Consider the following 51,611-nt stretch of genomic DNA (forward strand, 5'->3'; position numbering starts at 1 on the left):
GGCCTGGGCTCCCGCCTGACCCGCGCCGCCTCGGCCCCGGCCCTCGACGAGCCGTCCGGCCCCTGACATGGATGAGCCCCGGCGCCGGGGGGGGGTGGGCGCCGGGACTCAGCTCATGGGACCGGAAGGGAGACCGGTCGTCGGGCCGGTGCGAACCGGCTTGATGGGGAGATTACGGGTTATCGGCTCACGCCGCAGCGTCAAAGCCCGTGTCGTGAGCCATTCGCTTCAATTCGAGCAATGCGTGCTTCTCGATCTGGCGGATCCGCTCCCTCGTCAGACCGTGCTGCTTGCCCACCTCGGTCAGGGTCCGCTCCCGGCCGTCCTCGATCCCGTACCGCATCTTGATGATGGAGGCGGTGCGGTTGTCGAGCTTGCCGATCAGGTCCTCCAGCTCCTCGCTGCGCAGCAGCGTCATCACGGACTGCTCGGGCGAGACGGCGGAGGTGTCCTCCAGCAGATCGCCGAACTGCGTGTCGCCGTCGTCGTCGACCGACATGTTCAGGCTGACCGGGTCGCGGGCCCAGTCCAGGACGTTGCCCACGCGCTCGGCGTTGGAGTCGAGCTCGGCGGCGATCTCCGCGTGCTCCGGGTCGCGCCCGTGCTCGCGGTTGAACTCGCGCTGCACACGGCGGATCCGGCCGAGCTCCTCCACGAGGTGGACGGGGAGCCGGATGGTGCGGGACTGGTCGGCGATGGAGCGGGTGATGGCCTGCCTGATCCACCAGGTGGCGTACGTCGAGAACTTGAAGCCCTTGGCGTAGTCGAACTTCTCGACCGCGCGCACCAGGCCCGCGTTCCCCTCCTGGATCAGGTCGAGCAGCGGGAGGCCCGCCCTCGGGTAGCGCCTGGCCACGGCAACGACGAGCCGGAGGTTGGAGCGGATGAATACGTCCTTGGCGCGCTCGCTCTCGGCGACCAGCGCCTCCAGCTCCTCACGCTTCGCTCCGCCGGCTTCGCTCTCCACCACTCCGTCGAGGATCTGCTGGGCATAGACGCCCGCCTCGATCGTCTGTGAGAGCTCGACCTCCTTGGCGGCGTCGAGCAACGGTGTGCGAGCTATTTCGTCCAGGTACATGCCGACCAGGTCGCGATCGGCGATCTCCCCGCCAGAGGCGCGAACACTGCTTGCCCGGTCGGTCCCACCGGTGCTGGCGGACGAACGACGGGCGACGGCACGGGTTGCCATGCGTGCTCCCTTGCTGAGTAGGTCGCGACACCCTTCCGGGTGCCCTGCATCCGATGGAAACAACGACTGGAATCCGGACAGAATTCCCACGACGCCCATTCACTTTCGAGATCATGCAGTACCCTGTCGCCCCCCAACGGAGGACAGATGCCGCAGATACCCACAGAAGTGCAGGTCAGGCCGGGCGTGGAAGCCGATCTGCACTCCCTCACGGACATCTACAACCATTACGTCCGTGAGACCGCGCTCACATTCGACACAGCCGCCTTCTCTCCCGAGGCGCGTCTTCCCTGGTTGCGCTCCCACCCGGAAGACGGCCCCCACCGGCTGCTGGTTGCTCTGGACCCGGCTACCCCCGACAACGCGCGGCATGTACTCGGCTATGCCACCAGCAGCCCGTACCGCCCGAAGGCCGCGTACAGCACCTCGGTCGAGGTGAGCGTGTACCTCGCTCCGGGCGTCACGGGCCGGGGCCTCGGCACGCTCCTCTACAAGGCGCTCTTCGAGGCCCTGGCGGACGAGGACGTCCACCGGGCCTACGCCGCGATCGCGCAGCCGAACGAGCCCTCGGTCCGGCTGCACGAGGCCTTCGGCTTCCGCCACGTCGGCACGTACACGGAGGTGGGCAGGAAGTTCGGCAGGTACTGGGACGTCTCCTGGTACGAGAAGCCGCTGCTCAGCCGAACTGCACCGAGCGCTTCGCCAGACCCATCCAGAAGCCGTCGATGACGCTGCGGCCCTGATCGAGCTCGCCCTCGGCCGCACCGAGCGTCACGAACAGCGGCGCGAAGTGCTCCGTGCGGGGATGGGCCAGCCGGCCCGCCGGTGACTTGTGCTCGAAGTCGAGCAGCGCGTCGATGTCCTGCGCCTGGAGCGCCCGGTGCCCCCAGTCGTCGAACTCCGACGACCAGCCGGGGGTGCCGCCGGCGTGCCGCAGGGCCGCCAGGTTGTGCGTGAAGAAGCCGCTGCCGACGATCAGCACGCCCTCGTCGCGCAGCGGGGCGAGCTTGCGCCCGATGTCCATCAGCTTGCGGGGGTCGAGCGTCGGCAGGGAGATCTGGAGGACGGGGATACGGGCGTCGGGGAACATCTCGACGAGCGGCACGTACGCCCCGTGGTCGAGGCCGCGGTCGGGGATGTCCTGGACCGGGGTCCCGGCGCCACGCAGCAGCTTGCGTACGTCCTCGGCGAGCTCCGGGGCGCCCGGGGCGGCGTACCGCACCTGGTAGTAGTGCTCGGGGAAGCCCCAGAAGTCGTAGACGAGCGGCACCGTCTCCGTGGCGCCGAGGGCCAGCGGGGCCTCCTCCCAGTGCGCGGAGACCATCAGGATCGCCTTGGGGCTCGGCAGCCCGGCCGACCAGGCGGCCAGCTCACCGGGCCAGACCGGGTCGTCCGCGAGCGGCGGTGCGCCGTGCGAGAGATAGAGGGCGGGCATGCGTTCCTCGACGACTGTCATGACACTCCCATTCCTCTGCCGATCAAGGTATGTGTGTTCTCTACAGGCACCGGTCAGGGGCATCTGCGGCAAGCACCGGGAACTCGGCAGATCGACTCTTCGAAGCAGGCTCTTGAATCTTCAAGCTCCTACTACCGGAGACCTTAGCTCTATCTAGTTCAACTTTCAAGAAAAGGTCGTACAGTGGAGTACATGACCACGGCAACCACCGGCGGGCCCCGTTGGCTCACCGCCGAAGAGCAGAGCGTGTGGCGCGCTTACCTCCACGCCACCACGCTCATGGAGGATCACCTCGACCGCCAGTTGCAGCGCGACGCCGGCATGCCGCACATCTACTACGGACTGCTCGTGCAGCTCTCGCAGGCCCCCCGCCGGCAGAAGCGCATGACCGAGCTGGCCAAGGACGCCAAGATCACCCGTTCCCGCCTCTCGCACGCCGTCGCCCGGCTGGAGAAGAACGGCTGGGTCCGCCGCGAGGAGTGCCCCTCCGACAAGCGCGGCCAGAACGCGGTGCTCACCGACGAGGGGTACGAGATGCTGGCGCGCTCCGCGCCGGGCCACGTCGAGGCCGTGCGGCAGGCGATGTTCGCCCGGCTCACCTCCGAACAGGTGGCGAGCCTCGGCGAGATCATGCAGATCATCGCCGCGGGCCTGCAGCCGGAGGGCACGGACGCGGATCTGCCCTGGCTCCGCTGAGCGGAACCAGGGCAGGGAGGGACGCCGGGGCCGTCGGACGTCCCGCCCGACGGCCCGGCACCCGGCTCAGTGCGCGACCACCGGGATCTTGTACTCGTCCTCGACCCCGTCGGCACGGCCCGAGCCGTCGGCGGAGCCGGAACCCGGGCGCCCGGTGTTGATCAGCGTCACCGCGACCGCCGAGGCGACGACGAGGATGCCGACCGCCCACCAGATCGCGCTGGCGAATCCGCTGACCATGGCCTGGAGCTGGAGCAGCTTCGGGTCGCTCGCACCGGCGGCGTGATCGGCGATGTACGCCGTGGTGGCGCCGGCGGCGATGGTGTTGAGCAGCGCCGTGCCGATGGCCCCGCCGACCTGCTGCGAGGTGTTCACCATCGCGGAGGCCACACCCGCGTCACGCGGCTCGATGCCGTGCGTGGCCAGCGACATGGCCGGCATGAACGCCGTGCCCATGCCCAGGCCGAGCAGCAGCTGGCCCGGCAGGATGACGGCGGTGTAGGAGGTGCCGATGTCCAGCTGCGTGAGCAGCAGCATGCCGACGGCCGCCACCAGGAAGCCGGGGCCCATCAGCAGCCTCGGCGGGACGCGGGTCATCAGCCGCGCACCGATCTGGGTGGAACCGGTGATCATGCCCACGATCATGGGCATGAACGCGAAGCCGGTCTTGACCGGCGAGTACCCCTTGACGACCTGGAGGTAGTACGTCAGGAAGAGGAAGAGCCCGAACATCGCGATGATGGCGAGGCCCAGCGAGAGGTAGACGCCTCCGCGGTTGCGCTCGGTCAGGACACGCAGCGGCAGCAGCGGGGACTTCACGCGCGACTCGGTGAGGACGAAGGCCAGGAGCAGCACTCCGGCGGCGACGAACATGCCGATGGTCAGCGAGTCCGACCAGCCGGCCGCCTCGGCGCGGGTGAAGCCGTAGACGAGGGCGACGAGGCCCAGCGTGGACAGGACGACACCGGGGATGTCGAGCGGCGAGCGGTTGCGTCCGCCCGCGGGCTCACGGATGACGAAGTAGGCACCGGCGGCGGCGATGATCGCGAACGGGATGTTGACGAAGAACGTCCAGCGCCAGTTCAGGTACTCGGTGAGGAAGCCGCCGAGGATCAGGCCGACCGCGCCACCGCCACCGGCGATGGCTCCGTAGATACCGAAGGCCTTGGCCCGCTCCTTGGCGTCGGTGAACATCACCGCGAGCAGCGAGAGGGCCGCCGGTGCGAGCAGCGCGCCGAAGACACCCTGGAGTGCACGGGAGCCGAACATCATCGCCTCGCCGTTGGCCGCGCCACCGAGCGCGGAGGCCGCGGCGAAGCCGAGCAGACCGACGACGAAGGTGCGCTTACGGCCCCAGAGGTCGGCGATGCGTCCGCCGAAGAGCAGGAGTCCGCCGAAGGCGAGCGCGTACGCGGTGATGACCCACTGCTTGTTGCCCTCGGAGATGCCCAGGTCCGTCTGTGCCGAGGGCAGGGCGATGTTCACGATGGTCGCGTCGAGCACGACCATCAGCTGGGCGAGGGCGATGAAGGCCAGCGCTTTCCAGCGACTGGGATCCGGAAGTGTGCCGGCTGTTTTCGACATGGGAGTAGCCACCTAAGGACACGAGGAGTTGCGGAATCGGCGGCACGGGCCGCGGGCGGACCGGCGTACGAGACCGAAAAAGGGCGAGCTGTACTGACGACCGGACCCTGGTCGGGTCCCGCCTGCTTCATGGACGGGGTGTCGGCCTCTGGGGCCGTGAGTCTTCTGGGTCTCCGGTGCGCGGGCGTCAGCGCCCGCGGCGCAGGTCCTCCAAGGTCGCCGCCGATCCGGGCAGTTCGGAGCGGGCCGGGGATTCCAGGCCGTCGAGGAAGAGCTGCAGATGGCGGTGGGTGAACCGGTCTATGTCCAGGCAGGCGATGCCGGGCAGGGGCCGGGTGAGCTGGGAAAGGGCGACGAGTACGTCACCGACGGCGATGTCGGTGCGCAGCCTCCCGGCGGACATGGCGCGCTCCACGAGCCCTTCGACGGCCCTTTCGAGGCGCCGGCGCTCGGCGAGCAGTTCGGGATGGTCCTTGTCGAAGCCGCCGGAGAGCATCGGGCACAGGGCACCGATCCGCTCGTCGGCCGCCGCGTGCACGAAGCGGCTCAGCGCGACGAACGGGTCGGGCTCGGCCGCCACGGCCTCCTCCAGCCGCTCGGTCGTGCGGCAGGTGACGGCGAGGACGACCTCGTGCGTCAGAGCGGCACGGTCGGGGAAGTTGCGGTAGAGCGTGGCGTTGCCGACCCCGGCACGCCGTGCGACCTCGTCGAGCGGCACGTCCGGCCCGAACTCGACGAACATCTCACGCGCGGCCGCGACGATCCGCTCCCGGTTGCGCAGGGCGTCGGCCCGCGGACGGGGCGAGCGGCGCACTGCGGCACAGGATGCGGTTCCGGCGACGGTCTCCACGACTGCTGCCCTTCCCTTGGTGTGTGGCCGGCCCTCGGGACGAACCGGGGACCGCTTCCCCGTTTCGCGGGGACACAGGTGCAAACGGGGAAGAGATCCCCGGTTATTTCCCGGCCTCATGTGACCTGAGTCACACGGCGGTCCGCCGTGGCATCACCCGACCGGCTCACCCAGCGAGCGGGCCCCCACCGCCCCCAACAGGCTGATCGCCAGAGCGCAGCCGGGGCCGGCCGGCTGCCGCGGCACCGAAGGCGAGCCCTATGCAGCAGCCCCGCCACCGGATACGCGGATACCGTCGCCCCCTCGCACTCGCCGGAGCGACCGCCCTGGTCATCGCGACGATGGCATCGGCCAGCTCCACGCTCCCCCTCGCGAGCCGCGCCTCGGCCGGGCCGGTCTCCGCCCCCAGGGGAACGGGCCTCGCCCCGTGCCGGATACCCACGGCCATGGGCGTACAGATGTCGGAGGGGATGCCCACACCCCCTGAGTACGCGCGCTCCACCGGGCAGATCAGGGCCCTCAACCTGATGATCGACTTCCCCGACGCACGGGCGACGGAACCGGCGGCGGACCGGCTCGCGGAGTTCTTCCCGCAGACCTCCGACTGGTTCCGTACCAGCTCCTACGGCCGGCTGACCTATCTGCCGGAAGCCCCCGTGAAGGAGTGGCTGCGGATGCCTCTGCCCTTCTCCGAATACGGGATCGAGCGCGGCTCACCGTACGAACCGGGCTACCGCATGCTCGTCAAGGACCTGGTGGACGTCGCCGATCCGAAGGTCGACTTCTCGGAATACGACCTGGTCAACGTGCTTGTCACCCCGAACGCCGGGCCCTCCGCCCTGGACACCGTCCTGTCCGTGACCTTCTCCGGCAACGACGACGCCCCGTTCGCCGACGGTGTCCCGCTCGCCAACACGTCCTTCGTCTACAGCCGCCAGGACGACGGCTCGGGCTCGTACGCGGAGACCGGCTACCGGGTCCTGCCCCACGAGAACGGCCATGTCTTCGGGCTGCCCGACCTCTACACGACGGAGGGCGGCGGCTCCGTGGGGCACTGGGACATCATGTCCGAGGACTGGGGGGCCAACAACGACCTCCTGGGCTGGCACAAGTGGAAGCTCGGCTGGCTGGGCAGCGACCAGATCAGCTGCGCCGCCATGCCCGGCACCAGCGAACACACCCTGGAACCACTGGCCACGCCCGGCGGCCCGAAGCTCGCCTTCGTGCCGCTGAGCGGGCAGTCCGGCTACGCCGTGGAGGTGCGCACCGCCGAGGGCAACGACGAGGCGGTCTGCCGGCCCGGGGTCCTCATCTACAAGGTGAGCTCCGACGTGGACACCGGCCAGGGGCCGGTCTCCGTCGAGGACAGCACGGAGGACAGCGGCGGCTGCACCCGGCGGCCCAACGTCCACGCCGAGCTCTCGGACGCGGCCTTCGAGCCGGGTGAGACCTTCACCGACCGGACCAACGGCATACGAATATCCGTGACGGAGAAGGACGCCGACGGCAACTACCGGGTCCGGATCACCCGCCCGTGAGCCGCCGGGGCCCGTCCTCGCCCAGCCGCTCCTGAACCGCACCGCGCAGCTCCCGCTTGAGGACCTTGCCCGTGGCGTTCCGCGGCAGCGGCTCCCCCGTCACCAGCACATGCGCGGGGACCTTGAACGCGGCCAGGGCCCGCCCCACGTGCGCCCGCAGGTCGTCCGCCGTGACCGGCGAACCGGGGCGCAGCCGGACGACCGCCGCGACCTCCTCCCCCAGCACCGGATGCGGAACGCCGATCACGGCCGCGTCCTCGACATCGGGGTGCTCGTGCAGAGCGGCCTCGACCTCGACGCAGTACACGTTCTCGCCGCCCCTGACCACCATGTCCTTGATCCGGTCGACGACGGCGACCCGCCCGTCCCGGACGACGGCGAGATCCCCCGTACGGAACCAGCCGCCGGTGAACGCCCCCGCCGTGGCCTCCTCGTCACGCCAGTAGCCGCGGACCAGGGACTGCCCGCGCAGCCACAGCTCGCCGGTCCCGCCCTCGGGGACCTCCTCCCCGTCCGGGCCGGCGATCCGTACCTCGGTGACGGGCGTCGGGGTGCCGACGCAGTCGGGATGCGCCCGGTACTCGGCCCCGAAGACGGCCAGCACCCCGCCGCTGGTCTCGGTCAGCCCGTAACCGTTGCGCGGCTCGATCCGCTCCCCGTGCCGGGCGGTGAGCCGCGCGACCAGATCGGGCGGAGCCGCCGCCCCGCCGGTGTTCAGCATCCTCAGGCTCTCCAGACCGTCCCCGGCGCCCTCCGCCGCCGAGAGCAGCTGGAGCGCGGTGGCCGGAACCCCCGCGTAGTGCGTCACCCCATGCCGCCGGATCAGCCGCAGGGCCTCGCCTGCGTCCCACTTCGGCATCAGGACGAGCGTGCCTCCCGCCGCCATCGCGGCGTACAGGCTGGTGAACGCCGCGACGTGGAAGAACGGGAACGTCATCAGCGTCACCGGCGCCGGCCCCTGCCCCGGGAGGACCCCGCGGCCCAGCGCCGAAGCCGCCGCCTGGTAGCGCGGGTTGAGGGCCGCGCCCGCCTGCGCGAGGTGGGTGGCCACGGCGCCCTTGGGCCGCCCGGTGGTCCCGGAGGTGTAGATGATCGTGGCGTCGTCCTCCGGCCGGATCTCCACCTCGGGAGGCGCCGCCCACGGATCGGGTTCCGGCAGATCCTCGTACCGCTCGGCCCCGGCCGGCAGCTCTTCCCCGCCCCGGAAGACGACGAACCGGGCCCCGGCCCTCTCCCCCCACGCCGCGACCTTCGGCAACTGCTCCCCGTCGACCAGCAGCACCCGAGGCTCGCAGTCGTCGAGGGCATACCCGAACTCCCCCTCGGTCCACCACGCGTTGAGCGGTACGGCGACCAGCCCGGCGAGCTGCGCCGCCCAGAAAGCGATCTGCCACTCGGGGCGATTGCGCATCGCCACGACGGCCCGGTCGCCGGACCGCAGCCCGTACTCCTCGGTGAACCTCCGGGCGAGCGCGGACGCGGCCGCGAAGAACTCCCCGTACGAACAGATCTGTTCACCCGAAATGAGGAACGGCTGCTCGCCGAACGCCCAGGTGGTCTCCACGAACTCCCGGAGCGTACGCGGCCCGTTCGCATACACGAGCACCCCGTCCTCACCCCGCACGACGGCGAAGGGGGCACCGGGGCCGGTCAGCGACGCCTCGACGCGGGCACGGCCTGCCGGGGACCTGCTGGGATCGGTGTGCGGCACGAAGGGCCTCTCCATGTACTGGCTCGGCGACCCGGCGACGGTATGCCCGCCCCCGACCCCCGTCAACCGGCTCACCCGGGTCCCCCGGGTGTGCGATCCGGGTGGCCCCGGCCACGGACGCCGGGCCGGACGCAAACCGGAGGGAGTGACGTCACCCCACCCGCTACACTGTCGGCGGTGGCCTGGTCTCCACGGACCGGAACACCGGCAGATCCCCGCCTTCGTAGCTCAGGGGATAGAGCACCGCTCTCCTAAAGCGGGTGTCGCAGGTTCGAATCCTGCCGGGGGCACAGCCTGGATTGCAGGTCAGGAGTAGTGAAGGGTCCTCTCGTTGTTCGAACGGGAGGACCCTTTCATGATCACAGTCCACTAAGAGTCCACATCCCCACAGCACTCCCGCGAATCGTCACCCGTTAGAGGGATGGACTCGTTGCCCCAGGCACGTAGGCTGCTGCGCAGGGAGGGGCAGGCACGTCTCCCCGCGCGCGTCTGACACGCGCCTCCCGCATGTCTGTGGTGCCCGGGCGGGGAGGCCCGGCCCACGGAAGCAAGGCCCCCACCGCACAGCTCGGTGGGGGCCTTCTGCTGTCCAACGTAGACCGCCCCGCACCCATCTGGGTGCGGGGCGGGGCGTCTTGACTGAGTCATGACGCCTAACGGCGCATTTGGGCGGACACGCGAACACCCTGCGCCGCTTCGAGACCGCATCGACCTGGGGCCGGCACGGCTGTTCACGAGGGGGGTGAGTGGCGCATGTGCCAGAGGCACGCGCCTCACCCTTATGGACGGGCCTTCAACTCGCAGCGGTTCCTGAACCGATGCACACGTACGGGGAGCGCTCGCACTCCTGCCCGAAACCAAGATCGCCGTATGTACCATCGATGGTACTGACACGCGAGGGTGCAGGCCAGAGCGTTAACCTGTGCCGATCGATCCCCTACCCGACTGGGTACCAACCCGCCGCCGGGCCATCGGGGACCGTGTACGCGCCGCCCGTACCGCCGCAGGTCTCACCCAGGAGCAGGTGGCCGGCCGCTGCGGACTCGACCGTAAAACGGTGAACCGTCTGGAGCAGGGGCACACCTCGCCCCTGCTCGACCATCTGCTCCTCGTCGCCGACGCGATCGATGTGCCACTCGCAGACCTCGTCCGGGCATGACCCCGCCCGCGGCCCGGGGGTCGGCATAGCCGCGGGCGGGGAGTTCGTCAGACCGGTGGTGTCCCCGGAGGTGACGGTACCGGCGCCGGGTGGGGCAGCGGCGGCCCCCACGGAGTGGTCTGCGGGAACCAGCTGCGCGCGTTCATCTCGTCTTCCCCTTCGTCAGTTGGTAGATCCCGAACGGGGGGAACAGGTCCACCCGCCGCGGGTAGTTGGCGACGGCGCAGTCCCGACAGAGCAGGTCCGGGCCGGCCGTCGTCGCGCGGACGCCCTCGACCGGGTTGATCCAGCAGGCTTCGCAGGTGGTGACGGCGGTCGCGGGTCGAGGGATTGTCACCGGTCACCGGCAGGGCAGGGTGACCACGGGGCAGGGGGCGTGAGCACGGGACGCTCCATCTCGGGGTGGGTCAAGGGGACATTCAGCGGGGCTGTTCCGGGTACGACACCGGGTGGGATCGCGGAGGACGGCACGGCTGCTTGTGCACGCAGACCGTGCTGCCTGAACCAGACGCCCCGAACTGCGGGATCTCCTCCACTTCGGCGGGTGGCAGCGGCTGATCGCAGCAGTCGCACCTCATCCGCGAGCGCTCCGCTCCGCGATGCGCAAGCGCTCCCCGTCGGGGCACTGCTGGCCGGCGTTGCACGGGGTGCAGGTGATGGTGTGCCCCAGGAGCGCGCGATAGGCCGCGTCTGGCGGGGGTGTCGACTTAGTCAGCGTGATCACGGCTATCCCTCCGGGCAGGTGGTAGGGCAGGAGCGGGGGAACCAGCGGACGATGCAGCCGCCGATGCAGCCGCCGATGTCGACCTTCTGTGTGCCGAGGTCGACTGCGTGCCCGTTGCGTAGTGGGGCGCTGCACCAGACGCAGCGTGTCCCGCGCTGCTGCGACTCACTCATGTCGCTGACCGGCGGTAACTCGCGTACGGGCACGGCCGCCTCCCGGGTCTTCGAAGTAGTTCTCAGACCGTAGACAAGCCTGTTTCTCGAACGCCGCGATGTTTCACGCTGTTTCTCCGGCGGGTCCCGCTGTTGCTCCGCGTTTCTCAGAAGCCGATCGAGGCCCGTGCCCGAGCGATGACGCCATGCGCTGCCCGGCCGGTCACTGCCCCATCGGCAAGCCCATCCCACACCTTCGCGTACAGGGCGATGTCGTCGGCCGAGTCCAGCCACATCTCCGTGTGCCACGTCTCGGCAATGACGAGGCGGTCATCGTGGATCCAGAAGTCATCACCCGCAGCGATCCGCACGTCTGCCGTGAGCGGAATGATCCCCAGCTCCACGGTCGACAGCCCGTTTACAGACATCAGCCGGTCCAGCTGATCGGCGAGAACTGCACGCGAGCAGATCCTCGCGTGGAGAGCAGCCTCAGCGACGAGCACCCGGTACCGGCGGCCCGACCGGTACAGCCCCTCCTGCCGGCGCATCCGGGACGCGACCGCGCCCTCGATGTCGCGGGTCACGCCGCGCAACTCGGCGTACCGAGTGAAGATGCTGCGCGCGTACTCGGGGGTCTGAAAGACGCCAGGGATGACCGATGCGCTGAATCCGCGGAACACGGTGGTCCTCTCGTGCTGGGCGCCGAGGGCGTCCTGAACGGCGCGGTGGCCGCCCGCGAGCTGCCGACGCCAGGACCGGTACGTGGATTCCAGCCCGGCGAGGCGTCCGTGCAGTTCGGCGGCGCGGCCCGGCTGTTCGACCGCTTCCGCCCACGCGGTGAGATCTGCGATCGTCGCGGTCTGCTTCCCGTTCTCCAGCTTCGAGACTTTCGACGGGGCCCACCCGCAGCGGGCGGCGAAGTCACGGACGTTCAGCCCGGCCTCGGTGCGCAGCTCACGGAGCCGCACACCGAGGAGGACCCGGGCGCGCTGGAAGTCGGTGCTCACATGGGGGACGGTACCCGGCTGGTGAACTTCTCGTACGTGACCGCGTGGTGCCATGCCGCGTCGCGGACCTGGCACGCCCGGAGAACCTGCTCCGGGTCAGTGGTCAGCTCCATCCGCCGGTCCGCATCGGTCCAGTTGAAGCGGGCCAGGACCCGGGAGTCGAACAGCCAGAAGTCGCCGTCGTCCGTAAAGCCGAGGGCGGTTGCGGCCGACCGGTGGAGGTAGCGGATGTCCTCCCCGGCGGCGAGGTTCCCTGGGGTCGTGGCCAGCAGGTACCGCTGATTGTCCGTCGCGGGCTCGTCGACCAGACGAACACGTTCGATCCGCTTGCCCTGTGCCGTCTGGGCGCGGGCGTTGGAGTACCAAGGGCTGTCCTCGTCGTTGCGGGGCGCGACGCCCTGGAGGAACTGCTGGTACTCCTCGGTCCTCTGGTCGGCGGCGTATTCCCGGCGGGTCTCCAGGCGCCATGCGGTGTGCTCGAAGCCGTCGCGGAAGAAGTCGAGTATCTGGGCTGCGGGAACGATGCTCGGCACGTCAGCTCGTCGGGGCGAAGTTGATGAGGAGCGCCCGGTCGACGACGACCAGCGACTCACCCTTCAGTGGGTTGGCCATCTGAGAGAGAACCTCGGGGTCGGTGACGGTGTATCCCTGGACGAGGATCTCTCCGGTGTCGACGTCCTCGTAGAGGGTGGGGCATTCTCCGTCCTTCGAGTTGGTGCCGAGCATCCGCAGTTTGCGGGCCATGTGCGTCCCCTCTCGGTCGTGGGCCGGCCTTGGGTGGCCGGGTGTCACTGACCGTAGCCCGGTGATCAAGAAACAGCCACCGGTCCGGCGCACAAGCGCGCCCCGCCGTCGGCCGAAGCCGAGGCGGGGCGCAGGGTGCTGCTCAGGAGGTGAACACGGCAAAAGCGAAAGTGACCTCAAGGCCCGACTCGTCGAAGCACTCGATGCCCCAGACGGTGTCCCTATCCGCGCAGTTCATCAGGATCCGGCCCACCCGCTCGACGCCGGCCGCGCCGACCACCTTCTCCACCACGCCGCGCCGGGTCTCGTAGCGGATCGTGTACTGCGGCTCGCGGCCCAGGCCGACGCCGGTGAGCAGGCCGGGGATTTCCTCGGTCATCTCGTTGTGGGTGGGGGTGTCGTGGTCGGTGCGGACACGGGCGACGCCGGTTTCGGTGGCGGTGGTGTACGCGACGAGGTGGGTGGTGAACATGGCGTGTCTCCCGTTCGTGGGTCAGGCGGCGGCGAGGACGGTGTAGCGGTCGGCGTAGTAGGCGGCTCCGTCGCGGGCGAGCTCGCGGCCGATGACGGTGGCGGCAGAGGTGGCGACGGGGGCGGTGGGCTCGACGTCCTTGACGGGGCGGGCCACGGTGTAGGCGGTGCGGTGGACGGTGTAGGCCTGGATGCGGTCGAGGCGGAAGGTGCGGGACTCGCCGGTCTCGCGGTCCATGGCGCGGAGGGTGATGTCCCCGGCCTTCGTGGTGCGGACGTCGTAGATCTCGATGGTGCGGATCGTCTGGGTGCCGTCGGCCTTGGTGTAGGTGATGGTGACGGGGTGCTGGCGGTCGGCGGCGGCGAGGAGGCGAGTGAGGGTCTGGGCCTGGGTCTCGGTGGTGGTGTGCTTCATGGTGTCCGCCCCTCGCTCGCTTCTGTGTACCCACACAGTAAGCCGAAACCGTGTGGGTACACAAGGGGTTGCGAGGGTGAATCTGTGTGGGAACATGGATGGCATGTCAGCAGACGACAAGGACCACACCTTCACGACCAAGTTCCGCATCCCCAGACGGCTCTGGGATGCCTACGGAACCGCAGCTCAGCGGCAGGGCACGGACCGCAGCGCAGACCTCGTCGACCACGCCCGCGCCTACGTGCGAGAGCACGGCAATGACCACGAGCGTGCCGAGCTCGCCGCCGCCGAGGAGGAGCTCGCCGCACGCCGGGCGAGGAAGGGCGGCCGTCCGGCAAAGAGCAAAGGGGATGGCGCGTGACCAAGACTGCTCAGCAGAACCGCTACCAGCGAGCGCTCGAAGCATCGATCGGTGAGCTGAACCGCGAACAATCCACTGGCGGTCACAGCACGTTCTTCGAGTACAACCACCGGGTGCTCACGGAACACGCTCCTACCGCGGGCCCTGACCCGAAGTGTCAGGGACCTGAGTGCGATGAGCCATGGCCGTGCGAGAACGCCAACAGCGCCATGGGCCAGGTCGGCGTGCGCTCCTGACCGCAGCACCAGACATCGCGAAGCCCCCTCCCGCGCCAGGCAGGAGGGGGCTTCGCGGTCCATCAGGGGTACTGCCGGCGGAACGGATCCAGGGCCAGCGGCCCCGACGGCTCCGGGTCCGGCTGCGCGGGCACCCCATCACGGCGGCACATCAGCCCATCCGGATCACCCGGCGGCGGCTGCAACGAGTACCCCTCGGGGCAGGTCTGCCCATCCCGGCCGTCAGCACCATCGGCCCCGTCCTCACCCGCAGGACCAGCCGGGCCCGGCTCACCCTGCGGCCCGGCCGGACCCACCACCGTCTGCCCGTCCGCACCTGGAGCGCCCGACGGGCCGACCTCCCCCACACCGTCCGCGCCCACCTCCCCCGGAGCGCCGGACGGACCCGTGGCGCCCGTCGGACCAGCAGGGCCCGTTGGCCCGGTAGCACCCTGCGGACCCCGCGGTCCCACCACCGACGCCCCCGGCTGCCCGCGGCTGCCCGGAGGCCCGGCGATCGGTTTGCCGCCGAGGCGCTCCACCTGCTGCGCCAGCGCGTCGCGCGCCGTGTTCGCCGTGCGGAGCTCCTCGGACAGGCCCTGCACCGTCACGATCAGGAACGCGAAGGCAGCCAGGGCGACCGCAGCAGCGAGGCCGAACATCAGGTCGCTGCGCCGCCGCTCGGCTCCGGCGCTCTTGTGGCGTCTCACGCTGCCGCCCCCTGGGCGCTCAGGTACACGGTCAGGATCAGCAGGAGAACCGGCGCGACCAGGGCGGTGAAGATGAGCCGCCTGTCTGCTGCGCGCCGGTCCGCGAGGCGTTGCTCCTCGTCCCGGCGGGACCGGGCCTCCTGCTCGCGCTGTTCCTCGATGCCCTTGATCCGCTCGACTGCCAGCCGCAACGCCTCGTCGCGGGCCGCCTGCTCCAGCTGGTATCGCTCCAGGCTGACCTTGCTGTCGAGTCGAGCCCCCATCTCCCGGAGGTCGTCCTTCAAGTCCGTACGGACGTCTTCGAGGCGACGCATCACCTCGCCGAGAGTCGGCTCGTCGGGCACGTGCTACTCCGCTCTGGTCAGGCGCTGGTCGGCTGGGCCGGCGCCGGGGCTGCGGGCGGGATCGGCGTGACCTGCCCGCGGGTGATGAACATGAGCACCGCGAGGACGCAGCCGTTCACGGCGGCCGTGGTGGTCGGGGCCACCTCGAACCCGAACGCGGTCACGCCGGACGCGATCGTGGCGACGGCGGCCGTGAACGCCTGCACGGCGATCGGCCGGGTCAGGGCGGCGGCAATCGCGCCGAGGATCGCGGACGTTCCGGCGACGAGCCATCCGGCCTGCTCGGCGGACAGCCCGACGTTGAAGGTGACGACCAGGCCGAGTACGGCGGCGAGGCTGTTGAGCCAGAGGGCGGGTTCTCTACCGAAGATGCGCATGGTCAGGCACCCTTCTTGAGTTCGGCGACGGCCTTGGTGAGCGCGTCGATGCTGGTCTGGAGGTTCTCGATCCGGCCGTGCATGTCCGGGATCCGGTGGCCGGCCGCGCGGGACTCCTTGTCCTGTGCCGGGTTGCGGTACGTCCATGGGGCGACAGCCGCGCCCGCCTTCAGGGCGGCAACGTCTGCCGCAACCTTGGCGAGCAGCCTCTCCTGCGCAGGGGTCATGTCCTCTTCCTTCTCGGGTTCGGTTTCGTCGTTGGGGTTCCAGGACGCGGGGTGGGCGAGGCGCTCCTGCACGTCGAGCCGAAACTGGTACGGGGTGAAGGCGAAGCGGCCACGCGAGCCGTAGCCTTCGACCGGCCCGCGAGGGTCGACCTTCCCCTCGATCGACGTTTCCTTGTGACAGCCCACCGAGTCATGGCCCCAGCCGTGGAAGCGGCAGACAGCAGCATTGATCCGCACCCACGCGTCGTACTGGATCCGCGGGTATACGTCCTCCTCGTCGCCGCGGTTCTCCGTCTCGATGCCGTACGAGACGTCGTTCCCGTCGACCGTGCCCGAGGCCTTCGACGGGGTCGGGTGACTGGCCGCCTCGTCGCGGAACGAGGCGTAGGCGTTGGACGCCATGAGCCCAGCGTGGTTCGCTCGGCCGGCGCTGCACATCGTGGCGACGCCGGACCGCGCGAGGTAGACGTGCGCGAGCGGCCCCGGCAGACCGGACACCCCGTTCTTCGCGACGACGTCGCGCGCGTTCCGGCCCGCAGTGTGGTGGTTGAGGAACATCCGGACAGGGCCGAAGGTCTTGCCCGTCGCAGCATCGCGGCCGCGGGTTCGCCAGCCGGGGTATTCCTCGACTTTGACGCCCTCCGCACGCAGGGCCTTCAGCCACTGGTCGGGGGTCATTGGTGTGGCCATCAGATCTCCAGACGTGACGGTGCCCCGGACCTGGACGGAGCGGGGAAGTTGAGGGGAAGGGGCTCGCCCACGGCGGGTTCCGTGTCCGCGGTCACCGAAGATGCGGGCACCCAGTACCCGGCAAGCTCGCCCTCGACGATCTGGAAGCAGGGCCGACCGTTGACGATGGCCCGCCGGTCGGCGAGAGCGGGCGTCGGTGTGGCGTAGGCGACCGTTCTGGCGCTGATCACCGTCCCGTCCACAGCGATCTGGTACGCCTCCACCGCCACGCTCTCCCCGGGGAACGTGATGGTGCGGTCCGGCCGGTACGGCGTCGCCAGGTGGATGCCGCGAAGGTAGGCGCGCGACCAGGACTCGCCGACCCACCAGCCGGTGTACGCCCCGGCGCTGATCAGGTAGTAGATGCCGCGGCCCTGGATGCGGCGGCGCATCGACGCGGGTGCCTGCGTGGCCTTGGCGAAGGCGACGGTGCGTTGCTCCAGCTGGGCATCGTCTTTACCTGATGCCCAGGCGCCGGACGCGGCGGTGTCGAACCGGTACAGGGTGTGCGCGCCGGCCTCGAAACGCACGGTGCCGGACACCCCGGGGGCGGGATAGTCGTCGACGAGCCGGTCGACGTGCTCGGCAAAGTCCGGGGACCCGGTCTGCCAGTGCAGTTGGCGGAACAGATTGATGTGGTGCTGGTGGTAGGTCGGTGCGGGGATGCGGTGCGTCTGGCAGTAGAACGAGTGCCACCGCTCGTTCCGCAGCAGCGGGAAGTAGCGGGCGATCGCCGTGGCGCACGCGTCGTACAGGTCCGCTGCGGCTTGGTTACCGGTCGCCCGCGCGTAGTCGTACAGCCCGAGCATGGCGAAGATCGCGCCGTTGTACGTGTAGTCCCCGGTCCCCGGCGTCGCCCCCGGGTACTCCTGGATCCACAGGTAGCCGGACGCGTCGATGTTGGTCACCCACGGCTCCCCGTCGTCGACGAGCTGCAGCGACGCGAACGCACCGCCGGCCGCGGCGAGGTATCCGGCCCGCTCCACGGAGGTGAGGGCATCGAGCTCGGAGAGCTGCACGAAGAGGGAGAGGGCCTCGCCCTGCGCCATGCCGCTGTACCAGGGCGCCTGGTAGCTGACGCCGCTGTGCACGGCGTGCGTGAAAGGGAACCCGTAGCCGAACCACCAGCCGCCGCGTGCCTCCGTGTGCCGGTCGATGAGCCGTTCCGCCTGCGCTCGCGCCCGGGCCAGGAACAAGTCCCGGCGGGCGGGGTCGGTCTCGGTGCGGTAGCTGGCGATGCAGCCCAGCCCGAACTGGATTTGCCCGACGGGGTGGTCGTAGCCGACGCTGCCGCCGTCCGGGTAGTAGAGGTACTCGCCCTCGGCGTTCAGCCGGTACGGGCCGGTCGACGGCGAGACGTTCTCCCACCGGGTGGGCCGGTCGCGCCAGGGCAGCATCGCCTCCGGTAGGTCCGTGACGAGCGGGTAGCCGGTTCGATTCATGAGTCTCCCGACGTGGGTGTGGCAAGGTCTCGCGCCGATCGGCCCGAGGGAAGCAGGCGCATGTCAGACCACTTCCGCGATTGTGATCGACAATTTCGTCGACCCGGCGGTGAAGATGTTCCCGGCGCTCGCCGTGGCCACTGACGTCTGGCCCTGCAACTTGAACGTGTGGCTACCGGCGGCGGGCAGGGTGCCGCGCCACACCTGGGCGATCGTGTCGCGGGTGACGGCGTCCATGCGCTTCGCGGCCACTCCTGCGTCGGCGACCCCATCGACGTACAGGTAGCCGATGATGTTGCCCGCGCCGGCGGCTCCGATCTGCACGTCGAACGCCGCGGTCACGGTGTAAACGGCGTTCGCGGTGGTCGTGGTGACGGTGACCGTGGCCCCCGGGATATCCGCTGCCGCAGTGGTGTTGTTGCGCACCAAGTTGGTATCGGCGGCGGCCAGGAAGGTGGCCGGCTGCATTCGCGACAGCTGGCCGGCGGTGATGATGCCGCCCGCAGGAATGGGCATGGGTCCTCCTACAGCGCGGCGCGCATCGGGTGGGTGAGGGATAGAGGCGTACCGGCCGCGTGGCTCTTGGCGATGCCGTTGGCTGCCCGACTGACGGTGAATGTCTGCGGCGAGGTGACCCCGCTGATCGCGGTGACGGTGAGCTCCTCGCCCCCGCACGTCACGGAGAGCGGGAACTCCAGCGGCCGTGTGGCGGTGGTGATCCACAGCGGTCCGTCCGTCACGGCGACCGACAGAGACGTGGCCGACGAGGTAACCGACGACGCCAGCTCGGACCCGTCGGTGTCGGCGCGGCCGAGCACTCGGTCCTCCACCACGCCCACTGTCCACAGCGCGGCTGGGGAGCAGGCGAACGTCATCTCCCAGGTCAGCCCGGTGACGTCCTCCCGATACCCCTCGACCATCAAATCGATAGGGCCAGGTGGCAGGTAGGCCGGCACATCCGTGATCCGGATGACGCTGCCCACGTCCAGCCCCGTCACTGCAGGAATCAGGGTGGGGTGCTTGTGCAGCAGAATCCGGAGCTGCTTGTAGCGGGCCTCATCCCACGTGCCTACGTGCAGGGCCCACTCGGCGATCTCCTGTGCCTGGCCGTCGGTTTCCAGAGATAGGGTGATCGAGTCGTCGTAGGTCCCCACTCCGAGGGGCGGGGCCTGGATCGACAACGGGCCGGACTCCGCGACCACGCGCGCCGCAGACCCGTCGGCGCGGCTCCTGGTGACGTCGTTCCGGATCCGCTGGTCATCCTCGACCGGCTCAAACGGCTGGTTGACCTTCGCCCACGGCAGCACCAGAGCAGGCTCCTGGTTGTACAGGGATGCACGGCTCCGGTACACCAACCCCAGCTGCGTACGGTCCTCGTAGAGGATCCCGCCGTCAGACGCCTCGCACTCCTCAAGGAGGTCCATGAGGGTGCCAGGGCGCTGCGGGCCCATCCGGGTCTGCATGTCCGGGTCGCCGAGCAGGACGAACGGCACGCCCTCTTCGGCGGTGAGGCGTACGGCCCGCTCCCCGGCCGTCTCACCAGTGAATCCGTGGTCGGCCAGGGTGTACGCGCTGGTCTCGGCTACCGGGAACACCGCGATATGGCCGACGTGTAGGCCCGACACCGACGTCCCGAACTGGGTATCGATCTGCGTGACGCGGCCGGCCGAGCCCGTGTACGTGCTGCCAGCTCCGCCCGCCGGCCCGCCGATGTTCCGCCAGTCGATGCGCCATGTGACGGTACCGGCCGACTCCCGGACCCAGAACGCAATTCGCTGCCACCCCTCGAAAACGTCGTCCCCGATATCGATGGCCGAGTTCAGCACCAGATCACCGGACGCGTCGAAGCCCTGGACCCTGGCCACGCCGGACGCCTGCACGATGCGCCACCGGCGATATGTACCCGTGGACGTCCACGACAGGAACACGGCGTCGGTGGCGGGCGCAGCGTCGACCGAATACACCATGTGCACCGACCACTCCGACGAGGCCGGTGAGGGAGCGGGCACCACGCCGAACATGCGGCCAGCAGCCTCCACAGAGGGGAGTGCCGCCGATCCGGCCAGGCTGTTGTCCTGCCCGAAGTCCCAGCCCGCGACCGTGAGCGGGGCAACACCCTCAATGGGCGAATACGCCTGGCCAGCCCCGTCAGCGTCCTCGCACGGCCAGTACGCGAGCGGACTGTACGAGGGGACGCGGCGACGTAGCGTGCTCTCCAGCGCCTTTTGCCCCTGGGTCAGGCGGCGCCTGATCCCGCCGCCCTGCACGGGGACGGTCATGTCCTCGCCTGACACCGTCCACTGCGGCGACCATGAGGGGACCTCCACCACGAACCGGTTCCGTCGGTCGGTGATGGATGCGCCGCCGCTCACCGTCCACACCCGGCCTGAGCCGTCCGAGAAGCTGGAGGCCCCGACGGTCTGCGCGCTGAAATCGGGGTTCGCGACGACGGTGCCGCCGATCCCGTTACGGATCTCGACGGAATGGAAGAACACCTGCTGGGTGTCGAAGCCCAGAAGGGACAGGTCGCCCACCTCGACCGGGGCGCTGCTCGCGAAGACGGTGGTGGTACCCGAGTTGGTCACTGGGCTGCCGAGCTGAGTCCACGGTCCGGCGATGGTCGGGGCGGTGTAGAAGGTGGTGGTGCGCCCGCCCGACCCGTTGTTCACGTCCAGGGCCGCACGGATCGCTCCCCGCTGCCCTGGAGCGAAGGGCACCGGGCTGGTGCTGAACGCACCAAGCAGATTCGTCCCGTCCGGCGACGAGGTGAACTCGATACGGCCCTGCTCCGTTACGAGGAGTCGCCAACTCCTCTGGCCACCGGTGGTGGTGTACTTCCCCATCACCTCCCACTCGCCGTTGGTGAATCCTCCGGCCCACGCCGCAGGCGTCATGTCGGCGCGCACGTCGATGTCCCCGGTGATGTCCAGCGCCGCAACATCGGGGGTGGTCGCGCGGGCAATCCCAGGTGCGTCGGGCACGTCGAGCACAGTGTCGGCGCCGCCGAGGGATGCCCGGATCGGCGTGTTCCGGCCGAGCTGGCCGTAGTACGGGGACATCGGATGCCGCGTGTCGTACTTGCCGTTCGGGCTCTTCAACCGCATCGTCACAGTGGCCGCGTCGACCTTTGCGCCCTCCCCGGACCGGCCGCGCGTATGCACGACACCGCCCTCGGCGAACACGTCGTCGGTGACGTCCGTCCACACCCCGTTGATCAGCATTTCCACGCGAGGCTCATGCACTGGAATGTCACCTCCCCGGCTGTCCGAGAGCGGCCTGTACGTTGCCGCCCTTCGCCTGGATCTCGCCGCGCAGCGGGTCGATGAGGACCTGGGCGATCTGCCTGCCGTCGAGCTGGAGCTGCACGATCATCGGCTGACCGCCGCCGCCCGCGTGGCCGCCGGCCAGCATGCGCTTCGTGTCGGGGTTCGACCGGACCCGCGACCCGGGGGCGATGTCGATCAGCTCCGGGCCGTGCTCGCCGACGAGGGTGAGCCGGGAGCGGGGGCCGCCACCGGCCGCGCCGACGACACCGCCGTGGGCGTAGCCGAGCTGCGTGCCGTGCGACCCCTCCTGGCGGGCCTCCAGGTGTGTGATGACGTAGGTGTGGGACGTCTTGCCGTTGATCGCGTCGAGCTTGCGGCGGGCCGTGGCGATGGCCTGCTCCAGCTGGTAGATGTCTGCGCGCAGCTTCGCCTTGCGGGAGTCCGGGACCTTCTTCAGCTGGTTCTTCGCCGAGTTCAATTTCTGCTGGAGGTCTTCCATGTTGCCCTTGAGGCGGGCCGTCTTGTCCGGAGTACGGAGGATCTGATCGGCCAGCGCCCGGGCCTTGCCCTTCGTGTCCTCCATCTGGCCACCGACCCGCAGGAGTTCACTGCGACCACGGTCATAGATCGCGTTGACCTCCTCCCACGACGCACCATTCGCACGCGCCGCCTCCGCCGCCTTCATCGTGGTCGAGGCGATGTTGTCGAGGGCCTCGTTGTTCGCGCGGCCTGCCTCGGTGTTGTCGTCCAGCGTTCTGCCGTTCTTCGCCAACGCCTCGGACGCCGCGTCGATCGCGGCCTCCATCCCGCGGATCCCACCGCGCGCCTGGAGGTAGGCGTTCGACAGGGCGTTGATGGATTGGGTGAGTCCGTCTGCGCTGGCCCGCTGTCCGTCGAGCTTGGTCTGTACGGCCTGCGCCTGCTCGCCGAACAGGCCCATGCTGTCGGCGACCAGCTGCTGTTCGAACGCGGCGTCGGCGAGCGCGCCCTTGTACTCGGTGAGGCGGCCTTCGAGCCCCTCGGTGGAGTACCCGGCCTCGGTCATCGCGGCCTTGATGCGGTCGAGCGCGGCGGCGGCGAGGTCGCCCTTTCCGCCGGAGGCGAGGTTGGCGAGGCTCTTGTCGAGCGCGTCGAACTCGATCCGCGATTCCTTCAGCGACTTCGGGTTGGCGTTGAATCGCTTGAAGAAGTCGTCGACCTTCTCCCCGGACCTGGGCACGGCGTTGAGGCTGTCGACCAGGGACCCCAGATCCGTCCCGAACACGCGGGCCGCCTCGCCGCTGACCTTGCCGGAGCGGGCGAACTGCGCCAGAGAGGAGTTGAGCTTGTCCACGTTCGGTGGTGTCGTCTTCCCGATGTCGGAGAGCTCGGCCAGCATCACCACCAGCAGCCCAATGCCCGTACCGGCGACCGCGAGCTTCGCGCCGCGCGACAGGGCGCCGAACGCGAGTGTGAGCATTCCCATCCGGGTACCGGCGCCCACCGCTGCCACGCCCGCCGCCGTGATCTGCGCACGAACGACCGCCATCGCAGCACCCGCTGCCGCCATCCCGGCCGCCGCCATCTTCACGGCCTTGAACGCAAGGGCCAGCTGGAGAAGACGGGTCAGAATCTCTGGCGGTACGGATGCGACGAGCCCGGCGAACACATTGATCAGGGTGAGCAAGCCGACGCCGGTGTCGGCCGACGCGACGAGCAGGTTCGTGAGTGCCTCGCCGAGGTTCATGAGGACGTCGCCGACCAGGGGCCCGTTCTCGCGGGCGAACTGCATGAACTCGGCGACGTCGCCACCCACGTCGCCGGTGTCGAGGGTGCGCGTGAAGTGCACCAGGCCGCTGTTGGCCTTCGCGAGGGAGGTCTCAGCGAAGTCCCCGAAGCTGTTCATGAAGTCGTCGAAGGAGTCGGACTCGACGCCCCCGGCGACGATCGTGAGGAACCGGTCCAGCTCCGTCGAGCTGCCGCGTACCAGCGGGGTCAGCTTCGGGAACAGGGCCCCGAACAGCGCGAAGCTCTTGGTGGCGACCGGCATCGTTTCGTCGGACAACGAGTTGGACCAGTCCTCGTACTCCTCCTTCAGGACCGATAGACCAGCCGCCGCCTCCCTGGTGGCGGGCGGCATGTCCGCGATCGCGTCCAGGTAGACGGCCTCGGCCTTCGCTGCCTCCGCCGAGGACTTGCCGTGCTTCTGGACAGCGTCGGTGTACTTCTTCTCCGCCTCCGACGCCTCCATCAGCGCCTGAATCTGCGGGATGATCGCCGCCCCGAAAGCCCCAACCGCGATCGTGGCCGCGCCCATCCCCGCGACGAGCGGCGCAGCGGACGCGGCGATGGGAATGAGTGCGGGGGCCAGGGAGATGGCCGTACCGACGAGGGACCCGAAGGAGCGGTCCATGTCCTTCGTGCCGTTCTCCAGGCGCTGGAGAGAGCGGTTCACCGAGGCGAGACCGGACTGTGTGGCGTCGCGGACGCGTACGACGATGCTCACGTCATCGGCCATGCGTCACCACCTTCCGGGTCGGTCGTCTTGGGGTTGCCGCGCTGCTCGATGAGGAGCAGCCCGTACAGCGAGGCGTCCTCGGCAAGAAGGGCACTGGGCAGGCAGTGGAACCGCTCGCAGAGACCGAGGACGGTCTCGGCGTAGATCAGCTCGCGAGGCTTTCGGACAGCGGTTCCATCGGAATCGACACCTCCGGGGACGGCTGCCCATCGGTCGAGCTCGTCTCCAAAGGGCCACGGATGGCCCCCAGGAGTCCGTCCATCCACGCGGCGGCGAGGGCGATCATCAGGTCCTGGTCCTGCGCCAGGACCGCCTCGGGGGTGACGGGCACCGGGGCGCCGGTCTCCTCGTCCTCGAGGTTCCAGGAGATGAGGGACTGACTCATCTCCCGGAGCTGCTCGCTGAGGCTGGACTTGTCGACCTCGCCGATGCCCTGGAGGTCGAGGAACCCACCGAGGGACTTGCCTCGCAGGACGGCCTCGAACCCAGCGAAGTCGTGCGGCGCCTCGAACTTGACGTTGATGCGCTTCGCCTTGTGCCTGTATCCCATGTCGTCAGCTCCAGGTCGGGACGTTGCCGTCGGAGAGGACACCGGGCACAGCCCACGTGAGCTCGCCACTATCCGAGCGGGTCAACGGGTAGTCCGTGAACAGGCACTCGTTGGTGAGGGTCTGGCCGGACACGGCGAGTGACACCGTCCGGGCCACCGACGTGGACGGCACGGTCTTGAACACCGCGTGCGACTTGTTCGCCGCATCGTTGAAGACGCCGTTCATGGTGATGCTGAAGTCCGCGAGCAGGAGCAGGCGCTCCATCGCCGCCTTGTCGATCCCGGTGACGTCCTGCACCGCCCGGGGCGTCGCGAACTGGAGGTTCGTGACGTCGTTGCGAATGTCCTGCGGGGTGCCCGTGGCGTCATCGACGCTGCACGTCGTCCACCCGATTCCGCTCTCCTTGGCCATGGCCCTATCCCTTCTGCTGCTGGTCGGTCAGGCGGAGCTGGTGCTCGCCGAAGTCCTCCACCCAGTCCGCCGCGCGCTGGTGCTGGCGGGTCCGGCCGGTGGGGTTGCCCCGCCAGTCCCCATCGCGCACTGCGAAGAGCTGGGGCCGGGTCTTGTGGTCGGTAAAGCACCGCTGCCGGGCCTCGAAGACGAACACCGTGAGCCCGGCGCCGGTGCGCTGCTCCCGGAACGTCCGCCCGGACTGAGTCCGGATGTACGCGGCCTGCTGGGCGCCGAGCGGGGTGGACTCGTCGATCGTCGACTGCCACCCGCGCTCGTACGCCACGCATCCGGCCTGTTCGCACGCCGCCCGGACGAGGGTGTCGGCGGGCTGAGCGATGCTGTACGTCTGGTAGGCGCCGGGGGCCAGGAGCCCCCTGTCGGCGCGGTTCATGGGTCGCATCAGAACGTGGTCCCTACGGTGTTGCGGGCGGCGGACACGGCGATCACCGCGTTGGTGAACGTGCCGGTGGTGGAGGCGCGGAGGTAGCGCTGCACGGTCTGGGCGCGGCCGGTCTGGATCCGCTGGGTAGCCGGTGCTACGGCCGCAGCAGTGAACGCTGCGCCAGGGAGCGCAGACCAGGAGACCCCGTCGGCGGAGTGCTCGATGGTCACGGTGACGCTGGTGCCGGTGAGCGCGAAGACGTGGAGGTACGCCTGGAGGCCGAAGCTGACCGGTCCGGTGAGAAGGTCCACGCTCCCGCCGAGCGTCGCGGTGGTGTCCGTACGGCGGCCGGCCGTCAGCCCCTCGCACCACTCCAGGCCGTACCCGGCGGCCGACTGGGTGCTGCCCGCGAAGGTGAACGCCCCGTCGTCCGCCCTCGTGCCGTCGTGGTTGAGCTGCTTCGCGACGCAGTTCGCGACCGGGCCGCCGAGGGTGGCGCCGCGTACGTACGTCATGAGGACGTCGGTGGTGGGGAGCGCCGCGAGCTTGGTGTGCGTGCCGCCGAGTGCCGGGTTGAAGAACGCGGTGTAGTCGATGCCGCCGTCCCGCAACCCGCCGATCCGCTCCATGGCCAGCTTGTTGATCGCGGTGACGTCGAGGACGGCCGGGCCGCCCCCGACCCGGTTAACGGCGCCGATGTCGCCGGAGGCGTCGTACCCGCCGATGTACAGGTAGTCGCCGAGACCGGACTGCTTGGTCATGCGTCCTCTCCTTCCGTCCAGAGGTCATTCACGATGAGAGGGAGGACGATCGTCATCACCCGGTACTCGCCGCCCTCGACGAGGAGGTATCCGGCGACAGCCTCAAGCGGGACGCCGTACGCGCCGAGGAGGTCGACGTGCCGCACCAGGTTGCCGAGGGTGAAGTCCCCGCTGTACGCGGCGAACAGCTGGTCCACCGCGCTGAGCAGCTCAGGGTCGATCGCCTCGCTCGGCCCGGCGTTGATGCTGGAGTAGATCCGCACGGTGAACACCAGGCGCGCGGACCCAGAAGCCAGGCCAGAGGAGCGGACGAACCCGATGCGCTCGGCCCACACCGCGCACGTGAGCCCGGTGCCGGGGGCGTTCTTCGGTTCGGACTCGTTGACCGTCTCGAAGAGGCCGGTTCCCATGGCGTGGGACACGACACGGTCGGTGATGTCGGTGATCGGCAGGCTCATCGCAGGAGCCCCCTCGACTGGTACCGGTTCAGGAGCTCGCGGCCGATCCGGTTGGCGTCACGGTCGACGAGCGGCTTCACCCGGCGGAACGTCGAGTACCCGCGGAACCGGGTAACCGGGTGGTTGCGAGAGCCGGTGCCCTCCAGCCACGGCCCGTAGATGACGCCGCTGTCGGTGACGACGTAGCCGCCGCGCCCGCGCTCCACGGTGATCCTGGACTGGTAGTAGCCGGTGGGGTGCTTGAGGACCTGGCGGAGGCGCTGCTGCACGAGGTCCTCGCCGTGGAGGGCGACGGCGTACTGGAGGTCGTTGGAGTACTGGCCGGCGGCGCGCTGGAACCGACCGTCGCGGATAGGCCCGGTGCGGTTCATGGTCACGCGGATCTGGAAGTCGGGCATCGTCACACCCCCCGGAGTCGGGCCTTGCGGCCGAGCGCGTCGTAGACCTGGGTGCGGAGCGCGGTGAGCGCGACGAGGGTTGCCTCGCGGGAGGTGCTGCCGCCAGTCGCCGTACGGAACCAGCCCGCGTTCTCCTGGAGCAGGACGTTGATGGCCTCGGCCAGGGCGAGCTGGTGAACGAGGGCGGGCGGGTCGAAGCGGTGGACGGTGGCCCCGCTGCTGTGCACGGCGGCCGTGGTGCCAAGGACACCGCGGGAGAGGACCAGGGTGCGCGGGGCGTAGATGCTGCTCCCGGTGGTGTGCGCGGCCAGGGTGGACCCGTCCCACGCGCGGCGGACGATCAGGTTGTCCCCGGCAATGTCGACAATGAGGCAGCGTTCGCCGTCGATGAGGATCGTTTCCTCGACCGCGAACGCGCCCCCGTCCGACACGGGGATGAGAACTGTCTTGGCCTGTGCGTCGATGTTGGCGGTGAGGGACTGCCCGGTGTCGGCCTGGCGGCGGCCAGCCACAATGACGCGCTCCGTGTCCAGGCGCAGCAGGGTGCCGACACCGGCGGCGGCCGACGTCGCGGCGTCCACACCGATGGTGGTGGCCGTGTCGCCGAGGCTGCCGGTGGTCGCGCCGGCCGTGGTCTCGTCGTCGCGGTACCCGTACAGGCCAAGGATGCTGATGGACCGCTGGTGGGTGTCCCCGCCGATCCACCCCGGCGTCGCACTGGCCATGTCCAGCTGCACCTGGTTGTACGGCGGGCCGTACGCGTTGGGCTCCAGGAACACGGCCTCTGCCGACACGACCTGGCCGCCGGTCGTGACCTCGTCAACACTGATGAGCTCAGCAGCGTCGAGCCACAGGCGCCACGGGCGGGCCCGCTGCGCGCTGGGCCAGTCCCATGAGCGGGTGGCCAGCTCCGGGTAGAAGGTACGGCGGCAGAGGGCGTCCACGCCGCGCGACGCGGTGTGCAGGGCGCGGTCGATCTGGCGGTCGGCACGCGCGGACTGCTTGACGTCGAGCGCTGCCTTGACGTCCTCGCGGGTGGCGTAGGTCGGAAGCGTGGTCATCCTCTGTCACCTCCTTCAGTCGGTGTCGCTGTCGGGCGGGGTCGGGGTGGTCGGCGAGGTGCGGAGCAGCTGCTCCACCTCCAGGGCGGCGCACAGCCACGCGTGCTGGACGACGCCGCCAAGGTCGTCCCAGTCGGGCAGTGCCTCGCCGCGGACGTTCAGGCCCCCGGTCGCTTCGCCGTACGCCCGGTAGGCGGCCTGGCCAAGCTGGAGCCGCGTAGGGCGGGACGTCATTCGCTGCCGCCGCTACCGTCGCTGCTGTCCGACGACGCTGCCGTCTGGTCGCCATCCGTCCCAGGGGCAGAAGAGCTGTCCGTCCGGTCCTTCGCGGAGCGGTTCGCCGTCCTGGGGGCAGGCTTCTGGCGGCCGGCCGCGCTCTTCTTGGGCGAGCTGGGTTCCTTCTCGGACGATGTCTCGGAGCTGCTCCCAGCTGATACGTCCTCACCGCCTTCCGGCTGTGGCTCGTCTGCATTGCTCGGGCCGCCGTGCACTGTCACCTTCGCCATGTCCTCTTCGCCTTCCTCTCGCTGCCTTGTGCTGCCGCACTGCGGGCACCGGGGCGCACCGACCGAATACACGGCCGTGCACCCCAGGCACACCAGCCCAGCCACGGTTAGACCGCCATTGCGGGCAGGTTCTCCGGGGCCCGCTGGACGTTCAGGTCGCGGGTCAGGGCGGTCACCGCACCTGCGCCCGTGGACGCCAGGCGCACGAACTGGAAACCGTCGTCCAAGCTGGTGCCCTCCACCTCGATGACCACCGCGTTCTGCGTGGCCGCCGCAGCAGCGACGACCGTGGACGCAGCGGCCTGGGTGCGGCGGGTCCACGCGTCCGTCCCGTTGCCGGTGTTCGTGTGGTACTCGGTGATGCACGTCAGCGCCTTCGCCCCGGTGCCTGCCGAGTCCGTGGCCTGCGTGAGGGTGTAGGTGTCGCCCACCGCGCCAGTGAGGAAGCAGATGAACGCCACCCCGTCCGCGTCCGAGAGGTTGATCCACACGTTGTCGGCGGCGGCGGTCGCGTTGAAGTGCCGGCCGAGAGCCTTCTGAGCCATGAGCTTTCTCCTGTCGTGGGGTGCCTGTCGGGGCGACACTGCCGACCCGGGTGGTGGCCGGCGGCGGGGCGTGACTGCCGCCGCCGGCCGGGTGGGGGTGGGGTCAGGCTGCGAGCTCGACGAACGGCGACAGCTTGTTCGTGGAGCCGTTGGCCGGGGTGATCGCGGACTGGAGCCACGGGCGGCCGTCGACGCGCTGGATGATCCGGAACGTCGACTTGTCCGAGCCGAACTGGTAGTCCGTGCTGGAGTCGGCGCTCATCGTCTGGCGGTCGCCGATGAGGTAGTACGCCAGGTCGACGAACGCGAGGTCGCCGCGGGCGCCGAGCTGTCCGGCCTTCTCGCTGATGATGAGCGGGCGGCCGAAGATGCTCATCGGCATCGCAGCCGAGGCGTTGACGACGAACACGCTGTTGCCACCGGTGCCGACGGTGAGGGACATCTGGAGCAGCTGCGGCAGGGCGTCCGGGGAGCAGACCCACACCGCGTTGCCCAGCGACGACGGCAGCATCCGGGCGTACATGTTCACGATGTCGACGTACGAGATCTTCGAGGCGGTGCCGCGGGCCACGGCGACCGCCGACTTGTTCTTCGGGCCGAGGAACCCGAGCGGCTTGCCGACGCCGTTGCCGCTGATGAACGCGGTGTCCTCGGAGAACGCCAGGGCCTGCGGCCACAGCGTCTCGATGAGGGACGCGAAGGACACGATGCTGTCCTGGAGCAGCTCGTTCGGGACGGCGGAGAGCCCGGTCAGCTTCTTCGCGTCGAGCTCGACCTTCCCGAACTTGGGGTTCGAGTCCTGGAGCATCGCCCCTTCCTCACCCCAGTACGCGATCATCCCGCCGAACACCGAGCCCTGGTTCGTCGTCGAGTCGATGATCGGCATCGGCACGCGCGCCGAGTCCATCGGCACGACGGTCGCCAGCGGGCGGACGACGCTCTTCTCCAGAGCGATCTGCATCAGCTGCGCGCGCAGGACCTCGGGGACGAGGAACCCGCCGTCGGACGGGCTGACGCTGGACGCCGCGTTGCGCAGGAGGGCGACCTTCTCAGCGGCCTCAGCAGTCGTGTTCTTGTGCCAGATGCTGGAGACGTACTCCAGGTTGCTCTCGAAGTGCTTGTCGATCTGCGCGCCGGGAGCGGCCGGGTTGTACGCGGTGGCCTGCTGGTGGGAGGTCAGCATGTTGCCGCGGCCCTTGGCCTGCGGGTTGAGGACGGGGCGCTTGATCGCGTTCCGATCCATGTCGTTGTCCTTCAGCATCTGCGCGAAGACGCGCTGAGTCTCCTCCGCGACGAGCCTGTTCAGCTCGGTGCCGTCGCCCTGCTGCGCCTGCCCGTACGCGGTGATGAACTCGGTCAGTGACTCCTTCGAGGCCATCACCTCCTGGAGCTTGCCCGGGTCGGCGAGCATCTCGGCGAGCTCGTTGCTGGTGCGCGGGATCGTCATCGTGGTGGTCACAGCAGTGCCTCCTTCAGGCGGGTGAACTCGTCGTCCGCGCTGGGCGGCGGAGTCATCAGGTGGGCCACTGTTGCGGCCCACTCGGGTTCGTCAGCCGCTGCGGCGAGAGCCACTGCGGAGTCAGGGGTGGTCTCGGCGGCCGGGTCCACGGTGGGCTCCGGCTCGCTGTGGTCCTCGACGGCCGGGGTCTCCGACTCGACGGGGACGGGCGCGGTCGCGGCGTGGAGCAGGGCGACCATCTCCGCGGTGAGGACCGATCCGGCGGTGAACGTCAGCTCGGGGCCGTGCTCGCTCTTCATCTCCACACGCGCGGGCGGAGGTGAGGGAACGGGACGGACAGGCGGGGCCGCGCACACGGGGCCTTCCCCAACGATGACGAGCGCCTCGGAGTTCAGGACCCCGCCAGTCGCAGGCGCTGGTGCCTCCTCCCGTCCGGCGTACCGGAACACCGACAGATCCCACGAGTTCGTGAGCGCGGGCTCCGGCTCCTCGGCCTCCTTGCGGAACGGCAGCACTTCATCCGCGAGGCCCGCAGCCACCGCTTCGGCGGCGAGGTACCAGGACTCCGCGCGCATCCGCTCCCGCCACTCCTCGCGGGTCCCGCCTGCCCTCGCAGCGTAGGCGTCGGCGATGTTGTCGGACTGGATGTCGAGGAGCGCCGCCATCTCCGCCATGTCGGAGGCGTTGCCGATGCACAGGCTCGACGCATCGTGGATCATCAGCTGTGACTGCGGGGTCATGACGATGCGGTCCCCGGCCATCGCGATGACGGACGCGGCGGATGCGGCGATCCCGTCGACCTGGACAGTCACGGTCGCGGGGTGCAGGCGGATCGCGTTGGCGATGGCGATCCCGTCGTACACGGACCCGCCCGGGCTGTTGATGCGGACGCGGAGGTTCGGGGCGGTGACCGCCCGGAGCTCGTCGACGATCTCGCCGGGGGTGTTGCCCCACCAGCCGCCGATCTCGTCGTAGATGAGGAGCTCGGCCTCGTCCGCGTCGACGGCGTTACGGATCTCGTACCAGGAGCGCGGGGCGTGGGCCTGGACGCGGGCGGTCAGGTGGGGCGGCCGGGTGACGGCCTCGATCAGGGGCATCAGGATCCGTCTCCTTGCTGCTCGCCGTCGACCGGCGGGGTCCAACCGAGCTGCACCAGCAGGGCCCGGGACTTCGTGGGCACGACGATGCGAGGCTCGGCGACGTCCGTGGACAGGTCGTGGAGCACGACGTCGAGCACTGCGGTTGGGCGGTCCTTGGTGCCCATCCGCAGGGTGAGGCCGGTGAGCGCGGCGGCGATGTCTTCACCGTCGAGCTGGACCGTCGTGCCGCCTGGCAGGCCGGTGCCGCTGATGTGTAGCGCCCTGGAATGGGTTCCGTGCTTGCTCATTCGCTGCCTCCAGCGCGCCGCTTGACGACCTTGCACCGGCAGTCGTTGCCGTACTCCGCGCCGACGCAGTGCACGTAGCCCGCGCCGCCGGGGTAGTCCTTGTAGGCCTGCTCGCGGTTCCGGTACAGGTGACCGTTGTTCTCCCGGCAGGGGGCACAGGTGTTGTCGTCGTCCTCGGCGACCACCACCCACCGCATCGCCGCGTCCACCCTGGGGACACCGGCCGCCGCGAGCAGCCGGTCCGCCGACGCCCGGAACGGGTCAACGGCGGGGGCCGCAGCCGAGCGCATGGCCGGCAGGCCCACGACGGACAGCACGTCGTCCGGCTCCCACCCCGCGTCGCGCAGCGTGGCAGCCGCCGCCGAGCGTGCGGTGAGCTGAGCCGCCTCGGTCTCCGGATCGACGGGCACCGGGTTCTCGTAGTCGAACTCCAGCCCCGTGGCGGTCGCGCCGAACATGGGGAGCAAGTCGTGGTTGAGGGCGGCCTTGATGCGCTCCAGGCGCGGGACGGTCAACTGGTCCGCGAACCAGGCTTTCGCCGCCTCGGCGGTGGCCCGGTTGACGTCAGTGACCTCGCCGAGCGCGAACGCGCTGATGCCGTACGCCTCGCGGAGCACCGCCCGGGACACGTCGCGCAGCTCAACGAACTGCATGTCCCGCTGGGTCAGCTTCCGGTCGATCCACTTGCCGTGCTCCAGGATCGCGACCCTGTGGGCGTTCGCGACGCCGCGGTGCTGCTCGTTCCACCGCTCGCGCAGCTGGTCGAAGTCCGGGTCAGACAGAGCGGTCGGAACCTCGATGATCCCGCCGGGTTCAGCGCTGTTCAGGAAGAAGTTGCGGTTCCACTCAGCCGAGTAGCGGGTGGCGTCGAGGTCGGCGAGCACGGCCTGCACCGGGCCCATCCCGCGGTACGGGTCCAGCGGGTTCGGCATGCGGAGCTGGATGACCTCGGTGAGCCCGAGGGGGATCTGCTCCCCGTCGGGGCTGGTGTAGATGTACCCGGCGAGGAACGACGTCTGTGACGGGACCGGCGTCATGCGGTCCGGGCGGACCGGCCAAGCCTCCAGCGGGATCGTGGACCCCGGGTGCCGGGCGATGACCCACCAGCCCTCGCCGACCAGGTCGACGTGCTGCTGGAACGTCTCGACGAACTCCTGCCGAGGCATGAACGGGTTCGGCTTGTTCCACAGGTCGAGGGCCGCGTGCGAGGTGACCTCGACACGGTCCTCCTTGCGCCCGGACTTGGCCTTCCGCCACAGCTTCCAGTCGACCTGCGCGGTCGCGTTGCTGGTCCTGTTGACGATGGAGAACAGGGTGCCGACCGAGCCCATGGCGCGCAGCTGCTGTTCCATGCCGGCGGGGCGCATGAAGGGGAGGGCGCGTTCGGCGGCTCGGCCAACGAAGGGGACGGGGCTGTCGACGGTGGCGCGGCGGGTGGCGGCGGCGAGGGAGCCGATGAGTGTCTTGCCCATGGCCCCCTCCTTGCCGCGCCCGTCAGTCGCTGTCGACCCACCACTGGAGGACCACGGTGAGGACACCGCCGGTAATCAGACCAACACCCATACCGTAAATACTCCAGCTCCCTGCCGAGATTAGCGTAAATCCTGCGGTGTTCATTGCGGTCGGCCGCAACTTCTTCAGCATGGGGCCGGTGTTGACCACCGCGGACAGGAACTTCTTCGGCATCACAGCCACCTCACTCGGGGGCGGCCCGCGGAGTAGTACGCGAGCAGCAGGGCGTCGGCGTTGTCGGGTGACCTGCCGAGTCGTTTACGGATCTCGTCCTTCGGCTCCACCCGGATCCGCCCCTTGGGGTCGGTGTCCCACCGGGGTTCGAGGAGCTGCGCCACGGTGGTGTCGGCGTTGTCCATCATCGCGAGGTCCCATCCGTGGGATTCGGAGAGCCCGCGGCCGAGGGACCACCAGATCTCGGCGCGCAAGTTGAGGAACTTGTCGGGCTCGGAAGCACGTTCGCCGACGTTCACGGCGACGATGTGCGCCGTGTGCTCGCCGCGGGTGGCTGCGTTGCGGAGCTCGCCGATCACGCCAAACCCGATGCCGATGCTGTCCACCTTCACGGCCGTGGCGCCGGACTCCTTGATGGCGCGGATGATCAGCGGGGCGATCACCTCCGGCCGGTCCGTGTGCGCGGACCACTCCCGGCCGGCCCGGCGCCCGCGCCGCTCCCGGATCACCGTCTCGTCCCCGCCGCCGCCGACGTCGACACCGAGCTCGACAGGCTCCAGCTCCTCGGCCTTCGGGCGGCGGTCGGTAGCGGCCCGGCAGTTGGCGACGTCGGACTGGCGTACCACCTGGTTCGCCGCGTCCGTGCTGAACTCGCCGAGAACCTTGGCCCGGTAGATCGGGTTGTCGACACCCCACTCGATGGCCTTCTCCTCCACCCACTCGCGCGACACCAGGGCCGCGGCCATCTCGGCGGGGACGTCCTCCCCCGTCAGGTTCGGGGAGTCGAACGCACTGATGCTCATCTGGTGCCACCCGCTGCCCGGGGTGCACACCTTCCGGAAGTGGGAGGCCGGGTTGTCCGGGTTACCGATCGCGAGGATCCGGCAGTCCGGCCCGGTCGCAAGAGCGTCGGCCGCCACCCACAGCTGCTCCGGGATACCGCACGCCTCGTCGAGGATCACCAGGACGAACCGCGCGTGGATACCCTGGAACCCGTCCTCGTCGGTGTCCGCCGGCTTCCGCCCGTACCCGACCAGCTCATCGTCGATCAGCCACTCGGTCTGGTTCACCCGGCCGGCCAGGTTGCCGGAGCGGTGGTGCTTGCGGATATACCGCCAGAGGATCGCCCGCACCTGGGAGAACGTCGGAGCGGTGGACACGACGAACGCCTCACCGGGCGGGTGGGTGTCGAGCCACCAGCACGCGACCAGGGCTGCGGTCCAGGACTTCCCGACGCCGTGCCCGGACCGTACGGCCACCTTCCGCTGGTCCCGGACAGCGGCCAGGATCTCCCGCTGCTTCGACCACACCGTCTGGCGGAGGCGCTCCTGCACCCACCGCACCGGGGCCGTGCCGTACTCGCGGGTCCGCCGGGCGAGGGCGCGCCGGTCGATGCCGGCCTTCAGCTGGTCACGCACGACCTTCAGTTGCCGGGTGTCACCGGCGCGCACCAGCTGGTCGATCTGGTGGCGCAGGTGCTCCAGGTCAGGCGCTGGCGCCGTCATCGCCAGCCATCCGGTCGAATAGTGCGCTGATCTCCGCGCCGATCTGCTGCGCGTCGACACTCACCCTGGACGGGGCATCGACACCGAAAAGCTTCCGGTACGACTCGCGCACGCCACGGAGTTCGCGGATCGCCGCGAGCTTCGGCCCGTCATCGAGGAGCGGGTTGCCGTCGTCGTCCTTCACGATCCGACCGTGGGACACCATCACGTGATTCCGCTCCAGAACGTCGAGGGCGGCCACGTACAGCTCGTCGAGCTGCGCCGCCTCGGTCTGGATCAGCTTCACGACCGGGACGCGGGCAACGTCTTCCTTCGCCTTCTGCACGCCGCGCCAGGCTTCGCCGCGGTCGCAGTAGCCGAGGGCGTCGGCGATCTGCTGGTACGTCTTGCCCTCGGCCCGGAGGCCGGCCGCCGCGGCGTCGCGCTCCACCGTGTGGATGGACCGATCGAAGCGACCCTTCCCGTTGCGGAGCCGCTCCATTGGGCTGTCGTCCTGTGCCATCGGGGCCTCCCTTCCTGCTCAGGGTAGGCCAATGGCCCACTCTCCGGGGGCGGTCAGGCACCTGGTGGAGTGGGCCATTGCGGCAGTGGGGCGCGGGACTACTGGCCTTCGGTGGCCTCGTCGATCTGGTCCTGGAGATCCGCGAGGCCCTGCTTGTTGGCCTCGGTCAGCCCGTCCATGTAGGCGTCCATGTACTCGTCCTCCGACAGGGACTTGCACGCGTCCGGCTTCGGGTCGCTGTCGTTCTCCGGGTCGAAATCATCGGGGCGGGCGCCGACCGTGGCCGCGACGGCGTCGATGCATTCCTGGGTGACCTCGGCCGCGTCGAGTGTCGGAGTGGCCGCCGCGGTTGTGGCCGGGGTGGCGGGCTTGTCCTCGGTGGTGCTCCCGCCGCAGGCGGTGAGGGTGAGGAGTATGCCGGCCGCGATGGCGGCAACGGTGAGGTTGGTGCGCATGGTCCCCCCTGGGACTGTCGGGTGAGGGGACAGTGTGGCAGCAGCCAGCCCCGCCGGGAGCAGTACCGACGGGGCCGGGAGAAACAATCACCGCATGCTCGCGCGAATGATGCGATGAGTCTACGGGCGGGGGCTGGCGCCCGGTTCTGCTCCAGCCGCAGCACGGGCCAGGGCCTCGTCGAGACGGTCGCGGAGGAACTGCACCAGGTCGTCGCTCACATCAGCCCCCACGGAATGTCGTGCTTCCAAGTCCACCGGCCCTCAGCGTTCGGCTCGTACCAGCACCGGCCGCCCGGGTAGGAGCAGCCGGCCGCGATGATCCCGATGCCCGGCTCCGGGTCGTCCGGGTCCACGGCCACGCTCTCGCCGTCGAGCGGGCCGCCGAACAGGGTGACCGTCACCAGCGCCACCGGGCTGTCGGCAACGCCAGGCGGGGCTGCGGAGATTCCGGCGGTCTGCTCGTCGGTCAGTGCGACACCGGTCTCGCGCTGGATCTGGGCGGCGCAGCGGAGGCGGCAGGTGTCGAGGAACTCGGTGCGCCACTGTTCCTCGGCGTCGGCCCACAGTGCGCGCGGTACGGGGATCGTGAACTCGTACTGCCGCTGGTCGATGACGGTGGTGCAGCGGATTTCGATGGTGTTGTCGTCCACTGGGTCATCCTCTCGCAGTGATGCCCCGCTGCGGGGAGGCAACGGGGCATCGGCGGGTGTTGGGCGGTCAGTTCTTCGGCGTCCCAGGAACGGGTTTGGGCGGGGTCTGGACGTGGCCGCCACGGGATGCGGAGTAGTCGCGGGAGTGCTGCGGCTCGCGCTCGGCTCGCTCGGGGTCGCGGGCGGGCATGGTTCGGCGGAGTGCCACGATGGGCTCCTGTCTCTGCGGAGATGGACCGGGGCGCCCCCGCTCTGCTTGGCGGTAGGAGGGGGCGCTCCGTGCTGTCCGGGCCGGGCTGTCCGGCTCCCCTTGGCGCCCGTGCGTGACGGGCACCGCGGGCAACCGTCAGGCCGCGGTGTCCCTGCGGATCGGGGTGACGGTGATCAGTGCCCCGCTGTTGTCCCGGGTCACCGTGACTCCGTTGTTGTTGTCGTTGTTGGTGGGCTGACCTGCGGCAACAACACCCACAGAAGGGGTAGCAGGGGTGGGGAAGTGGCCGGCCTTCACGCCAGTCGAGGAGCCGCGGCCCTTCATGCGCACCGGCTCGACGGGGATGCCCTTGGCGGCGAGGACCTCGCGAACGCGGTCTGCGGTGGTGCCCAGTTCCTCAGCGAGAACGGCGAGGTGTGCGTGCGGTGTGCCGACCCGCCAGACCGCCTCACAGACGTCCAAAGGGGAGAGCGGCGGGGCCTCCGGGGTGATCGTGGTCTGCTCCGCCTCCGCGTCCTGCTGCGCCTGCGCCTGCTCCGGTTCGGCGCTGTCGTCCGCCGGGGTGGTCGTCTTCGGCCTCCAGTCGGGGTGGCCGATGCGGTAGGCGGTGATGATCCAGACTGCCGACGCCGGCCACAGCAACAGCCGGGCGGCGGGCGACTGAACGACGCTGCCAAGACAGACGATGGCCCCGGCGCCGACCTTGCGGAGGGCAAGCGCCATGCCCAGTAGGAGGGCGGCGCGGAACACCCAGTTGAGCCCCTCGGCCTCCCCCAGCCACCCTGTGGCGCCCTGCCACCAGGCCTGGCCCTTCACTCGAAGCTTCTGGGCGAGTTGGCGGGCGCAGATGAGGCAGATCCTGCTGGAGCCCACGGCGATGCGGTCGACGGCGGTTCGGAGCCACTGCGCGGTTGTCTGGTCGCTCACACCAGGCCTCCGAAGTCGCTGTGGACGACGACGCCCATGGCCCAGGCGCCGATGTCGTTGACGCCGGGCACCACCATGTTGCCGATCACGGCGAAGACACCGGTGCCGATAGCCACCAGGACACCGACGAGGACGCCCTTCCAGAACCGGCCCTTAGCGATCTTCGCGAACTTCTTGCGGAGCAGGTACAACACGATGACCAGAGCGGTCACGACCAAGGCGCCGTTGCCGTCGATGCGGGGCGCAGCGGCGGTCGCGATGGTCGTGGCGTCCTGGCCGGTCATCCAGGACATGACGAGGCCTCCGGCGCCGTTGCCGCCCCAGCGCAGGATGCCGGCGCCGTAGCCGAGGAGTCCGGCGGGGCAGGCCACCATGAGGGTGCCGAACGCGACGCCGAACCAGAACGGAACGAGCGCCTTCGGGTCCCGGGCCTTCCCGCCGGCCTCGACGGAACCGCCCTTCTTCCCGGCAACGGCTCCGCCTCCCCCGCTGCCGCGCCACCACGTGTAGTGCTCGACGGCCAGGAGGCCCATGCCGACGGCGAGTCCGGCGGAGGTGAGGGTGGTGCTGGTCATGTCGCCGAGCCCGGCGGCCAGGGTGATGGTGGTCATGATCGAACTCCGGTGAAGGCGTAGACGATGGTGGCGACGGGGAGCGCGGTGGCCGCGCTAAGGACGGTCCCCCAGAGCAGAACCCGGGCGGCTGCGGCACGGGCCCGGGGCGCCCACAGGTCGGGGGTGGCGCGGGCTGTGACCCGGTAGTGGTTGTCCGCGACCGCGACGACGGCGAGCGGGATGGTGGCCATGACCCAGGCCCCGGCGAGGGATGCCTCGTCCCGGACGTCGATGAGGACTCCGGCCCATCCGCTGGTAAGTGGCAGGCCGACGAGGGCGCAGGCTCCGTTGTAGACGGGGCGGAAGCGCGCCCACCAGCTCGGGCCCGGGTCGGGCTCAGTGACGGGGAGCCAGGCTGAGGGGTCGATGTGGATGTGGATGTCGAGCGCTGGGGGTACGGCGGGCGGGGCCACCGGTGAGCGCCACCACTCTCCGCCGGGCGGGGCAACGGGCGGGGACACCGGGGGCGGAGGGGGCGGCGGGGGTGGCACGGGGCCGAGGGTGGGCATCGGTTCCCCGGCCTTGGCGACCCGGGTCGGGTAGATCGGCGGGTGGGTCATGGCGGGTCCTCAGTGCGGGATGGCCGCGGCGATGGCGGCGAGGGCGGTGATGAGCGCGAGCGTGGCGAGGACCCGCGGGACTTCGGCTAGGGCGATGGAGCCGAGGATCAGGAGGGCACCGAGGGCGAAGACCGCGAAGCACCAGCCGAGAAGGGCGGCCATCAGGCAGGCTTCCGGAGGCCCCGGAGGTAGCGCTCCACGCTGCTCTCCTTGGCGTTCGCGTCGGCCACTCTCCGGACGTAGCGCAGGACAGCGTCCGGAGAAGTGATGCCGCAGGAGATCGCCGTCCGGACGGCATCCGCAATGGTCATCGGCCCGGACGGGGCAGGCTCCTCCTCCTCGTCCGGAGTCTCCGCCTCGTCCTCCGGAGGCGTCCGGGCGATCTCCGGAGACTCCGGAGAAGCGGCTCCGATCGCGGCCTGCTCGGCAGCCACGGCATTCTCCGCGCGGTTGAGCTCCCGTCGCACCGCCACCATCGCAAGCCGGCCTCCGACCTCCGCGCGCTCGGCGTCGACCCACTGCTGGGTCTTGCGGTCCAGCGGCTTCGCGTGATGGCGCAGCACCAGCGTCCACATGCCCTTCGCGAGCCCGGACACGGCGGCGCCGACGAACCCAATGGCGGCCTGGTCGGCGATCCACCCGTGCGCGCCAACGGCGACCATGGCGATGGCGAGGGCCACATACCCGGCGCGCCGCGGGAACTTGGCCCGCTCGGCGTCGTAGCGGGCCAGCCACTCCAGGGCCATGCACGACAGCCACACGAGGTCGAACACGCCGGCCGCTGCATACGCGGCGGGGGCGACCGTGGCGCGGGCGAGGAGGTCACCGATCGACGCGGTCGACCAGACGATGCACGCCACGCCGATGAACCCGGCAGCGGCCGTCACGGCGGTGAGGACGGTGCGGTCCCAGTCGCGTGGCGGGACGGGGACCTCGACGTCGTACCGGTCGAGGACCATCTGGGTCTTGCCGTTGATGGTGTGCGGGACAAGCTGGGTGCGCTGCACGGTGCGGGTCTTCACGCTGCTCCTCCTGGAGCGAGAGGGCGGCCGGGCCTGCGCGGTGGCGGGCCCGGCCGGTCGGGGGCGGTGAGGGGAGTCAGCGGCGGGCGCGGGCAGCGGCCTTGCCCATTGCCGCGCGGGCGGCTGCGCCCTTCGCGTAGTCCTCACGGCACGCGGCGACGGTCGCGGGCTGGGCGATGACGCTGTTCGGCTGGCGGTCCGGGGCGACCGGCTGTGTGGTCTTCGCCATCACACGGCCCCCGCAGCGGCACGGAGGCGGATGGCGTAGACGCTCTGCGTCTCACGCAGGCGGGGCGCCGGGGCGACGGCGGCCACGCGGGCCATGGCCTCGGTGACGACGGCGGCGGGGAGGTGCGCGAGCAGGCACTCAGCAACGGAGGTGAGGGCGGCGTCGATGTCGGCGCGGGTGGCGACGAGGAACGGCTCCTCGATGGCGAGGCCGACGGCGGTGGCGACGAGGATCTGGTGCGCCCACGTCGGTTCAGTGGTGAGCCGGTGCAGTGTGTCGTCCATGGTGGCGAGGGCTTCAGCCACGATGTCCGGGTCGATACTGTGGTCCATGGTCATCCCCCGGTGAAGTCAGGTGGGTGGCTGGCCCCGGCCAATGGCGTTCCAGCGCCGGCCGGGGCCGCATTCGTTGCAGGCTCCACCGTAGGGAACCTGCTTTACAGTGTCAACAAGGTTAGGGCAGGATGGCACCTATGCCGGAGCGGAATGAGCCGCCAGGGGAGGAAGGGGCGCGGGAGCTGATGAACATGTCGAAGCTGGCCGAGTCCCTCGGTGTGACGCGGCAGTGGCTGCACAGGCTGCGTGTCAGCGATCCGGCGTTCCCCGCGTCCGAGCGTCTGCCTGGGAGTACGCGCGAGGTCTGGGACCTCCATGCTGTGCGTGCGTACTACGAGGCGCGGGAGACGAAGCAGGGCGAGCGGACTGACCTGAAGCCCAAGGAGTAGCGCGCGACCCGGCCCCCGGCGGTGATCGCCGGGGGCTTCGTGCCGCCGGGGCCGCGCGGCCGTAGACTCGAACATGTGTCCGAAGAATCTCCGCCGCGCCTCGACCTGCTCCGCTTCCTGGAACGGGTCCAGCTCCAGCAGCTCAACCAAACCCGCCGCTGGATCACCGCCGAGGAGCAGCGCCAGGCCGAGCACGCCGCCCGCCACGCCCCACCGCCACCGCCGGACTGGGTCGTCGAGCAGGGCATCGGCGTGGGGCACCAGGTCGTCGCCGTGCACCAGGGCTGGTGCCGGATGACCGGCAGGCGCACCCAGCCGATCACCCGCGACGAGGCGCTGCGCCTCCTCGCCGAGGACAGCGGTCGGGCGTGCCAGCAGTGCCGGCCGGACACGGACCTCGGGGTGCTGTGACCGCGGGCCCAGTGCACGCTGGTGGGATGGAGCATGCGCCGGTCGTCGTGCACCGGCCGTCCCCGTCGGGCGGCCGGCGGGTCACGGTGCGCGGGCGCATCCTCGGGCTGGCCTACTCCGACCACGACCTGATCGTGTTCCTGTCGGATGCCGGTCTGCTGGACCCGGACCTTCTGCTCGACGACCCCAGGTGGGTGGAGTGGCGGGGTGGCCGCGCCCACGAATGGGACGCGGCCTGACGGCGGTGTCAGTGCCCGCCGGTAGCCTCGCGGCATGGACCTGGGAGACGCGGCCGGATGGGCCGCATTCGCAATATCGGTCGGGGCCTTCAGTGTGAGCGTCAGGGCGCAGCGCGATGGCCGGCGCTCAGCGAACGCGGCCGAGAAGTCGGCGACCACCTCGGAGAAGTCGGCAACTGCTGCCGAGGCATCGGTGGAGGAAGCGAGGCTGTCCAGGGAAGAGGCGAGGCTGTCGCGCCTCGCCTCAGAGCGGTCAGCGACGGTGGCAGAGCAGCAACTGGCCGACCAGCGGCAGGAAGCAGCCGAGCGGCGTGCAGCGGAAGAGGAAGCGAACCGCCCTCGGCCGGAGTTCCGTATCGAGAGATCCGGACAGCAGGCATTCCGGTTGCGGAACATCGGTACCGGACCGGCGACAGGCATCAGGGTGAGCGATCGAGCGCTTCCCTACATTCTGAACGGGCTTGACGATGTCGCGCTGACGGCAGGTGACGCTCAACCGTTCATGATGGTTGGTGCCGCGGGAAGGCCAGTGCCTGGCACGTTGTACCTGACCTGGGACGGCCAGAGCGACGAAGTGCCGGTGGCCGTCCCAGGGGTTTGACCTAGCGACTTCGCCTCATCAAGAGCCTCAACTGGCCGGCTGGTACTGCACGGTCAGCGGGCCACATCCCTCGGCGATGGTGGTCAGTGCCTCGACCTCGGGCTGGTCCGCGGTGAGGTTCCAGCGCAGCTTCGTGGCCACCCAGTCGACCGCGTAGGTGCAGCGGGCGCCGGCCGACGGCGGCAGCCACGTACTCGGGTCCTGGTCGGCCTTCGACCTGTTCGTCTTCGCGGTGACCGCGACGAGGCTGCGCTCGCTACCGAGGTCGTTGGCGTAGGCCTCCCGCTCCGTCGCGGTCCACTGCGACGCACCGCTGTCCCACGCTTCGGCGAGCGGGACCATATGGTCGATGTCGAGGCCGCCCGGGGCGGTGAGCACGACGCCGTCGTAGTACGAGAACCACTCGCCCGCGGTCACCTTGCAGCCGGCCTCCACGGTGGCGGGGATGCGGGACTCGTCGAGGAGCACCTCGGCGCGCGTGCTGCACGAGTCGCGGTCGGCGTCCACCCAGTGGCGGAAGGACGAGCGCTGGTACCCGGCACGGGACTCGGCAGCGAGCGGCAGCTGCTGTACGGCTTCGGTGAGGGTGACGACCTCGGCGGCCTGAGACGGCGTGGCGGCGAGGAGGGGCAGGACGGTGAGAGCGGCGGCTGCGAGGCCTCGCATGGACTTGGTGATCATGGGGTCTTGGTATCGGCCCCAGTATCCCAACTGCGGTAGGAGCGCCGCCTTGTCACCCGGGCGAGTGGCAAGTCGTACCGGCGTTGCACAGGCAGCGGAACGGCGCCCGCCGCCCTGGGCCGGGCGACGGGCGCGGGGCGCTGCTCGGTCAGTGAGGCTGGTTGGGGTTACTCGCCCAGGCGAAGGCCTCCGCCAGATTCTTGAGAACCTCCGATGCGTCCAGGGAGGTCATGGTCTTCGAGGCCTCTGCGATGGCCACCCGTCGCTCGATGGCGCCGAGGAGGGCGAGCCGAGCGGATTCGGTGGCGTCAACGACCTTCTGCGACTGCATGATGCAAAGCCTTTCGATCTGGATCAAGCGGACTACGACCAGGCTGACATGAGGGTCTGACAATCAGCACTGGCCTACCGCTGGACGGCCAGCCACTGAAGGAGGTCCGAGAGCACCGGCGTCGGTGGCGGTTCGGGCGGGAGGGTGAATAGCCAGTCCGCCGGCCGGAGGACGAGGCGCTGCTCCTCGGTGGTCCACCAGTAGGGCTTGCCGTGGAGCCAGACGGTGCGGGCGCGGTCGGCAGGGTGCATGGGTCAGGCCTCCGTGGGGCGCTGCTCGGTCATCGGCTTTCCTTCTGCTCCTGGTAGAGCTCGGCGCGCTCCTCGTGGACGCCCTTCATCCGGCGGCCGGCCTTGCCGTAGCACCAGGCTCCGGGGACGCTGCCGCACTCGGGGCAGGCGACCATCAGCTCGGGCTTGTGGACGGTGGGGTCGCGGTGGGGCATGTGGGTCCATCCGGGTGGTGGGTGGCCGCCCCGGGGCGGGGCGGCCACAAGACGGGGTGGGCGCAAGGTCAGGCGGGAAGCAGCGGCCCGAAGTGGGCTTCGACGTCCCGGCGGAGCATGGGGTCCATGTCGGCCGCACAGGGCAGCATCACGGCGTCCCCGTCATGGGTGCGGTCGGTGAGCCGCCAGATGTCGCTGTCCCGATCCAGGAACTCAGGCCACCCGGTAGGGACTCCGCAGTTCGTCTCCTCGCAGAGCTCGATGGCGATGTCCTCGGGAATGCGGGCCGCACCGAGGCGGTACGCCCTGTCCATGGGGTGCTCGGTCATGTCGGTGCTCCTTCGGTGGTGGGTGCGTGTCGCTGTGTGTCCGTGTCCGGGCCTGTGCCTTCCGTGGTGGAGGCAGAGTGCGGCTGCGGCGCACAGGGCCACGTGCAGGGCGGCGTGGGCCAGGGTCACGGGGCGGGGTGGTAGCGGCGGCAGGTGCAACCGTCGTGCAGGCAGGCCCCGTAGCGGAGGTGGTTGTTCAGCACGTGTTGGCAGTCGTCGCAGCGGGCGGCAAGCAGCGCGGCCGTGGGCGAGACGGGCTCCTCGGTCTCGTCGGGGGTGGGCTGCTGCGCCTCGGCGGCCATGCGGCTCAGGTGCTGGGCGCCGGCGGTCGTGGCCGAGTTGGGCTGAGTCTCGCGGCGGTCGTAGGGCCACGCCATGGTTCGGCTGCCCCACGGAGCGCGGTGGCTTCCCCGGTGGCCCTTGTGGAGCACGCAGCGGGTGTCGGTGTGGTGCGGGTAGAACGAACCGCAGGCGGGAATCCGGGCGCCCGTTGCGGTCCAGTCGGCGACGTTGGCCCAGTCGCCGTCAGCACCATGGACGATCACGTCGCCGAACATGGCGCGGAACGCGTCAGCTGCCTCGTTCAGGACCGTGGCCCGCAGCCCGGCCTGCTCGCCATCGGCTACGGCCATGACGGCATCGATCATGTGCTGTCCGTCGTCGAGGACCCAGCCGTCGGTGTCGCGGATCGCTGCCGCGTACCGGGCACGGCGGTCGACGGCGGGCGCGGTCTCCGGTTGCCCGGTGGTGGTGCCGAGCACCTGCCGGGCCACCGCGAGAGCAGTGGCCGTCTCGCACGGCCACACGGCGGCCTGGCCGTCCTCGTCGGCGCAAGTTCCGCACGCTCCGTCGTAGCTCTGGTGCAGGTCGGCGACGCGACCCAGAGCAGCGGGCAGCGTGGTGGCGGGGGCAGGCTCGGCCACCGGGCGCGGGGTGTGCTCGCTGGTGAAGTGGTCGGCGAGGATCTGAGCCCGGCTGGCCGTGTATTTGTCGGGAACGCCGTGCGCGGCCCAGTGGCAGCCGGGCTCGGTGCAGCGGATCGGGGTGATCGGGCCGAGGATGCTTTCGTCAGCGGCGCTTGTGGTGTCGGTCATGGGGTGTCTCCTGCGCGTGGGTGGCGGGGTGGTGGCGGTGGCCCGGGGCGGTGACACCCCGGGCCGGGGTGGGGCGATCAGGCGGGGGCGGGGGCCGTGGTGCCGTCAAGGACCGCGCGCCACCCCTCGTACTGCTCGGGCTCGATGTCGGCGGATCCGTCGTAGTACGAGACCGGTCCGCCGTAGACCTCGTGCATGGGGCCGAAGGTGTCGAGGACCTCGCGAAGGGTGGCGGCCAGCCGATCGGCTCGGGCCTCGGCCTGCTGGCGGAACTGGTGCGGGGTCGGGCACTCGCGGCGCTGAACGGTGACGGTGTAGCCCTGGCCGGTGGCCCCGTCGGTCATCTCCATCTCGACGTAGTTCGAGGCGCCGTGGCCGTCGAGGACGCCGCGCATTCCGGCGGCGAAGATGCGGACCATCTCGGTGGCCTCGTCGAGTTCGAGGGTGGCGACGCCGTCCTTGATGGTGAGGGCGCGCACCATCGTGCCGTCGACGAGGATCTCGGCGGCGAGTTCGCCGAGGGAGTCGAGAGCAATGTCGGCGGCGAGGGTGAGGTTCGGCTTCCGGCCGGGGCGGCGCCATGCGGGCCAGGTCTCGGTCAGCCGCTGCTCGATGAGGTCACGGGTACGGGTGCGGCGCTCCTCGCGCTGCTCGTCGGTCAGCTCGGTCACGGTGTCCTCCTGGTGGTGGCGTGTGATGCTGGGGGTGGGGCGCCCCCGGGTCGAACGGGGGCGCCCCGTCCTGCTGCGGGACGGTCACGGGGTGGGGTGGGGGAAGGCGGCCCGCCAGGGGCCGGTGAGGGTGTCGTGCTGGTCCGGGGTGATGAGGTCGCGGACTACCGCGGCCCAGGCGGCGGACCAGCTGGCTGCCCATGCGGTGTCCCAGGTCCGGTCCCAGGTCGATTCGCGGGAGGCGTGCCAGCCGGCGTTCCATGTGGCGGCTCGGGCGGCATGCCAGGCGTCGGCACGGCCCGATGTGCGGGCGGCGGCTCGGGCGGCATCCTCCGCGGCGGGCCGGGCGTCCGCCCAGGCGGCATCGCGGGCGGCGTCGTGGATGCGGCCTGCCTGATCTGCGGTCAGGGATGCTGCCTGGCGCACCACCTGTGCGACGCCCGCCCACCCGGGGCCGAAGGTGGCCTCCAGGTCCGTGTCGGTGATGGCCGTCATGGGTGAGTCCTTTCGGTGTGGGCGGTGCCGTGGGGTCTTCTCAGGGTGGCGTGGCTTTGGCCGATCGCTCCCCCTGCTCGGGTAGGCAGACGCCCATCATACCCGCAAACATATGGCATACGCCAGACGTTATGCGGTTCGGGGTAATGCGATACGTCACCCCATCCCGCCGAACCCGACGGGCGTCGCACCTGGGCAGTCCTCGACCTCTGAGCAGCGCAGCACCCTGGGCACGACGAAGCCCCCGGCCGATGGCCGAGGGCTCTTCTGTGCGGCGCCGGACGGCTACCTGGTGACGCTCACGTCCTCGAGCTGGTCGTCCATCACGCCAAGTGCCCCGCCGGCCTCCCGAAGGTGAACGTTGGCGACCTGGAGGGCCTGCCCGGCGTTCAGGAGGGCGCGCAGGGCCATGGACACCTGCTCACCGATATCCGCACCGCCTTCGGCCCGGATGCGGTGCTGCTCCTCGAGGACCTGGAGCGTGCGGGCTGTGGTCTGAAGCTCGCGGGACAGGATGCGGGTGCAGGCGGCCATGCCGGTGACAGCAGTGGTGACGGTGCTGACGGTCTGCCGATCGGTCATCGCTGCTCCTTGGTCCTGTACCACTGTGCCCAGTGTGGCAGCGGGCACTGACAGGGAGAGGGGCGCCTTCACCCCCAGGGGTGGTCCTCCAGGCTGCCGAGGAGCCTCTGGATTGATGCCACGTCCTTCCGGATCGCGTCCGTCCACGGCGTCACGTCCTTGCGGTGCTCGGCAATGGGGTCCATCCACTCGTCGTCAGGCATGAGTCTGTCCAGGCGCATGGAGTCGTTCTTGTTCTCGCGCCATTCGGCGCTGGCCCCGCCGTCTCCCCAGGCCATGAACCAGCGGTCTTCCCCGGGCCACTTGATCGCGATGGCCTGCTCGTACCGGTGGATGCGGATCTTCGGGTGCTGGTTCTCCGGCTTCTCTTGCGTCATGCCGCCCCATCATGCCGACCCCGGGAGTACGGCTGCGCCCCGAACCAGGGCCGGTCCGGGACGCAGACAGTCGGAATGAGCCGGGTCCCTACTGGCGACCCCGGGAGTACACCTCCGTCGTGGCCTGCCGGGGGTGCTCGTCGTACAGGCGGTCCTCAAGGCTGTCGAGCGCCAGGGCAATGACCTCGCGGGCTTCCGCGAGCCTCTGGGCCGGCACCGCTTCAGGACCGGTCTTCGGGTAAGCCCTCCCGAGCTGGATCTCAAGGCGGAGGAGCTCGTGCCGCATCTGCGCAATGTGCGCTCCGAGCTGATCGTGTTCCTCGAAGGTGAGGCGGGACTTCGTCATCGCGTCATGTCTCTTATCGAAAGCGGTCTACAGCGGGGGTACGTACAGGCCGGCGGCGGCCCCGATCTGCCGGACGTCCACGGTGGGCTGCAAAGGTGACGGCTTCCAGCCGGTGACCTGCTGAACGAAGCCACCCCGGTCGGCCTTGGCCGCGTTCCACTGGCTGTCCAGGACGGGTAGGCGCAGCCAGTTCAGACGCTCGCCGGTCACGGCGTGCACAGGGTGGGTGAAGTGCGTCAGGAAGTCCTCGCGGAATGCGTCATCAGGTCGCAGGGCGGCGTAGCGGGGCTTCGGTAGCCGGCGGGCGTGCGGGGCGTACTCGGCGACATTGCCGCCGTCCGGCCCCTTGATTCCCCAGGTGATGTGAACCTCGCCAGGGCTGTACAGGTCGGGCCACTCCTTGTGCAGCAGATCAGCGTGCTTGTCGATCCAGATCTTCCAGAGGTCATGGGCGCTGATTTCGTCGGCCGTGTAGTCGTCGGTGAGGTCGTCTCCGTCGAGTTCGGCGACGAGTGCGAGTTCCTCGGTGTGGGTGAAGCCGCTTTGCCTGGAGGAGTAGGTCCACCGGTTGCCGGGGCCGTAGGGGAGGACGGTGGTAGGTGGGGCGTCAGGGTCGATAGTCATGCGGCCAGTCTTGTCGCCTGTGACCTGCCTTGTCCGGGCATTGCGCAACAAGACGCCCCCAACCCGGATCGGACTGAGGGCGTCGTGCTGCTGCATGCAGATCAAGCGTCGGGTTCATCCCGGAAGTAGTGGGGCTCGATCTGCTTCAAGCGGTCATCCGCCCCAGCCGCCGGCACCAGGAAGACATGCAGGCCGGTGTTGAAGGTGCCGTGGTTGTCGTAGCTGAACCAGGAGTCCACCACCCGGTACCGGTCCCCGCTGCCGAGCAGGACTCCGGACCCGACCGGAAGGTCCAGCAGGCCCTCCTCCTGCATGTACAGCACGTCCGACGAGTTGGCCTCGTGGAAGTACGTCGGCCACCGGTACACCCCGGGGCTTTCCGCCATGTGAACCCTCCCCATGATCGCGGGACGCTTGGCGCACCCCTGCGTAGATCATGCCCTGAGGTCGGCCTGTGCTGGTCTTGTACGGGAATTACGCACGGGCCATCGTTGATCTCGACGACAGGGGGCAGGGTGAACTTCGAGTTCGTGTGCGGGTGGTGCGGGGCGGACTGCGTCGTCTGGGGGAAGCCGACCGGGTTCTGGACGGAGCAGTACCGTCTGCCAGCGGACTGGGACTGCTGGTGGTGCGATGGCAACAACATCACCCCGCCACCACCCTGGACGCCAGCCGACTGACTCCGGGCCGACCCGCGAAGACCGACCCGGACAGGGTGTCAGAACAGGGCGACAGGTTCAGCTGGCCTTGCACTCGCCGCAGAGACCTGCCCCGTAGAAGCGTGTGCCGCATTGGGTGCAGTCGCTGATGTCCGTGTCTGACGGATCAGCTGGCCACTCCGAGTCTGGGCGGGTCTCCACGGTTGCAGGTCGCTCGGGAAACAACGCAACGTCGTGCCATTCGTTCACCAGCTTCACCAGGTGATCGGTGCGCTTCGGCGGAAACGGGGGAGCCGGAGCTTCGACGAGCGGATACAGCAGACAGGCGGCGAGGCGCACTGCGTGCATGGCGGCAGTGTCGTGAGGCTGAATGGCCTTACCCCCTTGCCGGCGGCTCTGGTCGAGCTTCGCCGCCAGGACGAGGAGTTCGTTGTACACGCCTTCACGAATGGTGGCGCGAACGTCGGAATCGGTCACGGATATTTCCTGCGGTGGCTTACGGATGTCGCCGAGCCAGCCGATGTGGCTGGCCCGGCAGGGACTTAGAACGGGGCGGGGCTGCAGTACGCAGCTTTCTGCTCCGGGGTGCCGTACTGGGCGGCGATTTCGGCGCGCAGCCGGGCGGTCTCGAGGGCGTCCTCGTCAACATCAGGCGGCGTTTCCTCTGTGGTGCTGAGCATGACCTCGGCTGCCCACTCGGCTTCGGCCTGGTCGTCCTGGCACGTACCGCACAGCGGATTCCCCGCGACAGGAACGGACGCCGGGCACTGATCGTTCGCACAGTCCCGCAACAGAGGCGCAGCAGGCTGTACGGCTCGCTGCGGGGGCAACGCGGCATCGGGTGAACCGGCACCCACCGGAGGCGTGTTCGCGCCCCCAGGCGGCTTCTGGCCGCACTTGCGGGCCTGCTCCGCCTTCCAGCCCGCGATCCGCATCTCGCACTTCACGCAGACCTCGCCAGTGTCCAGGCTCGCCCCGTTCTCGCACCGGAGGTCCGGACATGCGAACCGGTCACCGCGGCGCAGCGGGCGGACCAAGGCGGCAGCGACACCGACCGGCTTCTCGAACCGGCCGTCGGCCGCCCAGATGTCTGCGAACCCGTGGTTGGCCCACCGGTACCAGATGCGCTCACCCATCTGCTCGACCGTCCGGCCCTCCGCCATCGCGGCCAGGATCGCCGACGACAGCACCGGCAGGTCGGGCAGACCGTTCTGGAGGAGCTCCGGCGGGAACAAGGCTCGCACCCGGCGGACGACGTCGAGTTGCTCCCTGGTGTGGGCCGCCTTCTTGCTGCCGTCTTTGGGGTCTCGAGCTGGTTTGCGGGTGTCGTCGTTCGGTGTGGGGGAGGGGCTCGTCTTGCCGGACGCGGCGAAGCCGCCTTCACGTGCACGCACGCTACTACCCGCAGATGGCCTTCGGCCGTCACCACCGCTACGCGGTGAAACCGCCTCCTCTCCCTCCCCCTTCTCTTCTTCTACTTCTCCTGAGTCTTTTACCGCCGCACCGGTGCGGCCAGGGGTAGCCGCATGTACGCGGCCAGGGGTAGCCGCACCAGTGCGGCCACCCCCTTGACCAGGGGAACCCTCCTCAGCGGCCTGTCGACGAGCAGCCCGGCGCTCCGCCCGAGCAGCCGCGCGTTCGTCCCACAGCACGTGGTCCAGGAGCTCGTACTCGCTCGGCAGATTCAACTTCGGATGGTCAGGGTCGGCCTGCCGGTGGACTTTCAGCAGCCGACGTTCCTCCAGCCGCTTCGTGGAGCGATCCACGGTGTCCACCGACTTGCCGATGCACTCCGCCAGCCGCTTCCGGGTCGGAACGTCGTCCGGGATGCCGTTCAGGTCTACGTCGCCGGCGTCGGGAGACTCGCGGGTCTCGATGTCCACGAACGAGGCGATGGCGGCGTACAGGGCCTTGTCGGTGGGGTCGACGCTGCCGTCGCGGGCGAGCTCGAAGTCGAACTTGACCCAGTCCAACCGGCTACCACGTCGGGTTGCTCGAGGGCGCGTGCCGCTCATGCCGTCACCCCCGCCGTACGGAGGATCACGGAGCGTGCACTTGCGGTGGTGCGGGTTGCTACGGGTACCCTCATCGGGAACCTCGACCTTCTGATGGGGCGACGTTCGGAGCAGCGGTTACGACCCGCTGTTGCACTTGGAAGGCCGGTTGGAGCTGCGAACTCTCCGGCCTTCTTGCATGTCCAGGACTGCCACGAACCGTGGCTATGGCGGGGCATAACCGGGTCACGGGGAGCTCCGTGTCGACCGCGGGGCCTTGTCCGGGCCCCGACCGACGATGGGGTGCGACTGGAAGAACTCCAGGAACGGCTTTGTCTCCATGACGTCGGCCCTGGCGATTTCCCAGTACGGGTAGGGGCGGTCGATGCCGAAGGGCCACTCGGGGTGCCGGTAGGCGATGCGTCGGACGCCTTCGCGGGTCATGTGCAGGCAGAGGCCGAGGCGCATGAGGAGTTCAGCGCCGGTGGCGAAGGTGACGACGGGGGGCGTTTCGGTCACCGTTCGGGGGTCTTTTGTCTTCATCGGAGCCCCCGGTCTGCGGTTTTTACGCCCCGGAGATTCGCGAGAGTCACGCCAACAAGTAGTCTCATGGCGACGGCCTTCCTTAGTGATGGGGTGGGTACGTCACGTGCTGCCGACTCGCAGGCCGGTAGTGCATAGGACGGTCGACTGGTCTGATACACCGGTCGGCCGTTCGTGCGTCCAGGCTGGATGCTGGGACGCGGCAAGATCAGGCGTCACCATCTCCTTCCGAAGGCCGCAGCGAAGTTGTCCAGCGCAGGATCGTCGAGCCCTCCGCTA

The 51,611-nt window shown here is 69.8% G+C and carries 72 protein-coding genes and 1 tRNA gene (1 of these 73 cut by a window edge); 11 read left to right on the forward strand and 62 right to left on the reverse strand.

Annotated elements, in window-relative coordinates:
* Window positions 1-187: 187 nt before the first annotated feature.
* Window positions 188-1,189 (reverse strand): sigma-70 family RNA polymerase sigma factor, encoded by a 1,002-nt coding sequence (locus ACWCQM_RS10845; RefSeq protein WP_073753306.1) that lies wholly within the window; start codon window positions 1,187-1,189, stop codon window positions 188-190.
* Between the two features lie 147 nt (window positions 1,190-1,336).
* On the opposite strand from ACWCQM_RS10845, the gene ACWCQM_RS10850 reads away from it, so the two are divergent.
* Complete coding sequence (locus tag ACWCQM_RS10850; protein WP_450914954.1) at window positions 1,337-1,918, forward strand: N-acetyltransferase family protein; 582 nt, start codon at window positions 1,337-1,339, stop codon at window positions 1,916-1,918.
* On the opposite strand, the gene ACWCQM_RS10855 is transcribed toward ACWCQM_RS10850, so the two are convergent.
* Window positions 1,866-2,645, reverse strand: a complete 780-nt coding sequence (locus tag ACWCQM_RS10855; RefSeq protein ID WP_450914955.1) for a dioxygenase family protein — start codon at window positions 2,643-2,645, stop codon at window positions 1,866-1,868. The genes ACWCQM_RS10850 and ACWCQM_RS10855 overlap by 53 nt on opposite strands.
* A 183-nt stretch (window positions 2,646-2,828) precedes the next feature.
* Here ACWCQM_RS10855 and ACWCQM_RS10860 point away from each other — a divergent pair, with 183 nt between their 5' ends.
* Window positions 2,829-3,341 carry a MarR family winged helix-turn-helix transcriptional regulator gene (locus ACWCQM_RS10860; RefSeq protein WP_450914956.1) on the forward strand — a complete coding sequence of 171 codons (513 nt, stop codon included), beginning with the start codon at window positions 2,829-2,831 and terminating at the stop codon, window positions 3,339-3,341.
* Window positions 3,342-3,407: 66 nt separating this feature from the next.
* On the opposite strand, the gene ACWCQM_RS10865 is transcribed toward ACWCQM_RS10860, so the two are convergent.
* Both ACWCQM_RS10865 and ACWCQM_RS10870 read right to left on the reverse strand, forming a co-directional pair.
* Window positions 3,408-4,925: an MFS transporter gene (locus ACWCQM_RS10865; protein ID WP_450914957.1), complete on the reverse strand. Its 1,518-nt coding sequence runs from the start codon at window positions 4,923-4,925 to the stop codon at window positions 3,408-3,410.
* A 187-nt stretch (window positions 4,926-5,112) separates the two neighbouring features.
* Entirely contained in the window at window positions 5,113-5,775 is a 663-nt protein-coding gene (locus ACWCQM_RS10870; protein WP_450914958.1) for a TetR/AcrR family transcriptional regulator, read from the reverse strand.
* 260 nt (window positions 5,776-6,035) lie between these two features.
* Between ACWCQM_RS10870 and ACWCQM_RS10875 the strand changes: the two genes are divergently transcribed.
* Window positions 6,036-7,313, forward strand: a complete 1,278-nt coding sequence (locus ACWCQM_RS10875) for a M6 family metalloprotease domain-containing protein (RefSeq protein WP_450914959.1) — start codon at window positions 6,036-6,038, stop codon at window positions 7,311-7,313.
* Here the strand turns inward: ACWCQM_RS10875 and ACWCQM_RS10880 are convergent.
* Window positions 7,300-9,024 carry a class I adenylate-forming enzyme family protein gene (locus tag ACWCQM_RS10880; protein WP_450914960.1) on the reverse strand — a complete coding sequence of 575 codons (1,725 nt, stop codon included), beginning with the start codon at window positions 9,022-9,024 and terminating at the stop codon, window positions 7,300-7,302. The genes ACWCQM_RS10875 and ACWCQM_RS10880 overlap by 14 nt on opposite strands.
* A 217-nt stretch (window positions 9,025-9,241) precedes the next feature.
* Between ACWCQM_RS10880 and ACWCQM_RS10885 the strand changes: the two genes are divergently transcribed.
* A tRNA-Arg gene (locus ACWCQM_RS10885) sits at window positions 9,242-9,314 on the forward strand.
* 632 nt (window positions 9,315-9,946) lie between these two features.
* Window positions 9,947-10,183: a helix-turn-helix domain-containing protein gene (locus ACWCQM_RS10890; protein ID WP_450914961.1), complete on the forward strand. Its 237-nt coding sequence runs from the start codon at window positions 9,947-9,949 to the stop codon at window positions 10,181-10,183.
* Window positions 10,184-10,325: 142 nt separating this feature from the next.
* Here the strand turns inward: ACWCQM_RS10890 and ACWCQM_RS10895 are convergent, their stop codons facing one another.
* From ACWCQM_RS10895 to ACWCQM_RS10920, 6 genes are all read right to left on the reverse strand, one after another.
* On the reverse strand, window positions 10,326-10,520 hold the full coding sequence (locus ACWCQM_RS10895) for a hypothetical protein (protein WP_450914962.1): 195 nt from the start codon (window positions 10,518-10,520) through the stop codon (window positions 10,326-10,328).
* 706 nt (window positions 10,521-11,226) lie between these two features.
* Window positions 11,227-12,066 (reverse strand): helix-turn-helix domain-containing protein, encoded by an 840-nt coding sequence (locus ACWCQM_RS10900; RefSeq protein ID WP_450914963.1) that lies wholly within the window; start codon window positions 12,064-12,066, stop codon window positions 11,227-11,229.
* Window positions 12,063-12,599, reverse strand: coding sequence for a DUF6879 family protein (locus ACWCQM_RS10905; protein WP_450914964.1), 537 nt, complete (start codon window positions 12,597-12,599; stop codon window positions 12,063-12,065). The genes ACWCQM_RS10900 and ACWCQM_RS10905 overlap by 4 nt, the downstream gene beginning before the upstream one ends.
* 1 nt (window position 12,600) lies before the next feature.
* On the reverse strand, window positions 12,601-12,810 hold the full coding sequence (locus ACWCQM_RS10910; protein WP_450914965.1) for a hypothetical protein: 210 nt from the start codon (window positions 12,808-12,810) through the stop codon (window positions 12,601-12,603).
* 142 nt (window positions 12,811-12,952) lie between these two features.
* Window positions 12,953-13,282 (reverse strand): hypothetical protein, encoded by a 330-nt coding sequence (locus ACWCQM_RS10915; RefSeq protein ID WP_450914966.1) that lies wholly within the window; start codon window positions 13,280-13,282, stop codon window positions 12,953-12,955.
* Window positions 13,283-13,303: 21 nt separating this feature from the next.
* Window positions 13,304-13,696, reverse strand: a complete 393-nt coding sequence (locus ACWCQM_RS10920) for a WYL domain-containing protein (protein ID WP_450914967.1) — start codon at window positions 13,694-13,696, stop codon at window positions 13,304-13,306.
* Between the two features lie 103 nt (window positions 13,697-13,799).
* Here ACWCQM_RS10920 and ACWCQM_RS10925 point away from each other — a divergent pair, with 103 nt between their 5' ends.
* A complete protein-coding gene (locus tag ACWCQM_RS10925) occupies window positions 13,800-14,057 on the forward strand; it encodes a hypothetical protein (RefSeq protein WP_450914968.1) in 258 nt (85 codons plus the stop codon).
* Window positions 14,054-14,293, forward strand: a complete 240-nt coding sequence (locus ACWCQM_RS10930) for a hypothetical protein (RefSeq protein ID WP_450914969.1) — start codon at window positions 14,054-14,056, stop codon at window positions 14,291-14,293. Before ACWCQM_RS10925 ends, ACWCQM_RS10930 begins: the two co-directional genes overlap by 4 nt.
* Before the next feature lie 62 nt (window positions 14,294-14,355).
* Here ACWCQM_RS10930 and ACWCQM_RS10935 read toward each other — a convergent pair whose 3' ends face one another.
* The 34 genes from ACWCQM_RS10935 to ACWCQM_RS11100 form a co-directional block, all read right to left on the reverse strand.
* Window positions 14,356-14,982 carry a collagen-like protein gene (locus tag ACWCQM_RS10935; RefSeq protein ID WP_450914970.1) on the reverse strand — a complete coding sequence of 209 codons (627 nt, stop codon included), beginning with the start codon at window positions 14,980-14,982 and terminating at the stop codon, window positions 14,356-14,358.
* Window positions 14,979-15,326 carry a hypothetical protein gene (locus ACWCQM_RS10940; RefSeq protein WP_386253535.1) on the reverse strand — a complete coding sequence of 116 codons (348 nt, stop codon included), beginning with the start codon at window positions 15,324-15,326 and terminating at the stop codon, window positions 14,979-14,981. The genes ACWCQM_RS10935 and ACWCQM_RS10940 overlap by 4 nt, the downstream gene beginning before the upstream one ends.
* A 17-nt stretch (window positions 15,327-15,343) precedes the next feature.
* A complete protein-coding gene (locus ACWCQM_RS10945; protein ID WP_386253537.1) occupies window positions 15,344-15,703 on the reverse strand; it encodes a hypothetical protein in 360 nt (119 codons plus the stop codon).
* A 2-nt stretch (window positions 15,704-15,705) separates the two neighbouring features.
* Complete coding sequence (locus tag ACWCQM_RS10950) at window positions 15,706-16,620, reverse strand: peptidoglycan recognition protein family protein (protein ID WP_450914971.1); 915 nt, start codon at window positions 16,618-16,620, stop codon at window positions 15,706-15,708.
* On the reverse strand, window positions 16,620-18,101 hold the full coding sequence (locus ACWCQM_RS10955) for a D-glucuronyl C5-epimerase family protein (RefSeq protein ID WP_450914972.1): 1,482 nt from the start codon (window positions 18,099-18,101) through the stop codon (window positions 16,620-16,622). Before ACWCQM_RS10955 ends, ACWCQM_RS10950 begins: the two co-directional genes overlap by 1 nt.
* Window positions 18,102-18,164: 63 nt before the next feature.
* Window positions 18,165-18,617, reverse strand: coding sequence for a hypothetical protein (locus ACWCQM_RS10960; RefSeq protein ID WP_450914973.1), 453 nt, complete (start codon window positions 18,615-18,617; stop codon window positions 18,165-18,167).
* Between the two features lie 8 nt (window positions 18,618-18,625).
* Window positions 18,626-21,328: a hypothetical protein gene (locus tag ACWCQM_RS10965; RefSeq protein WP_450914974.1), complete on the reverse strand. Its 2,703-nt coding sequence runs from the start codon at window positions 21,326-21,328 to the stop codon at window positions 18,626-18,628.
* A 22-nt stretch (window positions 21,329-21,350) separates the two neighbouring features.
* On the reverse strand, window positions 21,351-23,864 hold the full coding sequence (locus tag ACWCQM_RS10970; protein WP_450914975.1) for a hypothetical protein: 2,514 nt from the start codon (window positions 23,862-23,864) through the stop codon (window positions 21,351-21,353).
* Window positions 23,865-24,009: 145 nt separating this feature from the next.
* Complete coding sequence (locus ACWCQM_RS10975) at window positions 24,010-24,414, reverse strand: hypothetical protein (protein WP_450914976.1); 405 nt, start codon at window positions 24,412-24,414, stop codon at window positions 24,010-24,012.
* Window positions 24,415-24,418: 4 nt separating this feature from the next.
* Window positions 24,419-24,826 carry a hypothetical protein gene (locus ACWCQM_RS10980; protein WP_450914977.1) on the reverse strand — a complete coding sequence of 136 codons (408 nt, stop codon included), beginning with the start codon at window positions 24,824-24,826 and terminating at the stop codon, window positions 24,419-24,421.
* A 4-nt stretch (window positions 24,827-24,830) separates the two neighbouring features.
* Window positions 24,831-25,259, reverse strand: a complete 429-nt coding sequence (locus tag ACWCQM_RS10985; RefSeq protein ID WP_450914978.1) for a hypothetical protein — start codon at window positions 25,257-25,259, stop codon at window positions 24,831-24,833.
* Between the two features lie 8 nt (window positions 25,260-25,267).
* Window positions 25,268-26,011: a hypothetical protein gene (locus ACWCQM_RS10990; protein ID WP_450914979.1), complete on the reverse strand. Its 744-nt coding sequence runs from the start codon at window positions 26,009-26,011 to the stop codon at window positions 25,268-25,270.
* Window positions 26,008-26,469 (reverse strand): hypothetical protein, encoded by a 462-nt coding sequence (locus tag ACWCQM_RS10995; RefSeq protein ID WP_450914980.1) that lies wholly within the window; start codon window positions 26,467-26,469, stop codon window positions 26,008-26,010. Before ACWCQM_RS10995 ends, ACWCQM_RS10990 begins: the two co-directional genes overlap by 4 nt.
* Window positions 26,466-26,867 carry a hypothetical protein gene (locus ACWCQM_RS11000; RefSeq protein ID WP_450914981.1) on the reverse strand — a complete coding sequence of 134 codons (402 nt, stop codon included), beginning with the start codon at window positions 26,865-26,867 and terminating at the stop codon, window positions 26,466-26,468. Before ACWCQM_RS11000 ends, ACWCQM_RS10995 begins: the two co-directional genes overlap by 4 nt.
* Before the next feature lie 2 nt (window positions 26,868-26,869).
* On the reverse strand, window positions 26,870-27,928 hold the full coding sequence (locus ACWCQM_RS11005) for a hypothetical protein (protein ID WP_450914982.1): 1,059 nt from the start codon (window positions 27,926-27,928) through the stop codon (window positions 26,870-26,872).
* A 15-nt stretch (window positions 27,929-27,943) separates the two neighbouring features.
* A complete protein-coding gene (locus ACWCQM_RS11010) occupies window positions 27,944-28,162 on the reverse strand; it encodes a hypothetical protein (RefSeq protein ID WP_450914983.1) in 219 nt (72 codons plus the stop codon).
* A 379-nt stretch (window positions 28,163-28,541) separates the two neighbouring features.
* Entirely contained in the window at window positions 28,542-28,979 is a 438-nt protein-coding gene (locus ACWCQM_RS11015) for a hypothetical protein (protein WP_450914984.1), read from the reverse strand.
* 103 nt (window positions 28,980-29,082) lie between these two features.
* Window positions 29,083-30,438: a phage major capsid protein gene (locus ACWCQM_RS11020; protein ID WP_450914985.1), complete on the reverse strand. Its 1,356-nt coding sequence runs from the start codon at window positions 30,436-30,438 to the stop codon at window positions 29,083-29,085.
* Complete coding sequence (locus tag ACWCQM_RS11025) at window positions 30,435-31,535, reverse strand: head maturation protease, ClpP-related (protein WP_450914986.1); 1,101 nt, start codon at window positions 31,533-31,535, stop codon at window positions 30,435-30,437. Before ACWCQM_RS11025 ends, ACWCQM_RS11020 begins: the two co-directional genes overlap by 4 nt.
* Window positions 31,535-31,825, reverse strand: coding sequence for a hypothetical protein (locus tag ACWCQM_RS11030; RefSeq protein ID WP_450914987.1), 291 nt, complete (start codon window positions 31,823-31,825; stop codon window positions 31,535-31,537). Before ACWCQM_RS11030 ends, ACWCQM_RS11025 begins: the two co-directional genes overlap by 1 nt.
* Window positions 31,822-33,297, reverse strand: coding sequence for a phage portal protein (locus ACWCQM_RS11035; protein ID WP_450914988.1), 1,476 nt, complete (start codon window positions 33,295-33,297; stop codon window positions 31,822-31,824). Before ACWCQM_RS11035 ends, ACWCQM_RS11030 begins: the two co-directional genes overlap by 4 nt.
* Window positions 33,298-33,319: 22 nt before the next feature.
* On the reverse strand, window positions 33,320-33,511 hold the full coding sequence (locus tag ACWCQM_RS11040; protein WP_450914989.1) for a hypothetical protein: 192 nt from the start codon (window positions 33,509-33,511) through the stop codon (window positions 33,320-33,322).
* Entirely contained in the window at window positions 33,511-35,016 is a 1,506-nt protein-coding gene (locus ACWCQM_RS11045) for a hypothetical protein (protein ID WP_450914990.1), read from the reverse strand. Before ACWCQM_RS11045 ends, ACWCQM_RS11040 begins: the two co-directional genes overlap by 1 nt.
* Entirely contained in the window at window positions 34,997-35,518 is a 522-nt protein-coding gene (locus tag ACWCQM_RS11050; RefSeq protein ID WP_450914991.1) for a hypothetical protein, read from the reverse strand. The genes ACWCQM_RS11045 and ACWCQM_RS11050 overlap by 20 nt, the downstream gene beginning before the upstream one ends.
* Before the next feature lie 98 nt (window positions 35,519-35,616).
* On the reverse strand, window positions 35,617-35,973 hold the full coding sequence (locus tag ACWCQM_RS11055) for a hypothetical protein (RefSeq protein ID WP_450914992.1): 357 nt from the start codon (window positions 35,971-35,973) through the stop codon (window positions 35,617-35,619).
* A 215-nt stretch (window positions 35,974-36,188) separates the two neighbouring features.
* Window positions 36,189-36,623 (reverse strand): hypothetical protein, encoded by a 435-nt coding sequence (locus ACWCQM_RS11060; protein WP_450914993.1) that lies wholly within the window; start codon window positions 36,621-36,623, stop codon window positions 36,189-36,191.
* A gap of 67 nt (window positions 36,624-36,690) precedes the next feature.
* Window positions 36,691-36,831, reverse strand: a complete 141-nt coding sequence (locus ACWCQM_RS11065; protein WP_450914994.1) for a hypothetical protein — start codon at window positions 36,829-36,831, stop codon at window positions 36,691-36,693.
* A gap of 138 nt (window positions 36,832-36,969) precedes the next feature.
* Window positions 36,970-37,761: a hypothetical protein gene (locus ACWCQM_RS11070; protein ID WP_450914995.1), complete on the reverse strand. Its 792-nt coding sequence runs from the start codon at window positions 37,759-37,761 to the stop codon at window positions 36,970-36,972.
* On the reverse strand, window positions 37,758-38,372 hold the full coding sequence (locus tag ACWCQM_RS11075) for a hypothetical protein (RefSeq protein ID WP_450914996.1): 615 nt from the start codon (window positions 38,370-38,372) through the stop codon (window positions 37,758-37,760). Before ACWCQM_RS11075 ends, ACWCQM_RS11070 begins: the two co-directional genes overlap by 4 nt.
* Complete coding sequence (locus tag ACWCQM_RS11080) at window positions 38,369-38,935, reverse strand: hypothetical protein (protein WP_450914997.1); 567 nt, start codon at window positions 38,933-38,935, stop codon at window positions 38,369-38,371. Before ACWCQM_RS11080 ends, ACWCQM_RS11075 begins: the two co-directional genes overlap by 4 nt.
* A gap of 9 nt (window positions 38,936-38,944) precedes the next feature.
* The gene (locus ACWCQM_RS11085; RefSeq protein ID WP_450914998.1) at window positions 38,945-39,097 is read right to left on the reverse strand and encodes a hypothetical protein; all 153 of its coding nucleotides are present in this window, start codon (window positions 39,095-39,097) and stop codon (window positions 38,945-38,947) included.
* The gene (locus ACWCQM_RS11090; protein ID WP_450914999.1) at window positions 39,097-39,957 is read right to left on the reverse strand and encodes a protein transporter Sec31; all 861 of its coding nucleotides are present in this window, start codon (window positions 39,955-39,957) and stop codon (window positions 39,097-39,099) included. The genes ACWCQM_RS11085 and ACWCQM_RS11090 overlap by 1 nt, the downstream gene beginning before the upstream one ends.
* A 76-nt stretch (window positions 39,958-40,033) precedes the next feature.
* Window positions 40,034-40,186, reverse strand: coding sequence for a hypothetical protein (locus tag ACWCQM_RS11095; RefSeq protein WP_450915000.1), 153 nt, complete (start codon window positions 40,184-40,186; stop codon window positions 40,034-40,036).
* On the reverse strand, window positions 40,186-40,518 hold the full coding sequence (locus ACWCQM_RS11100; protein WP_450915001.1) for a hypothetical protein: 333 nt from the start codon (window positions 40,516-40,518) through the stop codon (window positions 40,186-40,188). The genes ACWCQM_RS11095 and ACWCQM_RS11100 overlap by 1 nt, the downstream gene beginning before the upstream one ends.
* A gap of 140 nt (window positions 40,519-40,658) precedes the next feature.
* Here ACWCQM_RS11100 and ACWCQM_RS11105 point away from each other — a divergent pair, with 140 nt between their 5' ends.
* The 4 genes from ACWCQM_RS11105 to ACWCQM_RS11120 all read left to right on the forward strand — a co-directional run bounded on the left by ACWCQM_RS11105 (window position 40,659) and on the right by ACWCQM_RS11120 (window position 42,161).
* Complete coding sequence (locus ACWCQM_RS11105; protein WP_450915002.1) at window positions 40,659-40,910, forward strand: hypothetical protein; 252 nt, start codon at window positions 40,659-40,661, stop codon at window positions 40,908-40,910.
* Window positions 40,911-40,985: 75 nt separating this feature from the next.
* The gene (locus tag ACWCQM_RS11110; protein ID WP_450915003.1) at window positions 40,986-41,321 is read left to right on the forward strand and encodes a DUF6233 domain-containing protein; all 336 of its coding nucleotides are present in this window, start codon (window positions 40,986-40,988) and stop codon (window positions 41,319-41,321) included.
* Between the two features lie 26 nt (window positions 41,322-41,347).
* On the forward strand, window positions 41,348-41,560 hold the full coding sequence (locus ACWCQM_RS11115; protein WP_450915004.1) for a hypothetical protein: 213 nt from the start codon (window positions 41,348-41,350) through the stop codon (window positions 41,558-41,560).
* Window positions 41,561-41,594: 34 nt separating this feature from the next.
* Window positions 41,595-42,161: a hypothetical protein gene (locus ACWCQM_RS11120; protein WP_450915005.1), complete on the forward strand. Its 567-nt coding sequence runs from the start codon at window positions 41,595-41,597 to the stop codon at window positions 42,159-42,161.
* A gap of 27 nt (window positions 42,162-42,188) precedes the next feature.
* Here ACWCQM_RS11120 and ACWCQM_RS11125 read toward each other — a convergent pair whose 3' ends face one another.
* The 17 genes from ACWCQM_RS11125 to ACWCQM_RS11205 form a co-directional block, all read right to left on the reverse strand.
* Window positions 42,189-42,842, reverse strand: coding sequence for an HNH endonuclease family protein (locus ACWCQM_RS11125; RefSeq protein WP_450915006.1), 654 nt, complete (start codon window positions 42,840-42,842; stop codon window positions 42,189-42,191).
* A gap of 148 nt (window positions 42,843-42,990) precedes the next feature.
* Entirely contained in the window at window positions 42,991-43,173 is a 183-nt protein-coding gene (locus ACWCQM_RS11130) for a hypothetical protein (protein WP_450915007.1), read from the reverse strand.
* A 74-nt stretch (window positions 43,174-43,247) separates the two neighbouring features.
* A complete protein-coding gene (locus ACWCQM_RS11135; protein ID WP_450915008.1) occupies window positions 43,248-43,424 on the reverse strand; it encodes a hypothetical protein in 177 nt (58 codons plus the stop codon).
* 29 nt (window positions 43,425-43,453) lie between these two features.
* Window positions 43,454-43,666 (reverse strand): zinc finger domain-containing protein, encoded by a 213-nt coding sequence (locus tag ACWCQM_RS11140; RefSeq protein WP_450915009.1) that lies wholly within the window; start codon window positions 43,664-43,666, stop codon window positions 43,454-43,456.
* A gap of 20 nt (window positions 43,667-43,686) precedes the next feature.
* Window positions 43,687-43,947 (reverse strand): hypothetical protein, encoded by a 261-nt coding sequence (locus tag ACWCQM_RS11145; protein ID WP_450915010.1) that lies wholly within the window; start codon window positions 43,945-43,947, stop codon window positions 43,687-43,689.
* Window positions 43,948-44,072: 125 nt separating this feature from the next.
* Window positions 44,073-45,041, reverse strand: coding sequence for a hypothetical protein (locus ACWCQM_RS11150; RefSeq protein WP_450915011.1), 969 nt, complete (start codon window positions 45,039-45,041; stop codon window positions 44,073-44,075).
* A 77-nt stretch (window positions 45,042-45,118) separates the two neighbouring features.
* Complete coding sequence (locus tag ACWCQM_RS11155; protein ID WP_450915012.1) at window positions 45,119-45,712, reverse strand: hypothetical protein; 594 nt, start codon at window positions 45,710-45,712, stop codon at window positions 45,119-45,121.
* Window positions 45,713-45,796: 84 nt separating this feature from the next.
* The gene (locus ACWCQM_RS11160; protein ID WP_450915013.1) at window positions 45,797-46,207 is read right to left on the reverse strand and encodes a hypothetical protein; all 411 of its coding nucleotides are present in this window, start codon (window positions 46,205-46,207) and stop codon (window positions 45,797-45,799) included.
* A gap of 285 nt (window positions 46,208-46,492) precedes the next feature.
* Complete coding sequence (locus ACWCQM_RS11165; protein ID WP_450915014.1) at window positions 46,493-46,789, reverse strand: hypothetical protein; 297 nt, start codon at window positions 46,787-46,789, stop codon at window positions 46,493-46,495.
* Between the two features lie 68 nt (window positions 46,790-46,857).
* Complete coding sequence (locus tag ACWCQM_RS11170; RefSeq protein WP_450915015.1) at window positions 46,858-47,166, reverse strand: hypothetical protein; 309 nt, start codon at window positions 47,164-47,166, stop codon at window positions 46,858-46,860.
* 88 nt (window positions 47,167-47,254) lie between these two features.
* Window positions 47,255-47,512, reverse strand: coding sequence for a hypothetical protein (locus tag ACWCQM_RS11175; protein ID WP_450915016.1), 258 nt, complete (start codon window positions 47,510-47,512; stop codon window positions 47,255-47,257).
* Window positions 47,513-47,539: 27 nt separating this feature from the next.
* Complete coding sequence (locus tag ACWCQM_RS11180) at window positions 47,540-48,136, reverse strand: hypothetical protein (protein WP_450915017.1); 597 nt, start codon at window positions 48,134-48,136, stop codon at window positions 47,540-47,542.
* A gap of 101 nt (window positions 48,137-48,237) precedes the next feature.
* Window positions 48,238-48,522, reverse strand: a complete 285-nt coding sequence (locus tag ACWCQM_RS11185; protein ID WP_450915018.1) for a hypothetical protein — start codon at window positions 48,520-48,522, stop codon at window positions 48,238-48,240.
* Between the two features lie 351 nt (window positions 48,523-48,873).
* Entirely contained in the window at window positions 48,874-49,272 is a 399-nt protein-coding gene (locus ACWCQM_RS11190; RefSeq protein WP_450915019.1) for a hypothetical protein, read from the reverse strand.
* A 65-nt stretch (window positions 49,273-49,337) separates the two neighbouring features.
* Entirely contained in the window at window positions 49,338-50,810 is a 1,473-nt protein-coding gene (locus ACWCQM_RS11195) for a hypothetical protein (RefSeq protein ID WP_450915020.1), read from the reverse strand.
* 225 nt (window positions 50,811-51,035) lie between these two features.
* Window positions 51,036-51,308 (reverse strand): hypothetical protein, encoded by a 273-nt coding sequence (locus tag ACWCQM_RS11200; protein WP_450915021.1) that lies wholly within the window; start codon window positions 51,306-51,308, stop codon window positions 51,036-51,038.
* Window positions 51,309-51,540: 232 nt separating this feature from the next.
* A protein-coding gene (locus tag ACWCQM_RS11205; protein WP_450915022.1) for a GntR family transcriptional regulator crosses the window boundary here: on the reverse strand, window positions 51,541-51,611 show its final stretch. 676 nt of this gene lie beyond the right edge of the window; only the last 71 of its 747 coding nucleotides appear in the window; its start codon lies off the right edge, out of view; the stop codon is at window positions 51,541-51,543.

The organism is Streptomyces sp. NPDC002125 (assembly GCF_053593715.1).

Coding starts and splice junctions, on each gene's coding strand:
- ACWCQM_RS10845 (WP_073753306.1), bottom strand. CDS start 1,189: ATGGCAACCCGTGCCGTCGCCCGTCGTTCGTCCGCCAGCACCGGTGGG.
- ACWCQM_RS10850 (WP_450914954.1), top strand. CDS start 1,337: ATGCCGCAGATACCCACAGAAGTGCAGGTCAGGCCGGGCGTGGAAGCC.
- ACWCQM_RS10855 (WP_450914955.1), bottom strand. CDS start 2,645: ATGACAGTCGTCGAGGAACGCATGCCCGCCCTCTATCTCTCGCACGGC.
- ACWCQM_RS10865 (WP_450914957.1), bottom strand. CDS start 4,925: ATGTCGAAAACAGCCGGCACACTTCCGGATCCCAGTCGCTGGAAAGCG.
- ACWCQM_RS10875 (WP_450914959.1), top strand. CDS start 6,036: ATGCAGCAGCCCCGCCACCGGATACGCGGATACCGTCGCCCCCTCGCA.
- ACWCQM_RS10910 (WP_450914965.1), bottom strand. CDS start 12,810: ATGGCCCGCAAACTGCGGATGCTCGGCACCAACTCGAAGGACGGAGAA.
- ACWCQM_RS10915 (WP_450914966.1), bottom strand. CDS start 13,282: ATGTTCACCACCCACCTCGTCGCGTACACCACCGCCACCGAAACCGGC.
- ACWCQM_RS10920 (WP_450914967.1), bottom strand. CDS start 13,696: ATGAAGCACACCACCACCGAGACCCAGGCCCAGACCCTCACTCGCCTC.
- ACWCQM_RS10925 (WP_450914968.1), top strand. CDS start 13,800: ATGTCAGCAGACGACAAGGACCACACCTTCACGACCAAGTTCCGCATC.
- ACWCQM_RS10945 (WP_386253537.1), bottom strand. CDS start 15,703: ATGCGCATCTTCGGTAGAGAACCCGCCCTCTGGCTCAACAGCCTCGCC.
- ACWCQM_RS10950 (WP_450914971.1), bottom strand. CDS start 16,620: ATGGCCACACCAATGACCCCCGACCAGTGGCTGAAGGCCCTGCGTGCG.
- ACWCQM_RS10955 (WP_450914972.1), bottom strand. CDS start 18,101: ATGAATCGAACCGGCTACCCGCTCGTCACGGACCTACCGGAGGCGATG.
- ACWCQM_RS10960 (WP_450914973.1), bottom strand. CDS start 18,617: ATGCCCATTCCTGCGGGCGGCATCATCACCGCCGGCCAGCTGTCGCGA.
- ACWCQM_RS10970 (WP_450914975.1), bottom strand. CDS start 23,864: ATGGCCGATGACGTGAGCATCGTCGTACGCGTCCGCGACGCCACACAG.
- ACWCQM_RS10975 (WP_450914976.1), bottom strand. CDS start 24,414: ATGGGATACAGGCACAAGGCGAAGCGCATCAACGTCAAGTTCGAGGCG.
- ACWCQM_RS10980 (WP_450914977.1), bottom strand. CDS start 24,826: ATGGCCAAGGAGAGCGGAATCGGGTGGACGACGTGCAGCGTCGATGAC.
- ACWCQM_RS10985 (WP_450914978.1), bottom strand. CDS start 25,259: ATGAACCGCGCCGACAGGGGGCTCCTGGCCCCCGGCGCCTACCAGACG.
- ACWCQM_RS10990 (WP_450914979.1), bottom strand. CDS start 26,011: ATGACCAAGCAGTCCGGTCTCGGCGACTACCTGTACATCGGCGGGTAC.
- ACWCQM_RS10995 (WP_450914980.1), bottom strand. CDS start 26,469: ATGAGCCTGCCGATCACCGACATCACCGACCGTGTCGTGTCCCACGCC.
- ACWCQM_RS11000 (WP_450914981.1), bottom strand. CDS start 26,867: ATGCCCGACTTCCAGATCCGCGTGACCATGAACCGCACCGGGCCTATC.
- ACWCQM_RS11005 (WP_450914982.1), bottom strand. CDS start 27,928: ATGACCACGCTTCCGACCTACGCCACCCGCGAGGACGTCAAGGCAGCG.
- ACWCQM_RS11010 (WP_450914983.1), bottom strand. CDS start 28,162: ATGACGTCCCGCCCTACGCGGCTCCAGCTTGGCCAGGCCGCCTACCGG.
- ACWCQM_RS11015 (WP_450914984.1), bottom strand. CDS start 28,979: ATGGCTCAGAAGGCTCTCGGCCGGCACTTCAACGCGACCGCCGCCGCC.
- ACWCQM_RS11025 (WP_450914986.1), bottom strand. CDS start 31,535: ATGCCCCTGATCGAGGCCGTCACCCGGCCGCCCCACCTGACCGCCCGC.
- ACWCQM_RS11030 (WP_450914987.1), bottom strand. CDS start 31,825: ATGAGCAAGCACGGAACCCATTCCAGGGCGCTACACATCAGCGGCACC.
- ACWCQM_RS11035 (WP_450914988.1), bottom strand. CDS start 33,297: ATGGGCAAGACACTCATCGGCTCCCTCGCCGCCGCCACCCGCCGCGCC.
- ACWCQM_RS11040 (WP_450914989.1), bottom strand. CDS start 33,511: ATGCCGAAGAAGTTCCTGTCCGCGGTGGTCAACACCGGCCCCATGCTG.
- ACWCQM_RS11045 (WP_450914990.1), bottom strand. CDS start 35,016: ATGACGGCGCCAGCGCCTGACCTGGAGCACCTGCGCCACCAGATCGAC.
- ACWCQM_RS11050 (WP_450914991.1), bottom strand. CDS start 35,518: ATGGCACAGGACGACAGCCCAATGGAGCGGCTCCGCAACGGGAAGGGT.
- ACWCQM_RS11055 (WP_450914992.1), bottom strand. CDS start 35,973: ATGCGCACCAACCTCACCGTTGCCGCCATCGCGGCCGGCATACTCCTC.
- ACWCQM_RS11075 (WP_450914996.1), bottom strand. CDS start 38,372: ATGACCACCATCACCCTGGCCGCCGGGCTCGGCGACATGACCAGCACC.
- ACWCQM_RS11080 (WP_450914997.1), bottom strand. CDS start 38,935: ATGACCCACCCGCCGATCTACCCGACCCGGGTCGCCAAGGCCGGGGAA.
- ACWCQM_RS11085 (WP_450914998.1), bottom strand. CDS start 39,097: ATGGCCGCCCTTCTCGGCTGGTGCTTCGCGGTCTTCGCCCTCGGTGCC.
- ACWCQM_RS11095 (WP_450915000.1), bottom strand. CDS start 40,186: ATGGCGAAGACCACACAGCCGGTCGCCCCGGACCGCCAGCCGAACAGC.
- ACWCQM_RS11100 (WP_450915001.1), bottom strand. CDS start 40,518: ATGGACCACAGTATCGACCCGGACATCGTGGCTGAAGCCCTCGCCACC.
- ACWCQM_RS11105 (WP_450915002.1), top strand. CDS start 40,659: ATGCCGGAGCGGAATGAGCCGCCAGGGGAGGAAGGGGCGCGGGAGCTG.
- ACWCQM_RS11115 (WP_450915004.1), top strand. CDS start 41,348: ATGGAGCATGCGCCGGTCGTCGTGCACCGGCCGTCCCCGTCGGGCGGC.
- ACWCQM_RS11120 (WP_450915005.1), top strand. CDS start 41,595: ATGGACCTGGGAGACGCGGCCGGATGGGCCGCATTCGCAATATCGGTC.
- ACWCQM_RS11125 (WP_450915006.1), bottom strand. CDS start 42,842: ATGATCACCAAGTCCATGCGAGGCCTCGCAGCCGCCGCTCTCACCGTC.
- ACWCQM_RS11130 (WP_450915007.1), bottom strand. CDS start 43,173: ATGCAGTCGCAGAAGGTCGTTGACGCCACCGAATCCGCTCGGCTCGCC.
- ACWCQM_RS11135 (WP_450915008.1), bottom strand. CDS start 43,424: ATGCACCCTGCCGACCGCGCCCGCACCGTCTGGCTCCACGGCAAGCCC.
- ACWCQM_RS11145 (WP_450915010.1), bottom strand. CDS start 43,947: ATGACCGAGCACCCCATGGACAGGGCGTACCGCCTCGGTGCGGCCCGC.
- ACWCQM_RS11150 (WP_450915011.1), bottom strand. CDS start 45,041: ATGACCGACACCACAAGCGCCGCTGACGAAAGCATCCTCGGCCCGATC.
- ACWCQM_RS11160 (WP_450915013.1), bottom strand. CDS start 46,207: ATGACGGCCATCACCGACACGGACCTGGAGGCCACCTTCGGCCCCGGG.
- ACWCQM_RS11165 (WP_450915014.1), bottom strand. CDS start 46,789: ATGACCGATCGGCAGACCGTCAGCACCGTCACCACTGCTGTCACCGGC.
- ACWCQM_RS11170 (WP_450915015.1), bottom strand. CDS start 47,166: ATGACGCAAGAGAAGCCGGAGAACCAGCACCCGAAGATCCGCATCCAC.
- ACWCQM_RS11175 (WP_450915016.1), bottom strand. CDS start 47,512: ATGACGAAGTCCCGCCTCACCTTCGAGGAACACGATCAGCTCGGAGCG.
- ACWCQM_RS11180 (WP_450915017.1), bottom strand. CDS start 48,136: ATGACTATCGACCCTGACGCCCCACCTACCACCGTCCTCCCCTACGGC.
- ACWCQM_RS11185 (WP_450915018.1), bottom strand. CDS start 48,522: ATGGCGGAAAGCCCCGGGGTGTACCGGTGGCCGACGTACTTCCACGAG.
- ACWCQM_RS11195 (WP_450915020.1), bottom strand. CDS start 50,810: ATGAGCGGCACGCGCCCTCGAGCAACCCGACGTGGTAGCCGGTTGGAC.